Here is a 54,932-nt window from a genome sequence, read left to right as displayed (position 1 = left end):
GGCGCTGCGCTCGGGCGAAATGATCGTGCCCATGATCACGTCGACCTTGTCTTCGTTGATGAGCTTGCGCGCCTTGTCGATGGAGCCCTTGGTCGTGGTCTGGTTGTCCTCGATGATGAGTTCGACCTGGCGCCCGCCAATGCCGTTGGCGGCGTTGAGTTCGGCGGCGGCGAGTTTGTAGCAATTGAGGAGCGTCTCGCCGAGGATCGCCTGCAGTCCGGTGATCGGGATCGACAGGCCGACCTTGACGGTGTCGGCGGCGCGCAGGATCGACGGCGCGCCGACTATGGCGAAGGCGGCGGCAGCGCCGCCCGATTTCAAGACAGTTCTTCTGCTTATCATTGTTGTGTTCCCTTCCAGTCCCAGGCGCGCCCCATGCACGCCTTACAAAGCCAACAGGTCCAGGCGCGCTTCAGGCGCGCCTTATAAAGCCAACAAATCCTTGAGCAGGGTCTCGTCGGCGAACGCCTCCGGCGCGCCTTCATGGACGATCCTGCCCTTCTCCATCACCAGGCAGCGGTCCGATGCCTTGAGAACGAGATCGAGATTCTGCTCGACCAGAACGATCGCGATGCCGCGCTCGCGGGCGATGCGCGGCACCAGCTCGGCGATCGACTGCACGATGTTCGGCTGGATGCCTTCCGAGGGCTCGTCGAGCAGCAGCACCGACGGTAGGCCGCAGAGCGCGCGGCCGATCGCCAGCATCTGCTGCTGGCCGCCCGAAAGCGTGCCGGCGACCTGCGCTTCACGTTCGCGCAGGATCGGAAAATAGCTGAAGATGTCGGCCGGAATGCCGCCGTCGCCACGGTCCCTGGCGGCACGGGTGCCGACTTCCAGATTCTGTCGCACCGTCAGCTGATTGAAGATCCCGCGGCCCTGCGGCACATGCGCGATGCCCGCCCGCGCGCGGCGGAAGGCCGGCGCGTTGGTAAGGTTCTGGTCGCCGAGGATTATGGCGCCGCCGCTTGCCCGCAAGCCGCCGGCGATGACGCGCAACAGCGTCGTTTTGCCGGCGCCGTTACGGCCGAGCAGGCCGACGACTTCGCCCGGGCCGACACTGAGGTCGATGCCGTTCAGCACCGGGAGCAGGCCGTAGCCGGCCGACACCGCCATTGTCCGCAGCATGGTCAGCGCCTCCCCAGATAGACATCGCGGACCATCTCGTCGGTCTCGATGTCATGGAAAGGACCGCTGCGCAGCCGGCGCCCCTGGTGCAGCACCAGTGTCTCGCAGTTCAGCGCCCGCACGAAGCGAATGTCGTGCTCGACCGCGACGATCGAGAACTCGCCCTTGAGCCGTAGCAGCATGTCGGCCGTCGCCAGCGTCTCCTGCGGTGTCATGCCGGCGGTCGGCTCGTCCAGCAACAGAAGCCTTGGCTCGATCGCCAGCGCCATGCCGATCTCCAGCCATTGCTTCTGGCCGTGTGCGAGTTCACCGGCCAGTGTGGCGGCCCGGTTGCTGAGCGCGACCAGTTCCAGAAGTTCACCAACCGGACGCATTGGCGAGGGCGCGCCCCAGCGCGCGACTTTCAGGTTGTCCTCCACCGAGAGGCTGGGGAAGACCGACGGGATCTGGAATTTTCGGGCGATGCCGAGCCGGGCGATGCGGTGCAGCGGCAGGCCGGCAATGTCTTGACCGAGGAAGCGCACGCTGCCGCTGGTCGGCCGCAGCGTCCCGGTCAGCACGTTGAGGAAGGTGCTCTTGCCGGCACCGTTCGGTCCGATGATGCAGCAGAGCTCCTTGTCGCGCACGGTGAGGTTCAAGGCTTCGAGCGCCTGCAGCCCGCCAAAGCGGATGCCGATATTTTCGGCCTGGAGCAGGATGTCGCTCATTGCGCGCGCCTCCCGCCTTTGAACAGGCTCTTCAGCCGTGCGTAGATCGACAGGATGCCGTCCGGCAGGACGAAAACGATGATGACGAAGACGCAGCCGAGCAACAGCGGCCACAGGCTCGGGTTGAAGCTGCTGATCGTCTGCTGCGCCCGCTGGATGAAGATGGCGCCAAGCACAGGCCCAAGCAGCGTGCCGCGTCCGCCGACCGCCACCCATACAATCACCTCCGTCGACAGAAGCAGTCCGGACAAATCGGGCGCCACCAGCCCTGCCATGCAGACATAGAGCGCGCCGGCAAGTCCGGCGATGGCCGCCGACAGGACGAAGGTGACGAGCAGCCGCAATGGCGCATTGTGGCCGAGCGCTGCCGCCCGGACTTCATTGTCCTGGATGGCGGTGAGCACCGTGCCCCAGCGGCCACGGCTGATCGACCAAAGCGCCAGCACGGTCACCGCGACGATGGCCGAGACGAAGATGTAGGAGGGCAGGTCCTGGCTCAGATCTACATGCAGGTCGCCAAGATCGAACTCGATCGGCGGGATCCCGATCAGCCCGCTGTCGCCGCCGGTGACCGAGCTCCACGAGACCGCGGCCTGCTGGCAGATGACGCCCATGGCCAGCGTGACGATGGTGAAATAGCTGCCACGAATGCCGCCGAAGAACAGGAAGTAGCCGATGATGGCGGCGACGAAGGCTGCTCCTGCCACCGCCCCGATGATGCCGAGCAGGCTTCCGAAGGGGATAGCATCGTTGAGCGTGACCAGCGCCATGATGTAGCCGCCGATACCGAAAAAGGCCGCGTGGCCGAAACACAGGATTCCGGTGCGGCCCCAGAAGAAGTCGAGGCTTGCCGCGAACAGGCCGAAGATCAGCGCATCGCGGATTACGGTCAGTTGATAGCCGTCGGCGAAGAGGGGATAGACGACCGCGAGCGCCACGCAGACGGCGAAGATCAGCAGCCAGTTGCGATCGCGGGCGATCATCGCGACGCTCCGTTGAACAGGCCATTGGGCCTCAACCGGACAGCGACGATGGCCGCGAGCAGCACGATCGCCTGCGCCAGCGATGGCGATATCTGATAGTTGAGGATGCTGGTCAGTCCGCCGACGAAGACGCTGCCGGCGACAAGGCCGCCGATCGAGCCGACACCGCCGACGATGACGACGAAGAAAGCATTGGCGAGATAGTTCACCCCCATCTGCGGCAGCACGATTGCCAGCGGCGCGACCAGTCCGCCGGCGAGCCCGGCGATGGCCGCGCCGAAGGTGAAGGCGATGGCGTAGGTGCGCCGCGTGTTGATGCCGACGCCCTCGGCCATCTCGCGGTTCTGGATGACGGTGCGGATGTCGAGCCCGAAGGACGTGCGGCTGATCAGCAGGATGACCCCGAGCAAGGTCAGCATGGCAATGCCGATCAGGATCAGCCGATAGGCCGGATAGACGGTGAAGACGAGGTCGAGTGTGCCCTCGATCGGCGGCGTCACTGGCTTGGCGCCGAGACCGAAGGTCAGTTCCAGCCCTTGCTGCAGGATCAGGCTGACGCCCCAGGTGGCAAGCACGGTCGAGACCGGCCTGGAATAGAGATGGCGGATGATGGCGAATTCGAGGATACAGCCGACCACCGCGCCGGCAATGGGCGCAGCCGCCAGGCCAAGCCAGAACGAGCCGCCCATGCTCTGGACGAAATAGACGGCGAAGGCGCCGACGGTGACGAACTCGCCATGCGCCAAATTGGTCACGTTCATCAGCCCGAAGCTGATCGCCAGTCCGAGCCCAACCAGCATCAGGATGCTGATCAGCGTTAGTGCGTTGAGAAGTGTGGTGACGACAAAATCCATCGCGTCAGGCCGCGCTGGCAAGGCGTTGGCGCAGGCCGGCGAGCAGCCCCTCTGCGGCATCGATCACCGCGGCCTGGTGCGGCTGCAAATCCTGCCCGGCCCATTCGTCGATATGCTCCGACAGCGGGTCGACCACTTCGGTGCGGTGATTGGCCAGCGTCTCGATGACGGCATGACCGCAGAACGGCACATAGCCTTCGGAGTAGCCGCCTTCATGGGTCATCATCAGGCGCCCTTGCGAGGTCTCGGCGGCCAGTGCCACCATGCGCGCGGCCAGGCGCCGGAAGCATTCGCTGTTGAGCATCATGCGGCCGAGCGGATCGAAGCCGGACGCATCGAAGCCGGAGGCGACGATGACGAGGTCCGGTCTGTAGGCACGCAGCGCCGGTGCGACGACGCGGTCGAAGGTCGCTTCATAGGCGCCGGTGCCGCTGCCGGCCGGCAGCGGGATGTTGATGTTGTAGCCTTCGCCGTCGCCTTTGCCGTTGTCGGCCAGTGCACCGCGCCCGGTCGGGTAGAGATTGTCCTGATGCACGGAAATGGTCAGCACCGACGGGTCGGAATAAAACACCGTCTCGGTGCCGTTGCCATGATGCACATCCCAGTCGACTATCGCCGCGCGCCCGAGCAGGCCCTCATGCTGCAGCCGGCGGACAGCGACGCCGATGTTGGAGAACAGGCAGTTGCCCATCGCCTGGTCGGGCTCGGCATGGTGTCCCGGTGGCCGCGCCAGCGCATAGGCATTGTCGACGCGCCCTGTCAGCACGGCGCGCATCGCGGCATAGGTGGTGCCGGCCGACAGCAGCGCGATGTCGAAACTGTTGAGGCCGATCGGCGCCTGCGGCCCGGCGAAACCGGAGCCGCGCTCGCTGAGCATCCTGATGTCGTCAACGTGACGTTGCGTGTGGACGCGCAGCAGGTCCTCGACCGAGACCGGTTCGGGGATGATCGGCACCAGATGGCGCGACAGGCCGCTGACCTGGATCAAATTGTTCAGCCGGCGCTTCGAGCCAGGCGATTCCAGATGGCGGCCGGGTTCCACGAAACGGCCGGGCGGCATCATGTCGGCACTGGAGCCGGTGTCATGCCACATCAGCTGTTCGTGAAAAACGTAGCCTGTCGCCATCCGCAGCGTCCTCTGAAAACCAGGTGACGCTAGCAGGCTAACGATCATGCGGCCCGACCCGAAAGGGGGGTCGCGCCTTTTATCTAGACCCCTCCTTTCGGAGGGGTATGGGCGCCTGCGGATCCTTGCGCGGCGCGCACGGCCTGGACCCGGTTGGTCACCGCGAGCTTGCCGAAAATGTTCTTCAGATGCCACTTCACCGTGGTTTCGCTCACCGACAGCGCAAGGGCGATATCGCGATTGGACATGCCCTCGGCGAGATAGCGCAGCAGTTCGGCCTCGCGCTGGGTGAGCTGTTCCTTTTCAGCGGCTGGTGCGGCCAGCTTGCGTGTCGCGACAGGCATTGTCTGCGCGGCATCGATGATGCGCGTGGCATAGGCTGACAGCGCGGGATCGGTCTTCGCCTGGGCCGCACGCAGCCGCATCAACCCTTCGACGACGGACCTCCCCTCGTCGACGAAGGAACGGATGAAGCCGGAGGGTTGGGCGAGGCGCAATGCATCGAGGAGATTGCGGTCTGCCTCGCGTTGGTCGTGGGCAGCGCTGGCCGCTTTGGCGTGCAGGATCAGCGCCAATATATGGCGGCGCATGCGCCCGCTGTCTTTCGTGCGCTCCAGCAGCGCCTCGAAAACCTGCGCCGCAGCTGTATAGGATTTCTCGGCCGTCAGCAGGCGGCCTTCGGCGAAGAACTCGAACTCGTTGGCGGTGGTGATGGCCATCGAAGCCTCGGTCCCTTCGCCGCGATGCTCGGTCAGCAGCGCGCGCGCCTCGGCAATACGGTTCTGGTCGAGCAGCACACGTATGCGGTCATGCACGATCATCGATGCCAGGCGGCGATACACCGTGCCGCGCACGCGTTGATAGACGCGCTCCAGCATGTCCAGTGCGGCTTCGGTGCGACCGGTCAGCTGCAGCACACGGGCATAGGTCGGCACGCTGGCAAGGGGATAGACGATGACCGCCGCGCCCTCGATCTGCGGGCCGAGATTCTCGACCAGGGTCAGCGCTTCGCCCGACGCATTGGTCTCGTAGGCGAGCTCGGCTAGCAGCGTTCCGGCCAGGGCCTCGGCATAGGAATTAGCACCGATCCGCGCCCTGGCCTCGATGATGGCGTTGCGCAGCAGCCGCTCGGCGGCGGGCAAGCGGCCCGCCGAACGCTCGACAACGGCCATGTAGCAATTGGCAATGGTGACGCCGAGCAGGCTGCCGCTTCGCTCATGCGCCCGTCGCGCCGCATCGATCGCGGCGCGGGCACCTTCGAGGTCACCCAGCGCATAGAGATTGTAGCCGATGACATTGGCGGTCGCGCCTTCCATGAACCAGGCATCGGGTGAGATGACGCGCAAGGCGGCAAGCGCGCTGTCACGCGCCTGATCGAACTGCTCCAGCGTGCTGTGGACGGCAGCGGCGAGAACCACCAGTTCGGCCTCGATCGTTGTGCCGGTCATGGTGCCTGGGTCATTGCTGTCAGTCGGTCCGGTCTCGACCAGCTTGCGCGCATTGCTCAGCGTCTGCTGGGCAATCTCGGGTTGGCTGCTGTGCACCGCCAGCCACAGCACCACCAGTTGCAGCCGGATGCGCTGGTCGATCAGTTTCCTAGGCAGCAGCGCGAGCAGCTGGCGCACGTAGAGAAGCTGGCACTGGGCGATGAGGTCGAGCGCGTTGTTTTCGACGAATACCGCCGCGCGTGCCTGGTCGCCGGCGGCCAGCGCGTGCCCGATCGCCTCGGTCAGCATCTTGCGTTCGCCGAACCATTCGGCGGCCGCCAGATGCAGCGGCGCGATCATCTCCAGTTCGCGCCGTTCCATTTCGCGGCTGAGGAAATCGCGGAACAGATGATGATAGCGGAACCAGCGTCGCTCTTCATCGAGCGGCACCAGGAACAGGTTGCGCGTCTCGATCTCGGTAATCGCCGCCTCGGCATCCGCCGCGCGCATCACCGCCCGGCAGGCTTCGGCGCTGAAGCGTTCGAAGATCGAACTGTAGAGCAGGAATTTTGCGATTGCCGGCGGCAGCTCCAGAAACACTTCGCCCATCAGGAAGTCCGCGACGTTGCGGTTGGCGCCGGTAAAATTGCCGATGACGATTTCGGGTGCGTGTGCGGCACTCAGCGACAGCGAGGCGAGCTGCAGGCCGGCGGCCCATCCTTCGGTACGCGAGCACAAGGTCTCCACTGTGCCGCTGCTGACGCTCAGGCCCAGCTTCTCGTTGAAGAAAGCCTCGGCCTCGGACGAGGCGAAACGCAGATCGTCGGGGCCGATTTCGAAGATGTCGCCCAGCACCCTGAGCTTGCCGAGTTGCAGATCGGGCAGGCTGCGCGAGCCGATGACGAAGGCGACGTTTGCCGGCGCCTGCCGGGTCAGGCGCTCCATGAACCGCTTCACCGCCGTCGCCTCGACAGCGTGGTAGTCGTCGAAGAACAGCGTGATGTCAGCTTCGCGCGCTGCAAGGCCCGTGACCAGTGCCGCGAGCATGACATCGAGCTGGGGGATCGGGCTGGACTGGAAAGCGAGGTCGAGTTCCGCTGGGCTCTGGACGAGATGGCGGAGCGCGCCCACCAGATGCGACAGGAAGGCGCCCTCGTCATTGTCGGTTGCCTCGCAGGATAGCCATGCGGTCAGCCGGCCGTGGCGCGCGACCTCCGTGGCCCATTGCGCCATTGTCGTCGATTTGCCGAAGCCGGCGGGCGCGGCGAACAGCACGATGCGCGTGTCGATGTGGCGCTCCAGCGTCGACAGGATGGTCTCGCGGCGCACCCATCGGCGATGGTGCGGCGACGCTTGGCTGACGGATTGCGGAGCTGTTCTCATCTAGGTCCGTGCAACCTGTCGCTTTTCCGGGAAAGCGCGGCTCCCTTGCCATTGCTCCACTCCGTTTCGATCAGCGGAATCTGCGGTGCGGCATCGCGCGGCAAGGTTCCCTTGATCCGGGGATCGTCGACGATCTCAAATCCGGTCGCGAAGGGGACGAACCCACAGGCACTGTAGAACCCGATGACACTGTGATGATCGAAGCTGCTTGTATGCAGCCAGATGCGGCTCGGGTTGAGACGCCATGCGAGGTCCAGTGCCCCGGCCATCAGCCGTTTGCCGAAACCCCTGCCGGTCAGGGACGGGAACAGGCCAAAATAGGTGATCTCGATCTCGCTGCTGTCGGCGACGAAGAATTCGACCATACCGAGATGCGCGCCGGTCTCGTCATGGCCGTAGTAGAGATGCTGGCGCGGGTCGGCGAAATGCTCGGTGATTTCGGCATCGGACATTTCGGAAACACGGTCCCAAAGCCAGGGCGCGCCGATCTCTAGGAAGATCGCCCGGTAGGAAGCGCAGTCGGGCGTCGTGATCAGTGTCATGGCCAAGGGGTGCGCGAGATCGGGTTGCGGCGCGCGCGCCTCCATCCACGTCACCGCATTGGCGAGCTTGCCCACCGGCAGGCGATGGTAGCCGATGGCGAGATCGGTGAGTTCGGCGGGCATCGTGTCTTCGGTGATCAACGCATTCCTCGTCATGTCTTCCAGAGATAGCAGTATCGGCTTGCTGCATCCGATGCCAACTCCCCAAGACCATGGCAGCATCGAACGGCAAGCTCTGGACTGAAAGTTTGGCGCGTATGCCTCTTGCATTTCACAGGAATGGCATATGAGATATGATACACCATCCAGAAGAAAGTGAAATATGATGCCTGAGCGGATTGCGGATGAGGCCATTCTGAGCGCAGTCGATGACGGCTTCGTGCGGCAGGTTGCGTTCCTGCAAGACCTCGTGCGGTTTCCTTCACAGCGTGGTGAGGAACATGCCGCGCAATCGTTCATGGCGGCTGCCTTTGAGGCTGACGGCTATGCCGTCGACATGTGGCGCGTCGATGTCGATGCGATTCGCGACTTGCCAGGTTTTTCACCCGTGGCAGTTTCTTATGACGACGCCTTCAATGTCGTTGCCACGCATACGCCGCGAAACGCGACCGGCCGCTCGCTGATCCTCAACGGCCATATCGATGTCGTTCCGACCGGACCGCTCGACCGCTGGGTGCGCGATCCCTACGATCCGGTGATCCAGGACGGCTGGATGCATGGCCGCGGCGCCGGCGACATGAAGGCCGGCCTGTCCGCCTGCCTCTATGCGCTGGCCGCATTGCGCAGCCTTGGCTATCAGCCTGCCGCGAACGTGTATCTCCAGTCGGTGGTCGAGGAAGAATGCACCGGCAATGGCGCGCTCGCCTGCCTGCAGCGTGGCTACCGCGCCGACGCCGCTTTCATTCCCGAACCGCTGGAGCCGAGACTGATGCGGGCGCAGGTCGGGCCGATCTGGTTCCGGGTCGAGGTCGACGGCGATCCGCAGCATGCGTCGGGTGCATTTTCGGCCGGGGCCAATGCCATCGAAAAGGCATTTGTCATCATCCAGGCGCTGAAGCAGCTCGAAATCGTCTGGAACGCGCGCAAGGTCGACGACAGGCATTTTCACGATCACCCGCACCCGATCCGCTTCAATCTCGGCAAGATCGAAGGCGGCGAATGGACATCGAGCGTTCCGGCGCGCTGTGTCTTCGAGATGCGCGTCGCCACCTATCCCGGCCAGAGGCTCGAAGACGCCAGGGCCGAGCTCGAGGCCTGTATCGCCGAAGCGGCGCGTGCCGATCCGTTCCTGGCCAATCGTCCACCGATGATGACCTACAACGGCTTCATGGCCGAAGGCTATGTGCTGGAGGGTGCCGACGAGATGGAAGCCGTGCTGCGCCGCAGCCACACCGCCGTGTGGGGCGAGCCGCTGACGGAGCACGTCACCTCGGCGACGACCGATGCGCGCTTCTTCGGCCTCTATGCCGACACGCCGGCGATCGTCTACGGTCCGATCTGCCGCATGCCGCATGGCTATGACGAGGCCGTCGATCTCGACTCGGTACGCAAGGTCACCCAGACCATCGCTTTGTTCATTGCCGACTGGTGCGGCCTCGAACCTATCGAGGCCAAGCCATGAATGCAGCCGTCCCCGATGCTTTCGGCGAAACGCTCGCCGAGGACGCGCCGGATGTGTCGGCGGCCGATGCGCTTGCCATCCTGCGACGGCACTACGGGATCGCAGGCAGCGCGCGCCCGCTGCCTGGCGAGCGCGATCACAATTTCCACATCCAGACCGACGGCGAGGGTGAGTTCGTCCTGAAGATCTCCCATCCGGCGGAAGAGGCCGGCTTCACCGACTTCCAGAACAAGGCGCTCGACCACATCCTCGCGGTCGACCCGACTTTGCCGGTTCCCTCGGTGCGCAAAAGCCGCGACGGCGAAGCGCAGTTCGCGGTCAGCGTCGGCGGATCGGCGCCGCGCATCATCCGGCTGGTCAGCTACCTGCCTGGCCAGCTGCTGTCGCGCTCGCCGACTTCTGAGGCGCAGGATCGCAATCTCGGCATCTTCCTCGCCCGCCTTGGCCGGGCGCTGCGCGGCTTTTTCCATCCGGCCGCCGGCAGCGACCTGCTCTGGGACATTCGCAAGGTCGCCAAGACACGGCCGATGATGGCGCACATCCCTGACGCTGACCGGCAGGCGATGGTCGAACGCGCGATTGACTCCTTCGAGGAGCATGCTGCGCCGGTCATTCCGAGCCTGCGCGCCCAGATCGTCCACAACGACATGAACTCCTACAATGTGGTGATGGACGCGTCGCGGCCGGAGATCGTGAGCGGCATTCTCGATTTCGGCGACATGATCCATTCGCCGCTGATCTGCGACCTCGCCATCGGCGCCGTCTATCGCTGGCCGGCGCAAGGTCATCCGCTGGTGCCGGCGGCGCGCTTCGTCGCCGGCTATCAATCCGTACAGCCATTGGAGGCCGAAGAGCTCAGCATTCTTTTCGATCTGATCCGTGCCCGGCTTGCGCTCATCGTCAACATCGCCAGCTGGCAGGCCGAGCGCTTCCCGGCCAAGCGCGACTATGTGCTGCGCCTCGCCACCGAAGTCTGGGCCTCACTCGAACGGTTGGACAGCCTGTCGTCCTCAGATGCCTGCCGCTATTTTCTCGACCATTCCAATCCGGAGTAGATGCTCGTGTCCCAATCCTCGCCATACCCCGCAAATGCCGACGCGGCTGCATCGGAGCGTGCGCTGCTCGAACGCCGCGCCAGGCTGCTCGGGCCGACTTACCGCGCCTTCTATCGCAACCCCATCCATCTGGTGCGCGGCAGTGGCGTGTGGCTCTACGACGCCCAGGGCCGCAAGTTCCTCGACGCCTACAACAACGTCGCCTCGGTCGGACACTGCCATCCGCGTGTCGTCGAGGCGCTGTCAGCGCAGGCCGCCACGCTCAACACCCACACACGCTATCTCAGCGAGGTCATCCTTGACTACGCGGAGAAACTTCTCGGCACCGTTCCGGCACATCTCGGCCATGCCATGTTCACCTGCACCGGCAGCGAGGCCAACGACCTCGCCATCCGCATCGCCCTGCATTCCAGCGGCGGCACCGGGGTGATCATCACCGACTTCGCCTATCACGGCGCCACCATCGCGACGGCGCAGCTGTCGCCGGCGGCGGTCGGGGCAAAGGGCGTGCCCGCGCAGCACCGCACCGTGACAGCGCCGGACACGTTCCGCGACCATGGCCGGGCCGCGAATGATTTTGCGAAAAATGTCGCCGCAGCCATTGAGGACATGCGCGCAAGAAATGTCCGGCCGGCGGCACTCCTTCTCGACTCGGCCTTTTCCAGCGACGGCATCTTCTTTCCGGATGCGGCGGTAATGCGCGAGGCGGCCGACAATGTAAAAAAGGCCGGCGGCATCGTCATTGCCGATGAGGTCCAGTCTGGCTTCGGCCGGCTCGGCCAGGGCATGTGGGGCTTCGCCAATTATGGCATCGAGCCGGACATCGTCACGATGGGCAAGCCGATCGGCGACGGGCATCCGATGGGCGCCGTGCTGGTGCGGCCGCAGCTTGTCGCCTCCTTCGGCTCGAACACCGGTTATTTCAACACTTTTGGCGGCAATCCGGTCGCTGCCGCCGTCGGCCTCGCCGTTCTGGAGGTGATCGAAGGCGAAGGACTGATCGAGAATGCGCGCAATGTCGGCGCCTATACGGCTGAGCTGCTGCGCGCCCTGCAGAGCCGGCATGGCGCGGTCGCCGATATCAGGCACAACGGCCTTTATTTTGGCGTCGAGCTGACGGCGGACGGTGACGAGGCGCTGGTTGCCACCAAGACATCGGCGGTCGTCGAAGCCATGCGCGAGGACGGCGTGCTGATCTCGTCGTGCGGTCCGCGAGGCAATGTGCTGAAGATCAGGCCGCCACTGCCATTTGCCAGGGACAATGCCGAGCAACTGGCTGAGACGCTCGATCGCGCCCTGTCGAACTGGTGATCGGAGCGGACCGCGCATGCTGAAGCTCGAACATCAAACCTTGAATGACCGCGCCTATGGCGCGCTCAAGCAGGAGTTGATTTCAGGCGGCTTCAGCCCGGGGCAGACGCTGGTCATCCGCAAGCTCGCCGAGACCTTCGGCATCTCGACGACGCCGATCCGCGAGGCGCTGCAGCGGCTTGTCGCCGAGCGGCTGCTCGAGATGCAGAACAACCGCTCGGTCATCGTGCCGTTGCTGTCCGCGCCTGCCTTCGAGGAACTGACGCGCATCCGCATCGCCGTCGAGGGACTGGCGGGCGAGATGGCGGCTTCGCGGATGACGGAGAGCGGGCTCGTTGACATACAGGCCACGCTCGCCGGCATGCAGCGTGCCATCGAGGCGGGTGACGCCAAGGCTTACCTGACACTCAACGAGGCGTTCCACTTCGCCATCTACCAGCATGCCGGTGCGCCGATCCTTTTGAACATGATCCGTGACCTCTGGGGACGGGTCGGGCCCTATCTCAAGCTGCTGATGCAGGCCGATCGCTACATCCCGCAGTCCAACGCCGCGCATCGCAAGATCGTCGCCGCACTGGAGCAGCGCAGCGGTCCCACAGTGCGGATTTTCATAGAAGAGGATATCGCCACGGCGGCCGCGGTTTTGTCGGCCAACCTTGGCGCGGCCAGCTGACTGTCCGCCTATCTCATCTCATCGAACCGGTCGCGCAGCATGCTCCAGCCGAGCAGCATGTTGGGCGCATGCCGCAGCAAGGCATGGAACGGGATTGGCGCCGGCGGCCCGAAAGGCAGCGGCAGGTCGCGGGCGTCGGTTCCAGCGGCCCAATCGGCCAGCACCTTGCCCATCGCCGTCGTCATGGCGATGCCGCGGCCGTTGCAGGCGCGCCCGGCGATCAGGCCAGGACCGAGGTCGATCAGGTGCGGCAGGAAATCCGGTTCGACCGCTGCCATTCCCGACCAGCTGTAGGCAAGCGGCGGCAGATCGGGCAGGTCGAGATGCCGGCCAAGCCGCCGCCAGATTGTCTGCGGTACACGCGTATCGGCGCCGGCGCCAAGAATATGCATTCCGCCGCTGATCAGCCGGTTTTCGGCGTCGAAGCGGAAGGTGAAGAGATTGCGCCTGGTGTCGCCGACGCCTTGCCCGCCGGCAAGCAACCGGCTGCGCACATCACGAGGCAGTGGCGCTGTCGCGATCTGGAAGACTTTCAGCGGGAAATAGGTTCGCTGCAATGACGGATTGAGAGACCAGCCATAGGCGTTGGTGGCGATCAGCACCTTTGCGGCGCGCACCGATCCCGCCGGCGTTTTCAGCGCCCAGCCATCGGCCATGCGATCAACCGAGGTGACGCGCGACTGTTCGAAAATGCGCGCGCCGGCCTTCTCCGCCGCATCGGCAAGCCCGCGCGCATAGGCGACCGGATTGAGCACGCCGCCGCAACGATCCATCCAGCCACCGACATAGCCCGGTACGCCCGTCAGCGCTTCGATTTCCTGCCGATCCAATGTGACTGCCGGCCGGCCACGCTGTGCCCATTGCCCGGCACGTGACTTGACCTTCTCGAAGGCGGCAGGCGAATGCGCTGGCTGGATCCATCCGTTCTGCACGGCGTCGCAGTCGATGCCGTGCTGCCGGATCAGGCGGAAGACCAGGTCGGCGCTGCCGGCGGCGAAATCGATCAGCCTTTCGCCACGCGAAGGTCCGAGATAGGCCAGTATGTCGACCGGGTCCATCTTGGCGAAGTTCGGCACGACGAAACCCGCATTCCTGCCGGTCGCGCCCCAGGCGATGAATTCGGCTTCGAGAACGGCGACGGAAAGGCCTTTCCCGGCGGCGTGCAGCGCGGTTGAAAGGCCGGAAAAGCCGCCGCCTACGATGGCCAGGTCGACATCGAGCCCGCCTTGCAGCGCCGGCCGCTCGCGGCGATTGCGGCTGACCGCATGCCAGAGCGAAGCGCTATGCGTTTCCTGCCGGGGCACGGCATTCATGACCCGGAGCTGCTCTTGGCTTGAGCGATCTTCACCCGCTTGCCGAACCATGGCCGCCGCGGCCTGTCGCCGAACAGGCCGTTGGGCCGGATCAGCAGGATGACGCAGAGCATGACACCGATGGCGGCGATCTGCAGCGCGGCGGCGCGCGCCTGCTGTTCCGGCGGGAACAGGATGCTGGTCAACGTGCCCGATCCGGCCCATATCGCCCACACCAGGATGCTGCCGATGACGGCGCCGAGATTGCTGCCAGAGCCGCCGACGATCAGCATCACCCACACCTGGAAGGTGAGGATCGGCAGGTAGTTGTCCGGCGCGATGAAGCCGGTGAAATGCGCCTGCAGCGCGCCGGCCAGCGCCATGATGGCGCCGCCCACGGCAAAGGCCTGGACGCGATAGAAACGCGCGCTCTTGCCAAGCGAGATCGCCGCCCGCTCATCCTCGCGCAGCGCCTTCAGCACGCGGCCCCATGGGCTGCGCGACAGATGCTCCAAAGCGAGATAGGCGATCAGCGTCACGACCGAGACCACGGCAAGGTTGGACAGGTTGAACAGCAGCGGCGTCTCGGCAAGGCTGCCGAAGGGCCGTGGGATGAAGCCGATGCCGAACGGACCGCCGGTCAGTTTCTGCGCGTTGAGTGCGACCAGTTGCACGACGACGGCAACGCCGAAGGTGGTGATCGCCAGATAGTCGGACCTGAGCCGCAGCGTCGCCATGCCGGTAAGGGCCGCGGCTATGCCGCCCACGACCATGGCGCCGAGCCAGCCGACAAGGATCGGCAGACCGAAGCCGCCGAGCCGCGCGGCATCGTCCGGTGTGGTCAGCAGCGCCGATGTATAGGCGCCGATGGCGACGAAGCCGGCGAGGCCGACATTGAACAGGCCGGTCAGCCCCCATTGCAAATTGAGCCCCAGCGTGACCAGCGAGAAGATCAGCGCGGTGGTCAGGAAGAAGGCGCCGTAGCCGAGCAGGTCCATCAGCGTTCCCTCACACCAAACAGGCCGATAGGCCGCACGAACAGCACCGCCATCAGGATGATGAAGGAGACGGCGGCGCGCCACTCGGCTCCGATCAGCTGTACTGCACCGGCTTCGGCGAACCCGATGATCAAGCCACCGAGCACCGCGCCAGGAATGCTGCCGATGCCGCCGAGAATGGCGGCAGCGAACATCGGCAGCAGCATGTCGAAACCCATGAACGGGCGGATCTGCACCAGAATGCCGATCATCACGCCGGCCACGCAGGCCAGCGCCCCGCCGATGACCCAGGTGACGCGCACCACGCCGGCGACATCGATGCCGACGATGCGGGCCAGTGCCGCGTTCTGGCTCAGGGCCTGCATCGAGCGGCCGGTCTGCGTGCGTGTCATCAACAGATGCACGCCGAGCACCAGCACTGCGGTCAGCAGCAGCAAGGCGATCTGGTCGGGCGTGATGCGGATGCCGAAGCCGACCGGCATGGCGATCTGGATCGCCCGGCTGAAATAGGTCGGCCGCGAGCTGAAGGTGAATTCGAGCAGGCTTCTCAGCGCCATCGAGGCGCCGAAGCTCGCCATCACCACGATGATCGCCTGGCCCTGCGACCGCAGCCGCGCGAACAGCACCTTGTCGAGCAGCAGCGCCAGCAAGGCGGTGAATGCCATGCCGACGAGCAGAGCGACAATCAGTGGCCAACCGAAGGACAGCGGTGCGATCGGCGCCACCTTGCCGAATGTCGCGCCGATGGCGCTGACGACGGCCAGCGTCGCATAGGTGCCCCAGGCCATGAAGTCGCCATGGGCGAAGTTCGAGAAACGCAGGATCGAATAGGTGAGCGTCACGCCGATGGCGCCGAGGCCGATCATCGAACCCGTCAGCAATCCGTCGACGACAAATTGCAGGCTCATGCCGTGCCTCCTTTCGCTGCCTGAGATGGGCGCTGGCCGAGATAGAGTTCGGCGACCACTGGATCGTTCCACAGTTCGGACGCAATGCCTTCGTGCCGGTCCTTGCCTTCGACCAGCACATAGGCGCGGTCGCCGATGGCAAGTGCAGCCTTGGCATTCTGCTCGACCAAAAGGATGGTGACGCCGGATTTGCGGATGTTTGCCAGCATCTCGAATACCATCGAGACGAATTTCGGCGACAGGCCGGCCGACGGCTCGTCCAGCACCAGCACCTTGGGGTGGACGATCAGCGCCCGTGCGACGGCCAGCATCTGCCGCTGTCCGCCCGACAAATTGCCGGCGGCGGTGCGCCGCTGGCGGACGAGGTCGGGGAAGGCCGAATACATCTCCTCGATGCGGCCAGGGATCTCGCGCCGTTCAAGGATGCCGCAGGCGACTTTGAGATTGTCCTCGACCGACATCAGCGGAAAGATGTTTTCGGTCTGCGGCACGAAGGCAAGCCCGAGCCGAACCATGGTGTGGGCAGGCGCGGCCGTGATGTCCTTGCCGTCCAGAAACACCGTGCCGCCGGTGATCGGGACGAGGCCGGCGATTGCCTTGATGAAGCTCGACTTGCCGGCGCCGTTGGGGCCGAGCACGACGACGATCTCGCCCTTTTTGACGGTGATCGAGGCGCCACGCACGATCGGCACGCCGGGTTCATAGCCGGCTTCGAGATCACGGACATCGAGGACGGTCTCGCTCATGCCGCGCCTCCGAGATAGGCCTCGATGACGCGCGGGTCGCGTGCGACCTGTTCGGCCGTGCCTTCGCTGAGCAATTGGCCGCTCGCCATGACGAGAACGCGATGGCAGAGCCGCGTCACCATGTCGATGTTGTGTTCGATCAGCAGGAAGGTGATGCCGCGAGCGTTGATGTCGCGAATGCGGTCGATGATGACTTCGAGCAGCGTTGCATTGACGCCAGCTGCCGGCTCGTCGAGCAGGATGATCGCCGGGTCTGCCATCATGACGCGGGCGAGTTCGAGCAGCTTGCGCTGGCCGCCGGAAAGCACGCGCGCCGGCTCATGTGCGAGGCGGGTGAGGGTGACCAGTTCCAGCAGTTCGAGCGCCTTTGCCCTGGCGGCTCTTTCCTGAGCAGCGACGCGCCATGGCGTCACGAAATTGGCGAGCAGTTTTTCGCCGGCCTGGCCCTGTGCCGCCAGCATGATGTTTTCGATCAGCGTCAGATTGGGCAGCGGGCGCGGGATCTGAAAAGTTCGGCCAAGGCCACGTCCGATGCGCAGATGTGCGGCTTCGCCCGAGACTGGCGTACCGTTGAGAAGGATTTCACCGCCGGTCGGCAATATGCTGCCAGCTAGCAGATCGAACATCGTCGTCTTGCCGGCGCCGTTGGGGCCGATCAGGCCGAGGATTTCTCCAGCCCTGACGTCGAACGAGACATCGTTGACGGCGACAAGGCCGCCGAACCGCCTGACGACATTCCTTGCCGTCAGAACCGGCGCGCGGGTTTCCCCTTGCCGTTTGGTTGCCTCGCTCATTCAAACCCTCTGGCCGAATACGATCGTTGCCGCTTTCTGATTATGATTTGTGATCACACTTGCTTTGATCACGCTATTCGGCTTTAATTTCATCCGCAAGCCGAAAACCGGCCAAGAACGGAATTCCATGCAAAAGGCTGCCATCGAAAAGAACAACGAGGCGATCGCGGCCCAACTTGCGCCGGTCGGCCGCGAAACGGTGCAGGACCGCGTCTACTCCGAACTGCGCCGTGCCTTGATCGGCGGCCTGTTCGAGCCGAGCCAGGTGTTGACCATCCGTGGCCTGGCTGATGCGCTGGTCACTTCGACCATGCCGGTGCGCGAGGCGCTCGGCCGGCTAATCACTGAAAAGGCACTGGAGGCGCTGCCCAACCGTTCGGTGCGTGTGCCGCCGATCACATTGGAACGCCTCGACGATCTCTTGCGTGCCCGCATCCTGATCGAGGGCGAAGCGATCGCACTGGCCGCCGCCCGCATGGGCCCGCGCCAGATCGCCACCATCGAAACCATTCTCGGCGAATGGGACGAGATGCGGGCGCTGAAACACAAGAAGGACGTCGATCGCGAAGTGACGCTCAATCAGAGCTTTCATTTCGAGATCTACCGCTCCTGCGGCTCGGCGGTGCTGATCCCGATGATCGAGAGCCTGTGGCTGCAATCAGGCCCCTGCATTCGTGTCGCCATCTATGCCTTCTCGGAAGCCGGCGAGGTCGACACAGCCCAATACCACCGCCGCATCGTCACGGCACTGTCCACGCAGGATGCGCAGTCAGCGCGCGAGTCGCTGGTCGCCGACATCAGCCGACCCTTCACCTTCCTCCGCAGCAAGCTGCAGGCTGCCGCCGCGAAAGACCAGACATGACCGCCATCAGGATCACCGAGCCGCGCTCGCAGCTTTCCGTCACCGCATTGTTGCTGCCCGAGAAGGCGCCGGAAAACGCTGCCTTTCTCTTGGCCTATCTCGGCACGCCACGCGTCGTCCCAGGCATCCATGCGATGTGGACGGGGCCGGAAATCTCCTGTCCGGTTCCATCAGCCGACCTCGAGGGCCAGGCCTATGCAAAACCGTTGCCGGCCGAAAACGCGACGCTGAACCCGCAGCCGGGCGACATCGTACTGTCTTATGTGCCGCCGCGCATGTGGGGCGGCAATCCCAATGCGATCTTCGACATTGGCCTCTATTACGGGCAGGGCGCGCGCCTCTTGTTTCCGATAGGCTGGCTCGCCGGCAGCGTGGTGGCGCAAGTGCGCGCCGAAGAGCGTGATCAGTTCGCCGCCGCATGTGGGGTGATCCGGCGCAACGGTGCCTGCGACGTTACCTTCAGCCTGGTGGAGGTCTGAAATGGCTGACGACAGTTTCGAACTCTTCGATCTTCGCGTCGAGGCGGTCATCCCCGAGGGCAAGCCGATCTATTGCGGCGCCAAGGCAGGCGACTATTTCGAACTCAAGGGTGAGATGCTGTCGATGCCGGCAGGGCAAGGCATTTCGATCTATTCGCTCGCCGCCGTCTTGCCGCTGCTGGCGGCCAAGCAGCGCCCGACCCACCCGAACGACTGGATGACATCGGACGCCGAGATCGCTTGTCCCGATCCCAATTGCGCCAGCCGCCTCCGGATTGTCAGGGTGGCCAAGCGACGGTTCAGCCACGCCGAGACCACAGCGGTGCCGCTGCCGAAGGAGGATGACCTGACATGACCGCCAAGACCTTCGAACTCGGCCCCGGCTACACCATCTCGCGCGTCATTCGCGGCGGCTGGCAGCTGGCCGGCGGCCACGGCGCCATCGACCGCAGCCAAGCGGTTGCCGATCTGATCGCCACCTTCGATGCCGGCATCTGGACCTATGATTGCGCCGACATCTACACCGGTGTCGAGGAGCTCATCGGCGCGGCGCGCCTGCGGCTGGCCAGCGAGCGCGGCCTCGACGTCGCCGCCCGGATGAAGGTGCACACCAAGCTGGTGCCCGACCTGGAACGGCTGGCCAGCATCAGCCGCGACTACATCAGAGGCATCGTCGACCAGTCATTGCGGCGGCTGAAGGCCGAGCGGCTCGATCTCGTCCAGTTCCACTGGTGGGACTATGCGCAGCCTCGCTATGTCGAGGCGATGGGCTGGCTCAACGAGCTTCGGCTGGAAGGCAAGGTGCGCAATCTCGGCACCACCAATTTCGATACGCCGCGGCTCACCGAAATCCTCGCCGCCGGCATCCCGCTTGTCAGTCAACAGCTGCAGTATTCCGTGCTCGACCAGCGGCCGGGCAACAGCCTGGCGGCACTCGCAAAACAGAACGGCATCGGCTTCCTCTGTTACGGCTCGGTTGCCGGCGGCTTCCTCAGCGACAAATGGCTCGGTGCGGCCGAACCCGCCACGCCGCTCGAAAACCGCTCGCTGGTCAAATACAAGCTGATCATCGATGATTTCGGCGGCTGGGATCTGTTCCAGCACCTGCTTCAGGCACTGAAAGCCGTTGGCGACCGCCACGGCGTCGACATTGCCACCATCGCCAGCGCCTGGGTGCTGGAACAGCCGCAAGTGGCGGCTGTCATCGTCGGTGCCCGCAACCAGGCGCACGCCATTGCCAATGCGAAAATCATGGACGTGGCGCTTGACGCCGAGGACCGGGCGCGGATTGCGGCCGTCATCGCGCAAGGCACGGGCCTGGAGGGCGACGTCTACACGCTGGAGCGCGACCGCCACGGACGCCACGGTTCGATCATGCACTACAACCTCAATGCGGGGAAGAAATGAGCGGCGAACCCTCCCTGTTTTCACGCGCGAGCGCCGAAATCATCGACCTGCACCGCTTCTTCGTCGACTGGTTCGTCGCCGCGCGCGCCAACACGGTGGACTTCGGCCGCTTCGAACGCGCCATGGGTAAAGACCTCAGCATGGTGGCGCCGGACGGGCAGGTCCTCGATCGCGAAGCGGTCGTCGACCATGTCCGCTCAAGCCGCGCCTCTTGCGACGACGGTTTTGCCATTTCGATCGAGGACATCCGGCCCGGCTGGCAGGACGCCGATACCATCGTCGTCCTTTATGTCGAAGCGCAGCTGCGCGCAGGCAAGCACAGCCGCCGCCAGTCGAGCGCCGTCTTCACCACCAGTTCATCGGCGCCCAACGGCGTCGAATGGCGACATCTGCATGAGACCTGGCTGCAGGTGCCGGAACGCTGAACAGGCTCCAGAATTCAAATACAGTCGAGTAACGAAAGGGGAACAACAATGACAAAGACGATACTCCAACTCACCACCGCGCTCACCCTCGTCACGATGGCGGGTGCCGCGCAGGCAGCCGATTGCAAGATCACCGTCGGCCTCGTCATGGAACTGACCGGCCCGGCCGGCGAATACGGTCAGGCCGGGGCCAAGTCGGTCGAGATGGCCTTCCGCGACATCAACGGAGCCGGCGGTGTGCGCGGCTGCGATCTCGTCACCGATACGCGCGACAGCCAGAGCCAGGGCAACATAGCGGTCGACGCAGCCACCCAGCTGGTTCAGGTCAAGAAGGTGCCGGTCATCATCGGCGGCATCATCTCGTCTGTGTCGATCCCGATCCTGACCTCCGTCACCGCGCCAGCCAAGATCGTCCAGGTCTCGCCGGCTTCGTCCTCGCCGACGCTGACCGCGCTCGGCCGCGACGGCAAGACCAACGGCATCTTCTTCCGCACCATCACCTCGGATGCGCTGCAGGGCGTCGCCGCCGCCAAATACGCCGTCGACAAGGGTTTCAAGAAACTGTCGATCATCCACGTCAACAACGATTTCGGCGTCAACATGGTGGCCGAATTCTCGCGTGCCTATAAAGCGCTCGGCGGCACCATCGTCTCCGACACGCCCTATAACGAGAAGCAGTCGAGCTATGCCTCCGAAGTCACGGCGGCGATGGCCGGCGAACCGGACGGGCTCTATCTCGTCAGCACGCCGGTCGACGGTGCAACGGTCGCCCGTACCTGGATTTCGCAGGGCGGCGTGCAGAAATTCCTCCTCAATGACGGCATGAACAGCCCTGATTTCATCGAGTCCGTCGGCGCCGACTATCTGAAGGAAGCCTACGGCACCTCGTCCGGCACCAGCCCGACCGCTTCGACAGAGTACTTCACCAAGAACTACAAGGAATTCTCCGGCATCGAACCGACCAATCCGGCAGCCGACCGTTCCTATGACGCCGGCGCGATTGTTGGTCTCGCCATCGCCATTGCCGGTTCGGAGGATCCGGCCAAGATCAAGGACGCGATGTACAAGGCGGTCGATCCGGCCGGCGCGCCGATCTTTGCCGGCAAGGAAGAGTTCGCCAAGGCGCTCGGCTTGATCAAGGACGGCAAGCCGATCCGCTACGAAGGCGTGATCGGCCCGGTCGCCTTCGATAAATATGGCGACATCACAGGCCCGTTCCGGCTGTGGAAGATCGTCGACGGCAAGGTGGCGACGGACGGTGAAATGACCACCGACGATGTCAACGCCTTGCAAGCCAAGCTTCAGTAAGCATCATTCCGTTTTGTCCGGCATCGATTGTATCAGCATCGATGCCGGACCAAGACTATGGCTGCTTCATTGCTGCGCTCTTGCCCGGCACTCAAGTCCGTTCCGTCGCGACCTGCCTGGGGATGAGAAAGCGGGCGGCGAGCACGCAGAGCAGCACTGTGAACATCAGGATCAGCGCCACCAGCGCATTGATGTCGGGTGAGAAGCCAAGCCGCATCATCGCCCACAACCTGACCGGCAGCGTGCTCTGGGTACCTGTGACCAGGATCGTGATCATGGTCTCGTCGAACGACAGCGCGAAGGCCAGGATGGCGCCGCCGACCATGGCGCTCGACAGGTTCGGCAGGATAATGCGCCAAAAGGTCTGCCAGCCCGTGGCACCGAGATCGTAGGACGCTTCGACCAGCGTGCGGCTCATCGACTGCAGCCGCATCAGCACCGTGCGGTAGACGATCGCCAGCACGAAAACCGTATGCCCGATGACGACCGTCAAAACCGAGCGTTCGAGGCCGATTTCGCGGAAGAAGATCAGCAGCGCCAGGCCGCTGATGATCGGTGGCATCAGGAACGGCAGGAAGATGATGAACTGCAGCACCGAGCGTCCGGAACGGCGCCCGTGATAATAGAGCGCCAGCAGCGTTCCGCTGACCACCGACAGGATGACGGTGCAGACGCCGACGATCAGCGTGGTGCGCAAGGCGACCAGTATGTCGTGGTTTTCAGCCAGCGCCACATAGGTCGACAGGGTCGGCGCCGACCAGTCGACGGAGCCATGCGAAATGGTGAAGAACGACGACACGATCGGCACGAACAGCGGGCTGTAGAGCAGGACCGCAACCAGTGTCGTGATCGCGGCCAGAAAGATCGTGGACAGTCGGGGCAGGGCGCTCATACCGAAGTCCCCCGGTTGCGGCCAAAGCGTTCGCCGACGAGGATTGCGGCGATCACCACGACGGCCAGCGCCACCGACAGCGCCGCGCCGAACGGCCAGTTATAGGCCGTGCCGAACTGGCTGTAGAGGATGCGGCCGAAGGTGAAGCCGCTGATGCCGCCGACCATTTGGGGCGTCAGGAAATCGCCGATCGCCAGCACGAAGACGAAGCTCGCCGCCGAGGCCACGCCGGGCAGGCTGAGCGGCAAGGTGATGCGCAGGAAGGTCTGCAAGCCGCTCGCGCCGAGATCGTCGGAGGCGCGCAGCAGCACCTGCGGAATCCGCTCCAGCGACAGGAAGATCGGCAGGATGGCGAAGGGGATGAGCAACAATGTCAGCGTCAGCAGGATGGCGTTCATGTTGAACACGAAAAGCGTCGACGGCTCCTGCAGGATACCGAGCCCCACCAGTGCCTTGTTGAGGAAGCCGTTGAGGCCGAGGATGCTGCGGATCGCATAGATCTTGATGACGTAGCTCATCAGCAGCGGCACCAGCAGCAACATCAGCAAGGCGTAGCGCCAGCGGCCTTTCAGTGTCGTCAGGAAATAGGCGGCGGGATAGGCGAGCAGGATGCAGATGATGGCCACCGACACGCACAGCACGATGGTGTTCCAGAACACCGGGAGAAAGACCGGATCGGTGAAGAACCTGACATAGTTGCCCAGGGATAACCCGTAGACGATGGTGCCCTGGTCGACACTGAAGAAGCTGTAGCCGAGGAAGATCGCCAGCGGCACCAGGACGAAGACCACCGGCAAGGCAAACGCCAGCACTGTCACCAGCAGCGACAGCCGTCTTTCCGCATGCTGTGTCGATCCGGCTTCGCTCATGCCAGCACCAGATGGCCTTCATGCGGCGCAAACGAAAGCGATACGGTCTCGCCGGATTTGAGCGCGCTGCCGTCGACGCGGCTCGGCACGCGCAGCCGCAAGCGTTGCGCAGCATTGTCTGGGCCTGCCGCGATGGTGGCGACGCTCGATGAGCCGGCAAAGGCCATGTCGGAGATCGTGCCGGAAAAACGGTTGTCGGTGTCCTTTGCATCCGCAAGGTGCAAGGCTTCCGGACGGAATGCGGCGTAGGCGCTGGCGCCGTCCGCTGCAGCCTTCAAATGCGGCTGGTCAACGATCGAGCAGACCAGGCGGCCGAGCGCCGTCTCGATCGATCGCAGCTCGCCCTGCACCGGCCCAAGTTTTCCGGACACCAGATTGTTCTCGCCGAAGAAGCGCGCGACGAACTCGCAATTCGGCCTGTAGTAAAGGTCGTGCGGCGTGCCGAGCTGGCGGATATGACCGGCCTCCATGACGCAGATCCGATCGGCCATGCCGATGGCTTCTTCCTGGTCATGGGTGACGAACAGGAAGGTGGTCTTGATTTCGCGCTGGATGGATTTCAGGAAGATCTGCATCTGCCGGCGCAGTTCGAGGTCGAGTGCTGCGAGCGGCTCGTCGAGCAGGATCAGGCGCGGCTGGCAGATCAGCGCACGGGCGAGCGCGACGCGCTGGCGCTGGCCGCCGGAGAGCTGCGCGGGAAAGCGGTCGGCGAAACGCCCAAGCTGGACTAACTCCAGCGCCTCCGCGACACGGCGCGCGATTTCCTTGCGCTGGATATGGCGAACCGAAAGCCCGTAGCCGACATTGCCGGAAACGGTCAGGTGCGGGAACAGCGCATAGTCCTGAAACACGGTGTTGAACGGCCGCCGGTTGATCGGCATGCGGCTGATGTCTTGCCCATCCAGGCGGATCTCGCCCGACGTCAGCGACTCCAGCCCGCCGATCAGCCGCAGCACCGTGGTCTTGCCGGAGCCGGATGGTCCAAGAACGGTGAGGAACTCACCGTCCTTGATCGACAGGTCAATGTCGTGCAGCACGGGGACCGTGCCGTAGGATTTCGAGACGGACCGCAGCGTCAAGAGGTCGGTGTTCTGGTTCATGAAATACTCTCGCATACGCTTCGGCGGTCCGGAACTCCGGACCGCCGGGTCCTTCGAAGGCATAGAGCGGAAAGATCAGGGCGTTGCCTTGACCTCGTTCCACATGTCCGAACGCTTGAGCGGGTCCTCGACATTGTTGAGCCAGACCAGCTTGTCGTTGCCGCCGGCGCTTCCGGTTTCCGTCACCGTGTTGCCGAAGCCGGTGCGCTCGGAAAGCTCGCCGCCGACCTTCTTGCTCAGCATGAAGTCGATCCACTTCTCGGCCGCCGCATTGTCGCGGACACCCTTGGAAATGACCCAGTTGTCGAGCCAGGCGAGCGCGCCCTCGCTTGGATTGACGTAGGCGACATGGGCGCCGATCTTCTGCAGCGCCTTGACCTGCTGCTGGCCGTAATTGGCCCAGATCAGGGCCACATCATTGTTCTGGTAGATCTGCTGCGCCTCGTCGGCGGTGGTGTAGAAGCTCAGCACGTTGCGCTTGAGTTCGACCAGCTTGGCCTTGACCGCTGCCATCTGCTCTTCGTTGAGGTTGAACGGATCCTTGTAGCCGAGCGTCAGTGCGGTGAACGAGAAATTGTGCTCGCCATTGTCGTAGGCCAACACCTTGCCCTTGTATGCCGGGTCCCACAGGACCGACATCGAAGTCGGCGCCGGCTTGACCTTGTCGGTGTCGTAGATCAGGCCGATGGAGTCGAAGCAGAACGGAATGCCGTAGACCTTGCCGTCCTTGGTGACGCCGCTCACCGCGGTCAGATCGCGGAAGCGCGGCAGCACTTCTTTCTGGTTGGCGAGCTTCGTCACGTCGATCGGCGACACCAAGTCGGCCTTGATGTAGCGCTGCAGCTGGGCGGTGTTGACGGCGAAGACGTCGAAGTCCTGGCCTTCGCTGCCCTTGATCTTGGCCCAGATCTCGTCGTCGCTGCCGATAAAGACGACATCGACGCCGATGCCGGTCGCAGCGGTGAAGTCCTTGACCCAGTCCGGGTCGGCGTAGCCGTCCCAGGCCAGAACCCGCAGGTTCGCGGCGAGCGCCGCCGATGTCATCAGGCCGATGCCGAGCCCGATCGTTGCCATTCTTAGAAACAGTTTTTTCAGTCCCATTTTCAATCTCCCATTTGTCATTCTGGTGGACCGCAGTTTCCGGACCTTCGCAGTCACAGCTGTGTGACGGCGACCAGTCCCTCGTCCGGCACCGACACCATCCGGTTGCGCAGTGGCTTGCCGAATGTCTGTGCCTGGATTTCATATTCGTCGCCGGAAGCCGTCTTGACGCCGGAGGCGTAGCTCATCACCGCCGCGCCGAAGAAATAGGCATGCAGGTCGCCCGCCCTGCGGTGCATCGGGTAGCGGAAATGGAAGTGTTCGAGATTGGCGATCGAGTGCGACATGTGCGCCTCGCCCGACAGGAACTCTTGCTCCCAGATAACGGTGCCGTCGCGCAGGATGCGCGAATGGCCGCGCACTTCGTCGGGCAGGTCGCCGATCAGCAGTTCCGGGCCGATTGAGCAGGAGCGCAGCTTGGAATGGGCGAGATAGAGGTAGTTCTCGGCTTCCGTCACATGGTCGGAATATTCGTTGCCGAGCGCATAGCCGATGCGGTAGGGGCGGCCGTCCGGCCCATTGAGATAGAGGCCGACGATCTCGGCCTCTTCGGCGCCGGCGCGCGCGAAGGCCGGCATCGGCAGCGGCGCACCGGGTGGCACGACACAGGTGCCGACACCCTTGAAGAACCATTCGGGCTGGATGCCGATCTGCCCGGCGGCGGGCTTGCCGCCCTCCAGGCCCATGCGGAAGATCTTCAGCGAATCCGATTCCTCGGCATCCTCGCCATGGGTCAGCACATGCATCTTGTCGCGTGCGGCCGCACTTCCTGTATGGGTCAGGCCCGTGCCGGTGACCAGGAAGCGCGCCGGTTCCGGGTGGTCGACCGGGGCCAGCACGCGGCCGTCGCGCAACAGCTGGTCGTAGTCGATTGTCGCGGTGCCCGTCCGCTTCTCGACCAGCGCTGCGATCGACGTGCCCTGGGCGATTGCCGCTTCGGCCAGCTCCAGCACGCTGCTGGTCTTTTCGAGCGGGTGCAAATGATTGCCGTCATCGGAGACACGGCCAACCCGTCTGCTGCCGTCGGCCATTCTGAACTGAACAAGACGCATGAACTAACCTTCTTTCCCTAGGACTGTACGGGTCACACCCAGCCCGCATCGACGATGAACTGCTGGCTCGTGCACATGCGGCTGTCGTCGGCGGCGAGGAACAGCGCCATGCGCGCGATATCGGAGGGTTGCAGCCGGTCGGGCAGGCACTGCCTTTCCTCGATCTGGCGTTCGCCGGCCGGGTTCAGCCACAGACGCATCTGGCGCTCGGTCATCACCCAGCCCGGCACCATGCAGTTGACGCGGATGCGTTCGGGGCCGAGTTCGCGGGCCAGCGCCCGCGTCATGCCGTAAATAGCGGCTTTCGCGGTGACATAGGCTGGGCAATCCGGATCGCCGACCATCCAGGTGATGGAGCCGAAATTGATGATCGAGCCGCCGCCCAGCGTGCTCATCTGCGGACGCACCGCTTGCGCCGCGAAGAACTGGTGGCGCAGATTGACCGCCATGCGGTCGTCCCAATAGGCAACCGTCACGTCCTTGGTCTGGTGGCGGTCGTCATTGCCGGCATTGTTGCACAGCGCCTGGATGGGGCCGTTGTGCCGCATCGCCTGCACGGTGGCTGCCTGCAACTCTTCGACGTTGCGCAAGTCGCAGGGAATGAACAGCGGCGCGGGATGTCCCTCGGCCGCGATCGCGTCGAGCAGGAGCCGGGACGGTTCCTCGGCCATGTCGACGAAGGCGACACGGCTGCCTTGCGCGCAGAAATGGCGCACCAGGCTTTCGCCGATGCCGCTGCCGCCGCCGGTTATGAAGACACTGCGGCCCTTGAGGCTTGGGTAGATGGCGTAGCTGCCGATTTCGTCCGTCATCGCGCGCGCCTCCCCTAGTGCGAATGCCGAGGAATGCCGGCATCGCGCCGGCCGACGAGAAAGTCGAAATCGCAGCCCTTGTCGGCCTGCAGCACGCGCTCGACATAGAGGCTCTGGTAGCCGCCTTCCGGCGGCGCCGGGGGCTTCCAGTCACGCCGGCGGATTGCAAGCTCCTCATCCGACACCAAGAGCTCCAGCCGGCGGCCGGCGACATCGAGCTCGATGAGGTCACCGTCGCGCACCAGCGCAAGCGCGCCACCTGCGGCTGCTTCCGGTGCCACATGCAGAACCACGGTGCCGTAGGCGGTGCCGCTCATGCGCGCGTCCGAAATGCGAACCATGTCGGAGACGCCCTGCTTGAGCAGTTTGGCCGGCAGCGGCATGTTGCCGACCTCGGCCATTCCGGGATAACCGCGCGGCCCGCAGTTCTTGAGCACCATCACCGAGGAGGCGTCGATATCCAGGTCCGGATCGTCGATGCGCGCGTAGTAGTGCTCGATGTTCTCGAACACCACCGCCTTGCCGCGATGCTGCATCAGTTCGGGCGTTGCCGCGGACGGCTTGATGACCGCCCCGTCAGGCGCCAGATTGCCGCGCAGGATCGAGATGCCGCCCTCCTTGGTCAGCGGCTGGCTCAGCGGCCGGATCACCTCGCTATTGTAGTTGGGCGCGCCGTCGATCAGTTCACCGATGGTCTTGGCGCTGACGGTCATGGCGTCGCGATGAAGAAGCCCCACTTCATCAAGCGACGCCATGACCGCAGCTAGCCCCCCGGCGTAGTAGAAATCTTCCATCAGGAACCGCCCCGACGGCATCAGGTCGACAATGGTTGGAACGTCACGGCCAAGGCGGTCCCAGTCATCGAGGCTGAGATCGACACCGATCCGGTTGGCGATGGCGATCAGATGCAGCACCGCATTGGTCGAACCACCGATCGCGCCGTTGACTCGAATGGCGTTCTCGAATGCTTGCCGGGTGAGGATCTGCGCAATCGTCACATCCCTGCGAACCAGATCGACGATCTGGCGTCCGGCCATCTGGGCGAGCACGCCACGGCGCGAATCCACCGCCGGGATCGCGGCATTGTCCGGCATGCCGATGCCGAGCGCCTCCACCATGCTGGCCATGGTCGAGGCCGTCCCCATTGTCATGCAACTGCCCGCAGACCGGCTTTGGCCCTGCTCGGCGGCGAGGAAGTCGGCGACCGGCATCCGACCGGCCTTCACTTCCTCGGCGAATTTCCAGACATGCGTGCCCGAGCCGATATCCTGTCCGCGGAACTTGCCGTTGAGCATCGGCCCGCCGGAAACGGCGATGGTCGGCAGGTTGCACGACGCGGCGCCCATCAGCAGCGCCGGCGTGGTCTTGTCGCAACCGACCAGCAGGATGACGCCGTCGATCGGATTGCCGCGGATGGACTCTTCGACATCCATGCTGACCAGATTGCGAAACAGCATGGCGGTGGGGCGCATGTTGCTCTCGCCCAGCGACATCACAGGGAATTCGAGCGGCAGGCCGCCGGCTTCATAGACGCCGCGTTTGACGTGATCGGCCAGCGCCCGCAGATGGGCATTGCATGGGGTCAGCTCCGACCAGGTGTTGCAAATGCCGATCACCGGGCGGCCGTCGAAAGCGTCGGCGGGGATGCCCTGGTTCTTCATCCAGCTGCGGTGCATGAAGGCATTCTTGCCCTCACCGCCGAACCAGGCCTCTGATCGCAGCTTGCGTTTTGTCTCGGTCACGATGTCTGTTCCCGATCCTGGCGGCGCTTGTTGCGGTTCTCGACGCTGCGGCGCACGTCTTCCTCGGCATTGTCGATGAGCACCAGCAGCGCCTTTTGCGCGCCTGCCGCGTCGCCTGATGCAATCTTTTCGGCCACTTCGCGGTGCAGCGGCAAAGAATGGCGCTGCCCTTCCGGATTGTCGTTTGAGAGGCGAAAGCTCATCACCAATGCGGTTTCGACCAGTGCCGCCAGCGAGCCGATCAGCTCGTTGCCGGTCATGCGCAGGATGGTCTGGTGGAACAAGAGGTCAGGCTTGGCGAAGCGGTCGTCGTCGTCGACAACCGCTTCCATTTCGGCCAGCGCGGCATTGATCTCGGCAATTTGCGCCGGCGTGGCGCGCTGGGCGGCAAGTGCGGCCGACATCGGTTCAATGGCTCGCCGCAATTCGAACAGTGCCCGGACATCGTCGGCACTGACACCGCCGGCGTAGCGCCATGACAGCACATCCGGATCGAGGAAATTCCAGTCGGCACGCAGACGCACCCGTGTGCCGGTCTTCGGCCGCGATTCGACCAGCCCCTTGCCGGCCAGCACCTTGATCGCCTCGCGCAGCACCGTGCGGCTGACCCCCAGCATCTCGCTGGAATCGTCGGCATTGGGCAGCGCCTCGCCGGGCAGGAAATCGCCTTGCACGATGCGCAATCCGATCTGCTCGACGACAGTCGCATGCAGCGCCGTCGAGCCGCTGGAAACCGCCACCGCAACTCTTGACGTGCGCGCCGTGCTGAAAGATTTGTTATTCTTCATACTATTCATATGATATGTCTTATAGGCGTGGCGATTGGAGTCAAGGGATGGGGGAGTGCCGATGACAAAGAGTTCCGCTGCCGTTGCCGAGCAGCATCAAGAGCTGGTCTCGATCAGCGACGGTATTGCGACAGTCGAAATTGCGCCGGCCGCCGGCGGCGCGTTGGCGTCGTATCGCGGCGACAAAACGGGTCCGTCGTGGATTGGCTGCGCCCTGCGCATCCGGCGGCGATCAACAGCCGCGATGCCGGCGCCATGGCCTGCTTCCCGCTGGTGCCCTATTCCAATCGCATAAGGGGTGGCCGCTTCGAATTCGCGGGCCGCACCGTCGAACTGCCGACCAGCCCGGAAGATCCGCATCATGAGCATGGCCATGGCTGGCGTCGGCCATGGACAGTCGTGCGGCACGAAGCCGGCGCCACCGTCCTGTCCTATCGCCATGCCGCCGATTCCTGGCCGTGGAGCTATGAGGCAAGGCAAGCGATCTCGCTGGTCGATGGCGGGCTGATCATTGCCCTTTCGCTGCGCAACCTCTCGGACATGCCAATGCCGGCAGGCTTCGGCCTCCATCCCTATTTCCCGTCGACACCGTGGACACATGTCCAGGCGCGGGTATCCGGCATGTGGGAGACCGATGCCGAAATCCTGCCCACCCGGCACTTCCTTCCGCCAGCTGGTTCCAACCCGACCACGGGCTTCGACGTATCGGAGACGGACTTCGACACGGTCTTCACCGGATGGTCGCGCCGCGCCCGGATCTCCTGGCCGGAGCTTGGACGGCAACTGGACATCGAGGCCGAGGCGCCACTCGATTTCCTTGTCCTCTACACGCCGCCCGGCGAGCCGTTCTTTTGCGCCGAGCCGATCAGCAACATCACCGATGCCTTCAATCGCAGGGACGCGGGCATCGACACTGGCTGCATCGTATTGGTACCCGGGCAGATGCGATCCGCATGCGTTCGCTTCACGCCTTCGCAGGCGGCCTGATCGCCAATCTGTGCCGCATCAACTGCTTTGCCTTGCCGCTTCGCGGATGGTCTGCAGCAGGATGGAAAAGGCCGGCGAGGGCGCCGTGTCGGTTCGCATCGTCAGGCCAACCGGTCCCTTGGTTTCCTCGGTGTTGACCGGCAGGGCGACGAAGGCGCCGCTGCCGAGTTCGTTGGCAACGACGCCGGCCGAAATGATCCAGACGGCATTGCTCTGCCGCAGGAAGGCGCGGCCGAAGGAGTCCGAGACGGTTTCGATCTCGGTTGCCGGCGCCGTCATGCCGTTGGTGATGAACAGCCGGTCGACGAAGGGACGGATGACCGATTCCCGTGTCGGCATCAGTATTGGGAATTCATCGAGCCGTGCGAACACATCCTGTCCCGGGTCAAGCAGCGGATGTCCCGCCCGCACCACGAACAGCACCGGTTCGGAATAGAGGTGCTCGAAGAAGAAGCCGATCATGTTTTCCGGCGCCGCCAGCCGTCCGACGACGAGATCGAGCGCGCCGGTGCGCAACTGTTCGAGCAGCACCGCATTCTCGCCGGTGACGATCTTGATCGCCGCACCGGTGCCCTCTTTGAGGAACAGGCTCATGGCAAGCGGCATCACCCGGGCCGACACCGTCGGCAGCGCGCCGATGCGGATCGGGTGCCGGTTGACCGCTCCGTCCTGCCGGACGGAATCGACGCCTTGCTTGAGTGCCGTGATCGCCGTGCCGGCATGGCGAAGGAAGATTTCGCCGATGCGCGTCAGCCTAATGCCGCGGCCGTCGCGCTCCACCACCGCAACACCCAGCGCCTCTTCCAACTCGCGCAATGTCTTGGTCACCGCCGGCGGGCTGACATGCAGCAAATCGGCCGCCCTCGCCACGCTGCCTTGCCGCGCAACTTCCAGGAATGCCTGCAGGTGACGGAACCGGATGCGGCTCTCGGACATGGATTTGATAACCCCTGAGTTAATGAAACGGGGCAAAATATCATTTTACCGAACCAAACGCCTTGTGCAATGTGGGGATGGAGGATCGAAATCGTGCCATTCGTCACCATCGGCGGCATCACGCTGCACCATCGCCACATCAAGGCGACCGGCAATGCGCGCCCAATCATATTCATCAATTCACTCGGCACCGACTTCCGGATCTGGGACGAAATTGTCTCGGCGCTCGATGGTGAAATGCCGCTGCTGGTCTACGACAAACGCGGTCACGGGTTGTCCGATATCGGCGACATCAGGTCGATCGACGATCATGTCGATGATCTCTCGGCGCTCATCGATCATTTCGGGTTGGACAAGGTCGTGCTGTGTGGCCTGTCGGTCGGCGGCCTGATCGCACAAGGCTTCTATCGCAGGCGCCCAGAAATTGTCGAAGGCCTGATCCTGTGCGACACGGCCCACAAGATCGGCACGACAGAGAGCTGGAACACACGCATCGCGACGGTCGAAAGCAAGGGCATCCAGGCCATTGCCGATGGCGTGCTCAAAGTGTGGTTCACCCCCGCCTTCCACGCTGCGCGCTTGGCCGAGCTGGACGGTTATTGGAACATGATGACGAGGCAAGCGCTCGCCGGTTACATCGGGACTTGCGCGGCCGTTCGCGATGCGGATTTCACCGATGCTGCACGCCACATCGCGGTGCCGACGCTCTGCGTCGCCGGCGATCAGGATGGCTCGACGCCTCCCGATCTCGTCCGCTCGCTGGCCGAGCTGATCCCCGCCGCGCGCTTCGAGATCATCCGCGACGCCGGACACATTCCTTGCGTCGAACAACCCGAAGCGCTGGTCGCCCTGATCCGCAGTTTTATCGCGTCGCTTGCCCCTGGAGCAGAAACCCATGGATGAAGTCCCCGGCGACGCAGCCAGATATCGCAAGGGGCTTGCGGTGCGGCGCTCGGTGCTCGGCGACCGGCATGTCGACCGGGCCGAAATTGCCGCCACCGATTTCGACCAGCCTTTCCAGGAGCTGATCACCGAGGCTGCCTGGGGAACCGTGTGGGCGCGGCCGGGCTTCACAAAGCGTGAGCGTTCGATCGTCACGCTGGCGCTGCTGGCCGCACTCGGCCATGATGAGGAGATCGCCATGCATGTGCGCGCCACCGTCAACACCGGTGCGTCGCGCGACGACGTCTGCGAGGCGTTCCTGCATGTCGCCATCTATGCCGGCGTGCCGGCCGCCAACCGTGCCTTCAGAATAGCCAAGGACGTGTTTTCGGAAATGGACGGAGCCAGGAATGCCCGCTGAGTCCGGCTCGACGAGGCCCGAGACCGGCGCCTTCTTCCGGCGCGATCGGACCTGGCATCCGCCGGCTCTGACGCCGAATTATAAGACCTCGATGCTGCGCTCGCCGCAAAAAGCCCCCCTCGTTTTCGACAACACGCTGTCGGAGATTGCAGGCCCCGTTTTCGGCCACGCAATATTGGGCGAACTTGACGCCGACCTGATCCACAATTTCGCCAGGCCCGGCGAGAGCGCGCTCGGCGAGCGGATTATCGTCCATGGCCGAGTGCTCGACGAGCGCGGCATTGGCGTGCCCGGCGCGCTGCTCGAATTCTGGCAGGCCAATGCCGGTGGCCGCTATCGCCATAAGAGGGATGGCTATCTGGCGCCACTCGATCCGAATTTTGGCGGTTGCGGCCGCACTATTACAGGCGAGGATGGCGGCTATGCCTTTCGCACCGTCAAACCCGGCCCCTATCCCTGGCCGAACGGCCCGAATGACTGGCGGCCCTCGCATATCCATTTCTCGGTCTTCGGCCACGGCTTTGCGCAGCGGCTGATCACGCAGATGTATTTCGCGGGCGACCCGCTGATCTGGCACTGCCCGATCGTGCGCGGCATCCCCGACAAGACAGCCGTTGAGACGCTGATCGCCGCGCTCGACATGCAAGCGACGATCCCCTTCGACGCGCTCGCCTACAAGTTCGACATCGTGCTGCGCGGGCGCCGCGCGTCGCTGTTCGAAAACAGGCTGGAGGGCAATTGATGGCCCAGTCGCTCGACAGGCTCAGGGAAAGCCCTTCGCAGACCGCCGGACCCTATGTCCATATCGGGCTAACGCCCAATTTCTGCGGCATCGGCGGCGTTTACCCGACCGACCTTGGTGCGACCATGGTCAATGACAAGACCAAGGGCGAGCGCATCGGTCTGCGCATCCGGGTGCTCGACGGCACCGGCACGCCGCTCAAGGACGCGCTGATCGAGACCTGGCAGGCGGATGCGGACGGACTTTACAACTCGCCCGCCGAACTGCGCGGCACCGCCGATCCGAACTTTTTCGGCTGGGGCCGTTGCGCGACCGACATGGACACCGGCCTGTGCACGTTCGAGACGATCAAGCCGGGCCGAGTGCCGTCCAGGGATGGACGCCTGATGGCGCCGCACATCACGCTCTGGGTCGTCGCCCGCGGCATCAATCTCGGCCTGCACACAAGGCTGTATTTTTCCGATGAGGAAAAGGCCAATGCCGAAGATCCGATCCTCGCGTGTATCGAGCACCGCGTTCGCGTGCCGACGCTGATCGCCGAGCGCCAAGGCGATATGTATGTCTTCGACGTCCATCTCCAGGGGGAGAAGGAAACGGTCTTCTTCGATAGCTGATGCTCAGGAGGCCTGTGACATGACTGTATCGCCTTTCGACCATCCGCTGCTCTCCGCTCTTCTCGGCGACGAAGAAGCGGCGCGGCATTTTTCCGTTGAGGCGGAAATCGAGGCCATGCTGGCCTTTGAACAGGCGCTGTCGCAAGCGGAGGCCGATAACGGGATAATCTCCAAGGATGCCGGGGCAGCGATCGTGGCGGCGCTTGGCACCTTCCGGCCGGACACGGCTCTGCTGCGAGCCGGGGTCGCCAAAGACGGCGTCATGGTGCCGGAGCTGGTGCGCCAGATCAGGGCTGCGGTCGGCGAACCGCATGGCCGCAAAGTGCATTTCGGTGCGACCAGCCAGGATGTGATCGACACCGGCCTGATGCTTCGGCTGAAATCCGTCGTCGAGCATCTCGATCTGCTGTCGATCGAAACCGTCATACGCCTCGCTTCGCTCAAAGAGCGTTTTGGCGGCAGGGTGCTGACCGGGATGACGCGCATGCAGAAGGCGCTTCCGATCAAAGTGGCCGATCGCGTCAGGGCGTGGCGGGCGCCGCTGCAACGGCATCAGGAGAGGCTATCCGAGCAGTCCAGGCGTCTGCTGGTGGTGCAATTCGGCGGTGCCGCCGGCACGCTGGAAATGCTTGATGACAAGGGGCCGGCGGTGCGCGCGGCACTTGCCGCCAGGCTTGGTCTTGGCGACGCACCGCAGTGGCACAGCCAGCGTGACGCGCTCGCCGACTTTGCCGGCCTGATGTCGCTGGTATCAGGCAGCCTCGGCAAGTTCGGCCAGGACATCGCGCTGCTGGCGCAAGGTGGAACCGAGATCGAGCTTTCCAGTGGCGGCGGCTCGTCGGCCATGCCGCACAAGAAGAACCCGGTGAAGGCCGAAGCGCTGGTGGCGCTTGCCCGCTTCAACGCCACGCAGCTTGCCGGCATGCATCACGCGCTCGTGCATGAGCAGGAGCGGTCGGGTGCTGCGTGGACGCTGGAGTGGCTATTGCTGCCGCAGATGGTCGTCGCAACGGCCGCGTCGCTGCGCCTTGCCGCCGAACTGGCCGCACAGGTCGAAAGTCTCGGCCACTGATGCGCACGCAAATCGTCGTCATCGGGTCCGGGCCGTCCGGGCTGCTGCTTGGGCAACTGCTGGCCGGCATCGGCGTCGAGACGGTCATTCTGGAACGTGCGAGCCGCGAGCACGTGCTTGGCCGCGTGCGGGCAGGGGTGCTCGAACAGGGCACCGTCGAATTGCTGGAACAGGCCGGCGCGGCAGCAAGACTGCATGCCGAGGGGCTGCCGCATTCCGGCATCTCGCTCGCCTTCGACGGACGCCTGCACCGCATCGACCTTACCGCACTCACCGGCGGCAGGCATGTCACCGTCTATGGCCAGACCGAGGTGACGCACGATTTGATGGACAAGCGCGACGCGGCAGGGCTGACCACGATCTACGAGGCGGCAAATGTCGCTCTGCACGATTTCGACGGCACCGCGCCTTTCGCCACCTATGACAAGGACGGCGTCACGCATCGCATCGACTGCGACTTCGTTGCCGGCTGCGACGGCTATCATGGCGTCAGCCGCAAATCGGTGCCCGAGCGTGCGCTAAAAATCTTCGAGCGGCGGTATCCGTTCGGCTGGCTCGGCGTGTTGGCCGAGGTGCCGCCAGCCGACCGCGAACTGGTCTACGCCAATCACGAGCGGGGTTTTGCGCTGTGCTCGATGCGCTCGACGCATCGCAGCCGCTTCTATGTGCAGTGCCCGCAGGACGATCGCGTGGAGGCGTGGTCGGATGAGCGCTTCTGGGACGAGTTGCGCCGCCGCTTGCCGGAGCAGACGGCGGCAAATGTCGTCACCGGCCCATCCTTCGAGAAATCGATCGCGCCGCTGCGCTCCTTCGTTGCCGAGCCGCTGCGTTTCGGCAGGCTGTTCCTGGTTGGCGACGCCGCCCACATCGTGCCGCCGACCGGGGCGAAAGGCCTTAATCTCGCCGCCAGCGACGTGCGCTATCTCTTTGCCGGTTTCCGCGACTTTTATGTCGAAAAATCACACGTCGGCATCGACGCCTATTCCGGCAAGGCGCTGGCGCGGGTCTGGAAGGCGGTTCGCTTTTCCTGGTGGATGACGACGATGCTGCACCGTTTTCCCGACAGGGGCGACTTCGGCCAGCGCATCCAGGAGGCCGAGCTCGACTACCTCGTCCAGTCGCGGGCCGCATCGACCGCGCTTGCCGAAAACTATGTCGGCCTGCCCTACTGAGGGCTGCGGATCATCCGGCGCCTTGCTGCGTGGCAAAATCCAAAAGCATCGGGCGCTGCCCCTTGAGGATTTTCATCTCGGCCTCGGGCAAGGTGAACCAGCCCGCTCTGTCGACTTCCGGGAACTCCTTCAGGGATCCCGACCTTGGTGGCCATTCGATGGTGAAGCTGTTGCTCTTGATGGCGGCCACGTCGATGTCGATGGTCGCCTCGACGGACCAGGCCGAGACGATCTTGCCGCCCGGTTGCCTGTAGTCGCCAAGCCGCGCGAAGGTGCCGTCGACCTTGACGCCAAGCTCTTCCTCGGTCTCGCGTTGCGCTGCCGTCAACTCGTCCTCGTTGTCGCCGACGAGGCCCTTCGGTACCGACCAGGCACCATCGTCCTTCTTCGCCCAGAACGGTCCACCCGGATGAACCAGCAACACCCTGAGATCGCCGTCGCTGCGGCGATAGATCAGCAATCCCGCACTGCGTTTTGCCATTTTTGTACGTCCGTTTGCGAAGCCGGCAGCCTGCCGATGGTCCTTGAATCGTTGACGCGAACCTTGCACTAGGGGATTGCGACGCTATGTCAGGCACGTCTGCATTGCACCTCATCCGCGAGTCCGGCAATCTGATACCATCGCTTATTTGGCGGCTCGAAGGCTAGGTGACGATGCAACTCGGTCTTATTGGCTACTACAGCGATTTCGTCGTGTATCCGCTGGTGATCGCCGTGCTGGCAGTGGCCGGGCTGCTCGAGGCCGGCGAAGAGAGTGCACCAGGCTGGATCGGCACAGTCCTCGCCTGTCTCGGCCTCTGGACGCTGATCGAGTATGTGCTGCACAGGTTCGTTCTTCACCATATTCCCTACATCAAGGACCTGCACGACCGTCACCATGTCGAGGAACGCAGTTCGGTGGGCACGCCGACCTGGCTCAGCCTCGGCGTGCATGCGCTGATCGCGTTTGTGCCCGTTTGGGTGGTCTCGGACTTCGCAACCGCGAGCGCGGTAAGCTGCGGGCTGATGCTGGGGTACCTCTGGTACATCAGCATCCACCACATGATCCATCACTGGCACCCCGCCCATCCGAGCTATCTGTACACCCTCAAGCGTCGCCACGCGGTGCATCACCACATTGACGAAGCGGCCAATTTCGGTGTGACGTCGACGTTCTGGGATCGCGTTTTCGGGACGGCGCGGCTCTAGTCCGACGCCAGATCAACCCCAACCGTTCAACGCCTCTTGCCGCGACCGCCGGGAGACTTGGCTCCGCGGGGTCCGCTCTGAACCGGCGTGTTGTTCTGGTTCTCGTCGGATAGTTTTCGCCAGCGGGCAAGGCGCTCCGGATCGAGCGTCCCGGCCTTCAAGGCAGCCTGCACAGCGCAGCCCGGCTCATGCACATGCGTGCAGTCGCGGAACTTGCAGAGCGGCGCGAGCTCGGTGATTTCGGCAAACAGCGTGTCGATGCCGGAGGCGACGTCGCTGACCTGCAAAGTCCGCATGCCCGGCGTATCGATCACCCAGCCGCCGCCGGCAATGGCGTGCAGCGATCGCGACGTGGTGGTGTGGCGTCCCTTGGCATCGTGCTCGCGAATGCCTCCGGTCTGCTGCGGCGATTGCTGCGCCGATCCGGCCAGCGTGTTGACCAGCGTCGATTTGCCGACGCCGGAGGAGCCGATCAGCGCCACCGTCTGGCCGACACCGCACCAGGCAGCCAGGACGGTTGCCGCATCCGATGTCCGGGGGTTCAGCGTCACGACCGGCAATCCACGCTGCAACGCGGCAGCCTGCCTTGCATATGTCTCGGCGTCTTCAGCGGTATCGGCCTTGGTCAGCAGGATCACTGGCGTCGTTCCGGCCTCATTGGCGAGCGCCAGATAACGCTCGAGCCGGGCGGGATTGAAGTCGGCATTGCACGAGGTGACGATGAACAGCGTGTCGACATTGGCCGCGGCAAGCTGCGGCACCCTGCCGCCCTGGGTGCGGCGCTCCAGCACCGTCTTGCGGGCCAGCCGGCGCTGCACAAGGTGTTCATGCCCATCGACCAGTACCCAGTCGCCGACCGCATAGTCACCGGTGTTCGCCTGCGCCGGCAGCGTCAGATCGACCGGCCCTGCCTGGGACAGGCCGGTCAGGCGATCGCGGTGGACGGTGGCGATCCGCGTCGGCACGAGATCGGCGTCGCCGGGTTCGAGCTGGTCGCCAAAAAAATCCGTCCAGCCCAGGCCGGCAAGCGATGGCATGGAGTGGTCCGTCACGGCTTTGACCACGGCGTCGCGGACATCGGACAGTATCCCTGGCAGGTGGCGAACGGGCGAGGCGATTGCCCAAGCCGTGTATGGGCGGCATGGCGACATTTGGCAAGCAGGCCCGTAGCCGAGAGCGAGCGGCAAGCTTCTGCAGCCTATCCCTCGATCGTCGAACTGACGATCAAGTCGACGAAACAGCGCTGTCCGAAAGCGTTTGGCGGGAAAACGGGGCGAGCCACGTCAGCTTTAAACGTTAACAAATAATTTGACGCATGCAATTTTTTTTGCGCTCTATTGGTAACCGTGAAAATTGACTGAATAAGTTCTGTCGAGCATTGTCGCATCCGGTCAACGGCCGCATGACTGGTGGCGGGGCCGATCATGGCAAGGGATCAGGAATATATCGATGGCGGAGAAGACACACCGCACGATGGACGACTTCGCCCAGGCATGCGGCGTGTCCCGGCCGACGCTGTCCAAATATTTCGACGATCCGGCGAGCGTGAAGCCGGCGACGCGGGCGCGCATCGAAGCCGCCCTGCGCTCCTCGGACTATCAGCCCAACCTTTTCGCCCGCAATCTCAACCGCAAGCGCACCCGCAACATCGGCATCGTCGTGCCGACGATCACCGATCCGTTCTACGCCGAGATGGTCAGCCGCATCGAATTTCGCTGCCGCGACGAAGGCTACTGGCCGATCGTCATCTCCTCGCATGGTTCGCCGAAGCTGGAGGCGGAGTCGGTCAGGACGCTGCTGTCCCTGAAGGTCGCCGGCGCGATCATCGCCCCACTGGGTCTGGCTTCCGACCGCGGCGTCTTCGACAAGCTCGGGCAGGACATTCCGATTGTCTATTTCGACACCTATATCGAGGGCGATACGCCGTTCGTCGGCAACGACAACCGGCAGAGCGTCTCGACCATCGTCGACTATCTCTGCCGTTCGGGTGAGCCGCCGGTCTATCTCGACATCCCACACGTCAACCACAACTCCGGCGAACGCCAGGAAAGCTACATCGTCGCGATGGAGACCGCCGGGTTCAAGCCGGTCGTCATCGAAGGCACCCGCGATTACACCTGGGATTTCGAACGCATCGGCTACGAGCAGACGGAAAAAATACTGGAGGCCGGCACCTTGCCCGGCCGCACCATCCTGTGCGCCAACGATCGTCTCGCCTTTGGTGTGATGGCGGCCGCGTTCTCGCGCGGCCTGAAGGTCGGCCGCAGGCCCGATTGCGATCTGCGCGTTGCAGCACACGACGATCATCCGCTGAGCCGCTACACCTGCCCGGCGCTGACCACCATGGCGCAGGATTTCGCCGCCATGGCCGGGCGCAGCGTCGAGATCCTGCTGGCCTTGCTGGACGAGGCCGATCCGCCGAAGCAGGGCATGGCGCGCACCGTCAAGCTCGGCGCCACCCTGGTGATGCGTCAGTCAGCCTGAGCGACCGGCATCAGCTTTTCTCGAACTGGCGCCAGGCGGCCACCGCCTCGGCCACCGCTTGCCGGGCAGCGGGGATATGGCGTCCCATCGAGACGAAGCCGTGGATCTGGCCCGGCCATTGCCGCAGGATGAGCGGAACGCCCGCGGCTTGCAGGCGCGCCGCATAGGTTGCCCCTTCGTCGGCGAGGATGTCGCAGCCGGCAAGCGCCACAAAAGCCGGCGCCGCGCCGGCGAGGGCAGGCGCCAGCAAGGGCGAGACGCGCCAGTCCGTGATATCGTCGGGCGTTCGCAAATAATGGTCGCGGAACCAGACCATGGTGGTTGCGGTGAGCCCGAAGCCGTCGCCGAAACGCCGGTAGCTGTCGGATGTCTGCCGCGCGTCGGTGTTGGGGTAGATCAGGATCTGCGCGGCAAGGGCTGGCGCCAGCCCATCGCGGGCGAGCAGCGCCAGCACGGCCGCGAGGTTGCCGCCGGCACTGTCGCCGGCCACACCGATGCGTCTGATGTCGATGCCGAGATCGGCGGCGTTCTCGGCCAGGAAACGAAGAGTTGCCAGACAATCCTCGAGCCCGGCGGGAAATTTATGGTCCGGCGCCAGGCGATAGTCAGGACAGACAATGACGGCGTTGCCGAGATTGGCCATCAGGCGACAGATCTCGTCATGCGAATCGAGGTTGCCGATGACCCAGCCGCCGCCATGCAAATAGAGCAGCGCCGGCGCCCCGCTTTGCGGTGCGCCGATGCCGCGATGGATGCGGAGCGCAATAGGCCCATTCGGCCCGTCGATCTGCCGTTCCTGGGTCGCAGCGACCGGCTCGTGCTCACCCTGTAGCGCCGGGAACGAGGCGTTGTAGGCAATTCGCGCTGCCGCCACGCTGCCGGTCTCGAATGGCTCGCCGCCGGCTGCACGACCAATTTCGAGGACGCGCCGCGCATCCGGATCGAGCGTCATGATCATACCCTCAGGCCAGCAGGCTGCTCGCCTCTTCCTCGGTCAGCAGGGCCGGCTGCACGACATCGCCCCCGATGGCGACTGATCCCTGTGTTTCACCGGAGCGCAGGATAGCCTCCATGACCTCCAGTACATGCAGCGCAAGGCTGCCGGAGGCCCGTGGGGTGTTGCCGGTTTGAAGCGAGCGCACCAGATCGGCGACGCCGAGCATGCGGTAATTGGCGCGATCGGGTGCCGCGTAAGGCCAGTTGCGGGCGCCGTAGAGCTCGCCCTCGCTGGCGAAATCCTGCCAGTCGGTGCCGCGTTCCGACAGCGACACCGTGCCGCCAAACGTGTCGGGGTCGGGCAGGCGCAGCGAGCCCTCCGTGCCGTGCAGTTCGATCGGATGGTTGGAGTGGCGAAAGACGTCCCACGAGGCGCCGAAGGTGACGGTCGCGCCGGAGCGGAACTCGAGCAGCGACAGCACATTGGTCGGCGTGCCGACCTTGAATATGGTGTTCTTGAAGGGCCCTTCGGCGGTGATCAGCCTTTCTTCCTGGCCGCGTGTCGCCATTGCCATGACGCGCTCGACCGGGCCGAGCAGATTGACCAGCATGGTCAGATAGTACGGACCCATGTCGAACACCGGGCCACCGCCTGGCTGGTAGTAGAATTGCGGGTTGGGGTGCCAGTGCTCCATGCCGCGGCCCATCATGAAGGCGGTGCCGGTGACCGGACGGCCAATGGCGCCCTGGTCCATCAACCGGCGCGCACGGCGCCCGGCAGCACCGAGGAACGTGTCGGGCGCCGAGCCGAGCAGCAGGCCGCGCGACCGCGCCTCATTGACCAGGCGCTGTCCGTCGGCGGCCGAGGTGGCGAGCGGCTTTTCGGTGAAGACGTGCTTGCCGGCCGAAAGCGCGGCAAACGAAATATCGAAATGCGCCGCCGGAATGGTCAAGTTGAGGACAAGATCGATCTCCGGGTCGGCCAGCAGCGCATCGAGGCCGAGTGCCTGGATACCATATTCCTTCGCTCGCACTGCTGCCATGTCGGCCGAAATATCGGCACAGGCGCGCAATTCGATCCCGCCAAAAAGCCCGGCGTTGCGCAGGTAAGTCATCGAGATGTTACCGCATCCGATGACGCCGATCCCGAGTTTGGTCGTTGATGTCCCGTGCATTTCGATCCTACCTCCCAATGCGCTCATGACCTGCCGGATCCGCCCAGCAGTTAGGCGGATCGCTTTCGCAAAGGCTATACAACGTTTTAAATATTGACGCGCGTAAAATTTTTATACAACATGCGAAAATGCTGGTGCGATATCGGGAGGCTGCCAGCCCTGGGAGGAGAAAATGACAGACAGGAAAACCGGCCGACCGCCGATGCGAATCCCGTGGGCTATGCGCGCATTGGATATTCGGTCGCAGCCAGGGACCGCGACGGGATCAGGCATAGATCACCTTGGCCCCGGTCCTATCAAGCTGGCTGCGTATCGGACCCGACAGGCCATCGTCAGTGATCACGACATCGACGCTCGACAGCGAAAAGGCCTTGGAGGTTCCGCTGACGCCCCATTTGCTCGAATCCGCAAGGAGGACAACGCGCCGGGCCATGCGCACGAGGTTTCGCTTCGTTCGCGCCATGTCTTCGTTCACGTCGACCACATCCAGTGACGAATCAATCGCATGCGCTCCAACAAAGACCTGATGCGCTACCAAGCCGCCGAGAGCCGTGTCGGCATCGGTGATCAGTGTGCTCACCGTGTCTGGATAGACCCGGCCGCCGATCATGTGAACGTCGAGCCCGGGCCGATGCATCAGATGCTGCACGATATTCATCGCCGTGGCCGCGACCACGACATTGCTGAGCGGCGGTAACAGCATGGCAACCTGCATCAATGTCGAGCCGCCGTCGAAGATGACCGATTGGTTGTCCTCGAACAGTTCTACCGCTGCCCGGGCGATGCGTTTCTTTGCATCGAGGTTCGTTTGCATCCGCCGGGCGAACGCGGCCGTGGTCGAATCCGTGGTCCGGGTCACCGCGCCTCCGCGGGTCTTGGTCAGCAGTCCCTTACGGTCCAGTATCTCGAGGTCGGAGCGCACAGTGACTTCCGACACGCCAAAATCGTCTGACAGGTCCTTGATGCGAACCTGTCCGCTGCGTTGCACTTCACCCAGGATCGATTGGCGTCTCTGCTCTGATAACATTGCCCTGTCCTTGCCTCCATCCGCCAAGCAATCCCCCTGGCCTCGGTTCACTCTACCAAAAATATGCGAATTCGAAAGCTTTCGAAAGATTGCATTTGTCTTTTCTTTCGCAAACACTGGGTCCAGGATTTTGAAATCAATCGATTGGAGAGTTTTGGACTCATGAGCCTCGGAACCAAGGTGCGCCTGGCGCGCCTCTTCTCACATCCATCGGGGAATCTTTTTGGCGGCGCGGTCGACCACTTTGTCGGCTATGGCGACGTGCGCAAAGGAGGTCTTGCCGACCTGCCGGGCGCGCTTGCACGCGTCATGGTGGGTAAACCCGACTACGTCAGCATCCAGCCTGGCACCGCGCGCCATCTGTGGCCGCAATACGCGGGCAAGGCTTGCCTGGTGATCCAGGCCGGCTGCTTCACCCCGGACGATCGCATCAGTGAACTGATTGCAACGCCCGAAGATGCGGTGCGCGCTGGCGCCGATGCGTTGGCCGTGGCCATTCCGGTGCGCGGCGCGACCGAGGGCAAATACATACGCTGGCTGACCGATTCGGTGAATGCGGCGGCCCGTTATGGCATGCCGGTGGTGGCGCATATCTACCCTCGCGATTTCACCGACGGGGCAAAAATCGTCTTCACCCCCGACGAGATCGCCTATGCGGCACGCATCGGCTACGAGTCCGGCGTCGACGTGATCAAGATCGGTTACACTGGCGATTTCGAGTCGTTTCGAGAGACCGTTCGGACCTGCCCGGTGCCGGTTGTGATCGCCGGCGGTCCGAAGACCGACACGCTGCTCGGCGCCCTTCAGCAGACGGCGGACGCCATCCGTGCCGGCGCGCGCGGTGCCGTGGTGGGTCGCAATCTCTGGGGGCACGGCGATCCGGAAAAGGCAGCGATCGCCTTTCGAGGCGTCATCCATGACGGCCTCTCGGCGCAAGACGCCTTGGCGAAGGCGGGTGCCTAAACCATGCCCACCGTCCCTTCAATCCTCGGCTTCGGAGCTATTGCGATCGACGACATCGTCTATGTCGATCAGCCGTTGTCGGCAGGCAAGGGGAAGGTTCTGCAAAGTGCCCGAGCTTTCGGAGGAAATGTCGCGACGGCACTTGCCGCCGTCGCGCGGCTCGGCGGAACCGCCGGGTTCGTCGGATGGCTGGGCAGTGCCGCCGACGACGCCGTGTTGTGCGATCTCGTTGCGAGCGGCGTTGAAACTGCGTTCGCGCCGCGCCACCCGCACGCGCGCCCGGTGCGCTCGCGGATCACCGTCGGTTCGGATGGCGAGCGATTCATCGCGTATGACGACGAAGCGATGCTGGGCACCGCGCCGGACTTTCCGGACGAGGTTCTCAGCCGCGCGACCGTCCTGATCGTCGATAGTTACGGGATCGGGTCGCTGGATGTCGTGCCCCGGGCTCGCGATCTCGGCCTTGCGATCCTCGGTGATGTCGAATGGAGCCACGGCCCGGCCACCGAGAGACTGATCGGGCTCTGCGACCATCTCATTCTTCCGCTCGGCTTTGCGCGGGCCGCCACCGGCCGCCGGTCGCCGGCCGAGATACTCGACGCATTGTGGTTGCCGTCGCGGTCCGCCGTGGTTCTGACGGATGGCGGCAGGGGCGTCTTCTATCGCGGACGCGACGAGACAGGGCTCTGGCACCTGCCTCCGTACCGGGTTGCAGTCGTCGACTCGACCGGCGCCGGTGACTGCTATCATGGCGCCTATGCCCTTGCATTGACGCGCGGGGCCGACACCGCAGGCCGGGTCGCGTTCGCGGCCGCGGCGGCGGCCCTTTCGATAACGGGGCGGGGCGGGCGCGAGGCGCTTCCGACCGACGACCAGGTCAAGGAACTCCTGGCATCGACGAACGCGCCGTCGGCAGTCGAACTGAAATATGCCCGGCTTGATACCGGAACATAGCCGAACTATCCGAGGAAAAATTCGCAGGTGAACGTAAGCCGAGGACAATCATAAAATCAGTGGCTTAGACTTGTGGAGGGAGGAATATGGCAGAAGTCGTTCTTGAAAATATCTGCAAGACATACGGGAACAATTTTCACGCAATCGACCAATTGAACCTGTCGGTCAAGGACGGTGAGTTCTTGATTCTCGTCGGGCCGTCCGGCTGTGGCAAATCCACCGCGCTGCGGATGATCGCGGGGTTGGAGGACGTCACCAGCGGCAGCCTTCGGATCGCCGGTGTCGACGTCGTCGACATGCCGCCCAAGGACCGCGACATCGCGATGGTCTTCCAGAGCTACGCCCTCTACCCGCATATGACGGTGTTCGAAAACATCGGCTTTTCGATGCGGCTGGCAGGCAAGCCGAAGGCCGAGCGCAAAAAGCGCGTGGACGAGATCGCCAAAACCCTTCAACTGACGTCTCTGCTGGACAGCAAACCCGCGAACCTTTCAGGCGGACAGCGTCAAAGGGTTGCCATGGGCCGCGCCATGGTGCGCGAGCCGGCAGCCTTTCTCATGGACGAACCCCTTTCCAATCTGGACGCGAAACTGCGTGTTCAAATGCGCGCCGAAATTACCCGCCTGCAAAAGCAGCTCGGCGTAACGACCATATATGTGACCCACGACCAAACCGAAGCCATGACGATGGGCGACAGGGTCGCGGTGTTGAAAGGCGGCGTGTTGCAGCAGGTCGACACACCCAAGAGGCTCTATGAATCGCCGGTGAACGCCTTCGTTGCCGGCTTCATCGGGTCTCCTTCGATGAACCTTTTCGAGGCGACCCTGACGGGCGACGAACTGATGTCCGGTGCCTTAACCATCCGGCTGCAGGATGCAGCCTTCGTGCGCAGGCCGGGCTTGAGGTCGTATGCGGGGCGCAAGGTCGTGTTCGGGATACGACCGGAGGATCTCTATGACAGCAGCCTCGAATCCGGCCGCAAGTATCAGACGATACCGGCAAAGGTGACCTCGATCGAAGAACTTGGATCCGAACAAATCGTCCATCTCAACATCGACGCGGTCCGGGTGGACTCCGGCGACCCCGACGCGGTGCAGGATTTCGGCCTGGCGTCGAATGCGGTGGCGAAATTCGAACCGGTCAGCACAGTCCGCTCCGGCTCGGAAATCAGCTTGGCCCTGGATGATACCAAGCTCCATTTCTTCGATCCCGAGACGCATCTGGCAATCTGAATATCAGCGATAAGACCTGCGGGTGAGGGTGAGGCACCTGCATAAGAAGACTTGTGAATAACCAGACGATCGGCCGCATTGTGCGGTCGAATATAAAGAAGGAGGAGAAGATGACGTTTCGTATAAAACCCGCGATGCTGAAAATAGCCGCAGCCGCATGGTTGCTTGGCGCAACCGGCGCCATGGCGGATACGACGCTGGAATTCACCCAATGGTGGGAGCCCGAATTGCCGGCTGGCTCGCTCAGGGCAATCATGGATGACTTCGAGGCCGCAAATCCCGGAATCAAGGTGACGCTGGTCAGCGGCCCCTACGCGACCACGCGAGACCAGATCTCGGTTGGTGCTGCAACCGGAACGCTCAGCGACGTCGTCGGTCTCGACGGTGCCTGGGTGAACAATCTGAATGCGCAGAGCGCACTCGCCGACATGAATCCGATGATGGATGCGAGCGCTTTCGACAAGAGCCAGGTCGCGGACATCATCAAGGTGGACGGCAAGGCGGTGATGTTTCCCGTGGCTTCCTTCGTCTATCCGGTCTTCGTGAATTTGGACCTTGCTGCCCAGGCAGGCGTGACCAAGCTGCCGTCGACCCGTGCGGAGTTTCTCGAAGCCGCCAAGAAAATGACGATCGCCGACAAGAACCAGTATGGCTGGGTGCTGCCCCTCTCGCTGCAAACGCCATCTGGCGTCCAGAACGACATGATGTCGTGGGTTTGGGCTTCGGGTCAGTCGATGATGGCGAACGGCAAGCCGGACCTTGAGGGCAAACCGGTGGTCAATATGCTCACCTTCGTCAAATCTCTCAACGACGCCGGCACCATCTCGCCCGGCATCGCCACCAAGACCGAGCAGGAGAAGGTCGAGGAGTTCGTCAACAACCGCGTCGGGATGATGATCGACTCGCTCGCGCATGTGAACCTCATCCGCAAGCGCAATCCCAAGCTGAACTTCGACCTGATCCCGGTCCCGGTCGTGGAAAACTATACCGGCAAGCGGGGCCTTCCCTATGCCTCCTGGGGCATCGGCATCTCTGCTGCCTCGAAACATCAGGAAGAGGCCTGGAAACTCGTCCAATATGTGATGAGTGAAAAGGTGAACGCGAAGCTCGTGTCGCTTGCAAACGCCTTCCCGGGCAATGTCAACGCCAAGCCCGATTTCGTAACCTCGGACAAGGCTTTCGGCAAGGCTTTTGAAATCTTCAAGACCGGTTATCTCGCCAATGAGTTCACGGGCCTGCCGGTGGCAGAAGACCTGATGACCCAGTTCGACGTGCAAGCTCAAAAGATGCTTGCCGGCGAGCAATCTCCGGAACAAGCCGCAGCCGCCGCTCAGAAGGGCTGGATGGCGAAATTCTGATCGGCCTGTTCCCGTTTGCTATCTTTGACCGGGTGGCCTGACTTCGGGCAGGCCACCCGGCAACAACGGATCGGCAATTTGAGTGGACCTGTTTTTGAAGCTTACCTTCTCTTGAAGGCGTATCCCAAGGTTGGCACATGACCCGGCAAAAGCGCTCCCACCATAAGCTTAAACGAGCGGTCGCACCCTACCTCTATCTGTCGCCCTCGCTGCTCATAATCGGGCTTCTGATGCTGCTGCCGATGGTGACGGTGATTGGCTACTCGTTCCAGAACAGCGCGGTGCTGCGTCGTGACCCATCCTTTGCCGGACTGAAACACTACCAGGCGATCTTCGACGACCCCGTGTTCTGGGCTTCGCTGTGGCACACGCTCTACTTCACATGCATGAGTGTCATTTTCCACATGACCATCGGCATGGTTTTCGCGCTCATGCTGAACAGCGACCGCATCAATCCGACGCTGCGCAATATTCTGCGCGTGCTCTACATATTGCCCTGGCTGTTCACCGCGGTGATTATCGCCGTGATCTGGCGCCTGCTGCTTGAGCCGAACGGTGTCGTGAACAGCATACTCATGCAAATCGGCATCATCGGTTCCAAGGTCGAATGGTTTTCCTCGCCTGAGACCGCGCTGCACGCCGTGACCTTCGCCAATATCTGGGCGGGCTATCCGCTCTTCATGGTCAGCCTGCTCGCGGGTTTGCAGGGCATTCCCAAGGATTTCTACGAGGCCGCCGATATCGACGGGGCGAAAGCCTACCAGAAGCTGATCTTCATCACCATTCCGCAGCTGATGCCGATCATCATCAGCATCTCGCTGCTCGACTTCATCTGGACCATGCAGGTCTTCCCGTTAATCTGGATAACGACGGGCGGTGGCCCGATCTACTCGACCGAGGTCCTCAGCACCTACACGTACAAGCTGGCGTTTTCGAGCTACAACCTGTCGCAGGCTTCAGCCAGCGCTGTGGTCATCTTGTTGATCTCTCTCGGCCTGACGCTGTTCTATATTCGCTATCAGAAGGCTCGATAGTCATCATGAGGAAAAGGCATACGCCGAAAGACAGGCTGGTCACCGTCGCGCTCCATGTAGCGCTTGCAGCGGGGCTCTTTTTCGCGGCATTTCCGATCTACTGGATGCTGAGCAGCTCGTTCAAATCGAATACCGAAATCTTTGCCCTGCCACCAACCATCCTGCCAAAGGCGTTTACGCTGGAAGCGTATGCAGCCATCCTTGGCGACCCGGTAAAGCTGCGCTTCTTCTTCAACAGCTATTTCGTGGCGGGAGCGGTGACTGTGCTGACGGTGCTGATCGCCCTGCTGGCGGCCTACGGGTTCAGCCGCTTCAACTTCCGCGGCAAGGGCAGCCTCAACACAATCATCATCAGCACGCAGACGATTCCGCCGATCACACTTTTGATCCCCTTCTTCGGGCTCGTCGTCTCATACGGCATCTTCGACACCTATGTCGCACTGATCCTGACTTATCTGGTGTTTACGCTGCCCTACGCGATCCTGCTGATGACGGGGTATCTGAACACCTTGCCCCGCGATCTCGATGAAGCCGTAGCTGTCGATGGCGGCACCAGTTGGACAGCGCTTTGGCGGGTGATCGTCCCGATTTCACTGCCTGGCATCGTGGCGACGTCGGTCTACACCTTCCTGTTGTGCTGGAACGAATTTCTCTTTGCGCTGACACTGACGAAGTCAACGTCCATGCGCACCGTCCCGATTGGCATCCAGCTGTTGATGGGGCAGCACGCCTTCGAATGGAACCAGATGATGGCGATGAGCGTGCTCGGCTCGCTACCGCTCTTGCTCATCTACCTCGTTGCCCAGAGGTACTTCCTCGCCGGCATGACCGCGGGCTCGGTCAAGTAGGATGTCCATCCCACGGCGACGCAGGGTGGCATCAAGCAATGGGCGATATCAAGGAATGAAAGGATGAACGTGAAAGACCTCAAAGTCGGCTGCCAGACCTTCACCTGGGAAATGCTGGGAGACCGGTTCACCGGCGGCCCCGACGATCTGCTGAAGGCGATCTCTGACGGTGGCTATGCCGGCATCGAGATCACCGACGCCATGATCGGACATTATGGCGACAGGCCGTCGAAATTCGCCGCGGCACTGAAGTCATCGGGCCTTACTCTTGTCTCCTTCGCCTTCGGCTCGAAGAGCGGTTTCACCCTCGCAGAGGAGATTGGCGCCGACCTCGAAACCGCCAAGCGCTGGATCGACTTCGCCTCCGCATTTCCTGGCGCGCTGGTGTCGATGGGCTCTGCGACGGTGGTCTCCGACGGTCCGCGCGACGGCAAGTTCGCCATCGCGGCCGAGGTTTACAACAAAGCCGGCGAGCTTGGCCGCAAGACCGGCGTCCAGGTCGCGGTGCATCCAAGCTCGCACCACAACACGCTGCTGTTCGACCGGGCCGACTACGACACGATCTTTGCCTTGCTCGATCCCGACCTGGTCGGCTGGGTGCCGGATACCGGCCATATCCTGCGCGGCCACAAGGACATGTCCGACACGCTGCGCACCTACCGCGACCGCATCCGTTACATCCACCTCAAGGACGTCGACGCCAACGGCACCTGGGCCATGCTCGGCAAGGGCGTCTGCGACACCCCTGAAGTCATCGAGATCGCCGGCACCGCGCCGCGCTTCAACGGCTGGCTGGTGCTGGAGGAGGAATCCGACACCGCCGCCGCCGACCCCGCTGGCGCGGTGAAGACCAACCGCCAGACAATGCGCTCCTACGGCGCCTGAAGAACGAGATGATGATCAAGAAACAGGACAGACGCCTCAGGGTCGGCGTGCTCGGCTGCGGCCCCATCGCGCAATTCGCGCATCTGGAATCCTGCGTGAAGGCCGGCAATGCCGATCTTTACGCCATCTGCGACGCGGCACCCGACTTGCTCGCCCGCATGGGCGCCACCTACGAGCCGCAAAAAATGTATTCCGACTATGAGGCAATGCTCGCCGATCCTGAGCTGGAAGCGGTGATCGTCGCCACGTCGGACGCTTATCATGTGCCGATGTCGATCAAGGCGCTCGAAGCCGGCAAGCATGTTCTGTGTGAAAAGCCGATCGGCACATCGGTCGAGGAGGGCGAGGCGCTGGCCGAAGCGGTCAGGCGCTCGGGCAAGATCCTGCAGGTCGGGCACATGAAGCGCTTCGATCCGGCACTGGAGGCCGCGCGCGACTTCGTTCGCGACGAGATCGGCGAAGTGCTTGCGCTGAAGGCCTGGTACTGCGATTCCACCCATCGCTACACCAACACCGATGCGGTGCAGCCGCTGCCGGTCACCAGCAAGCTGGCCAGGAAGCCGGCGGGAAATCCCAGGGCCGATCTCAGGCAATATTTCATGCTGGCGCATGGCTCGCATCTCGTCGACACGGCGCGCTTCCTGTGCGGCGACATCGTCGCCGTGCGCGCCCGCCTCAACGAACGCTTCGGCGCCTATTGCTGGTTCGTCGAGACCGAGTTCGCCTGCGGCGCGCTCGGCCATCTCGACCTGACGGTTGCCGTGCGCATGGACTGGCACGAAGGTTTTCAGCTCTATGGCGAGAACGGCTCCGTTATCGCCAGGACATTCAACCCTTGGTATTTCCGCGCCAGCGAGGTCGACATTTTTCATGAGAAGGACGCGACATCGCGCCGGCCGCTCGGCGCCGATGGCCATTTCTTCCGCCGCCAGCTGGAAGGTCTTGCCGACACGGTGCTGAACGGCGCGCCGATGCGCGGCGCCAATGTCGAGGACGGCATCGCCTCGATCCGCGCCATGGTCGCCATCGCGCGTTCGGTGGTATCAGGCGAGCGAGTCGAACTCGCCTCGGTTTCGGGGGCGGTGTGATGCGTCTCGGCATTTTCGCCAAGACCTTTGCCGGCACCGACCCGGCCGCCGTGCTGGCTGCGGTGAAGCAGTCGGGATACGAGACGACGCAGCTCAATCTGGCCTGTGCCGGCCTGCCGTCGATGCCGGATGCTGTGCCGGCGGACGCCATCGCCTCCATCCGCACCGCAGCGCAATCGAGCGGTGTCTCACTTGCAGCACTTTCGGGCACCTACAACATGGCGCATCCCGACAAAGCCGTGCGCGACGATGGCCTTCGGCGTCTCGCCGTAGTCATCGAGGCTGCTGCTGCCCTCGGCATCCCGCTGGTCACGCTCTGCACCGGCTCGCGCAACGCCGCCGATCAGTGGGCCTATCATCCCGACAATGCCGATCCGGCCGCCTGGTCCGACATGACCGCCGAGATGGCGAAGGCGCTGGCGTTGGCCGAAGGTGCCGGTGTCGATCTCGGCATCGAACCTGAGCAGGCCAACATCGTCACCTCGGCCAGGGATGCGACCCGGCTGATCGCCGAGATGGGATCGAAGCATCTGAAGATCGTGCTCGATCCGGCAAACCTGTTCGAACACGCCACGCCCGGCGAGGCGCGCGCCATCGTTGCCGCCGCGATCGACGAGGCCGCCGGCCACATCGCCATGGCGCACGCCAAGGACCGCTATAGTGACGGCCGCTTTGCCACATCAGGGCAAGGCATCGTCGATTTCCCGGATTTCGGCGCGCGGCTGAAGGCAGTCGGCTTCGAGGGATCGCTCGTCACCCACGGGCTGTCCGCCGACGAAGCCCCCGATGTCGCCGCCTTTCTGCGAAGGCTCCTCTGATGGGCGCCGCCCCGAAGATCCTGCTTCGCGACGATGCAGCGCTTCGTGTCTTCGACACGGGGCAGGGCAGACTTCCCGTCGTCTTCCAGCATGGCCTCGGCGGTGACGCAGCGCAGGTCGCGCAGAACTATCCCGACAGCCCGTCATACCGCCGGCTGACCGTCGAATGCCGATCGCAGGGCGGTTCCGGCACCGGTACGACACGGCCCTTTTCGATCGCGATGTTCGCCGATGACGTGCTGGCCGCCGCCGATGCGGCCGGCCTCGAGCGTTTCGTCGCCGGCGGCATCTCGATGGGCGCAGCCATCGCCTTGCGACTTGCCGCCCGCCACCCGGATCGGGTCACCGGTCTCGTCCTTGTGCGCCCGGCATGGGTTTTCGATGCGGCGCCGCAAAACATGCGGCCTTACGTGGAAGTGGCGGAGCTCATCCGCAGCCGCCCACTGGATGAAGCGCGCGATATCTTCGCGGCGTCCGCGACTGCCGCCCGCTTTCGTACCGAGGCACCGGACAATCTTGCTTCCTTGCTCGGCTTTTTCGCGCGCGACAACGCGGCCGTCTTTGCCGAGATGATGCAAGCGATCGCAGACGATGGGCCTGGCGTGCCACGGGCCGAAGCCGCTGGCTTCAAAGCGCCCACGCTCGTCATCGGCAGCGGCATCGATCTCGTCCATCCGCTGGCCACCGCCCGCAGCCTTGCCGATGCCATCCCCAACGCTGCCTTTGCGGAGGTGACGCCGAAGGCCACCGACAAGGAGCGCCATTTCGCCGAAATCCGCGCCGCCATCGGCAGCTTCCTCAAAGATCGTTTCAACAACCAGGACCAATCATGATCTCGAAACCTCTCTCCGGCCCGGCCGCCATCGCCGCATTGCCACGCGACCGGATGATCGCCGAATTCTCGCTCTGGTCGGCCAACCTCGCCAATTTCGAAAACGACTTGAAGCGCATCGAGCCCTATGTCGATCTTCATCATATCGATGTGGCGGACGGTCATTTCGCACCGTCTTTCCTGTTCTTCCCCGATCTCGTCGCCCGCATCGCCGGGCTGACGGCGAAATCCATCCATGTCCACCTGATGGTCGATGAAGCAATCGTCGAGGTGCAGACGCGCCAGTTTATCGAAGCCGGCGCCGACATGATCAGCGTCCATGCCGAGAATGGCGAAGCCGGATTGCGCGCCGTTCGGCTGGCGCGTGAACTCGGCGCCGAGGCGGGCGTCGTGCTCAGGCTGGAGACGCCGGTCGAGATGATGACGCCTTTTGTCTCCGAAGTCGCTTTCGTCACGCTTCTGGGAACTGCAATCGGCGTCAAGGGCCAGAGCCTGTCGGACAAGGCCTGCGACAGGTTGGGCGCTGCCCGCGCCATCCTGAGAAGGGCCGGCCGCGAGGCGCAGGTGGTTTTGGCCGCAGACGGCGGCATCCGCCACGAGACCGTGCCGTTGCTGCGTGCCGCCGGTGCCGAAACCGTGGTTCTCGGTTCCCTCGCCTTTGGCGACAAGGATCTCGCCGGCCGCATCGGCTGGCTGCACGGATTGAAGGTCGCGGCATGACAATACAAGCCGCCCTTGCGATCGATCTTGGCGGGACGGAGCTTCGTGTGGCCCTGGTCGACCGCGACGGCAAGATCCTGGCATTCGCGGCGGTGCCGACGCAGGCGCAGGCCGGTCCCGATGTGGTGATCGGCCAGATCGAGGGGTTGGCGGCGACAGTCCACGCCGAGGCGGCGGCACTC

The 54,932-nt window shown here is 63.6% G+C and carries 57 protein-coding genes and 1 pseudogene (1 of these 58 running past the window's edge); 31 read left to right on the top strand and 27 right to left on the bottom strand.

Features of this window, described 5'->3' with window-relative positions:
• From EOA13_RS08260 to EOA13_RS08225, 8 genes are all read right to left on the bottom strand, one after another.
• Positions 1-342: the beginning of a substrate-binding protein gene (locus EOA13_RS08260; RefSeq protein ID WP_023808839.1), read on the bottom strand. The gene continues 828 nt to the left of window position 1, outside the view; the window shows 342 of its 1,170 coding nt (coding positions 1-342); it begins with the start codon at positions 340-342; its stop codon lies off the left edge, out of view.
• Between the two features lie 81 nt (positions 343-423).
• Positions 424-1,125, bottom strand: a complete 702-nt coding sequence (locus tag EOA13_RS08255; protein ID WP_127291214.1) for an ABC transporter ATP-binding protein — start codon at positions 1,123-1,125, stop codon at positions 424-426.
• Positions 1,126-1,127: 2 nt separating this feature from the next.
• Complete coding sequence (locus EOA13_RS08250; RefSeq protein ID WP_127291212.1) at positions 1,128-1,832, bottom strand: ATP-binding cassette domain-containing protein; 705 nt, start codon at positions 1,830-1,832, stop codon at positions 1,128-1,130.
• A complete protein-coding gene (locus tag EOA13_RS08245; protein WP_127291210.1) occupies positions 1,829-2,815 on the bottom strand; it encodes a branched-chain amino acid ABC transporter permease in 987 nt (328 codons plus the stop codon). The genes EOA13_RS08250 and EOA13_RS08245 overlap by 4 nt, the downstream gene beginning before the upstream one ends.
• Complete coding sequence (gene urtB, locus EOA13_RS08240; protein ID WP_027036158.1) at positions 2,812-3,669, bottom strand: urea ABC transporter permease subunit UrtB; 858 nt, start codon at positions 3,667-3,669, stop codon at positions 2,812-2,814. The genes EOA13_RS08245 and urtB overlap by 4 nt, the downstream gene beginning before the upstream one ends.
• 4 nt (positions 3,670-3,673) lie before the next feature.
• Positions 3,674-4,795: a class II histone deacetylase gene (locus EOA13_RS08235; protein ID WP_127291208.1), complete on the bottom strand. Its 1,122-nt coding sequence runs from the start codon at positions 4,793-4,795 to the stop codon at positions 3,674-3,676.
• An 83-nt stretch (positions 4,796-4,878) separates the two neighbouring features.
• Positions 4,879-7,605 carry a LuxR C-terminal-related transcriptional regulator gene (locus tag EOA13_RS08230; RefSeq protein WP_127291206.1) on the bottom strand — a complete coding sequence of 909 codons (2,727 nt, stop codon included), beginning with the start codon at positions 7,603-7,605 and terminating at the stop codon, positions 4,879-4,881.
• A complete protein-coding gene (locus EOA13_RS08225; protein WP_127291322.1) occupies positions 7,602-8,288 on the bottom strand; it encodes a GNAT family N-acetyltransferase in 687 nt (228 codons plus the stop codon). The genes EOA13_RS08230 and EOA13_RS08225 overlap by 4 nt, the downstream gene beginning before the upstream one ends.
• A gap of 184 nt (positions 8,289-8,472) precedes the next feature.
• Between EOA13_RS08225 and EOA13_RS08220 the strand changes: the two genes are divergently transcribed.
• From EOA13_RS08220 to EOA13_RS08205, 4 genes are read left to right on the top strand one after another with little or no spacing between them, the layout of a single operon-like run.
• Positions 8,473-9,768 carry an ArgE/DapE family deacylase gene (locus tag EOA13_RS08220; protein ID WP_164780024.1) on the top strand — a complete coding sequence of 432 codons (1,296 nt, stop codon included), beginning with the start codon at positions 8,473-8,475 and terminating at the stop codon, positions 9,766-9,768.
• Entirely contained in the window at positions 9,765-10,823 is a 1,059-nt protein-coding gene (locus EOA13_RS08215; RefSeq protein ID WP_127291202.1) for a phosphotransferase, read from the top strand. Before EOA13_RS08220 ends, EOA13_RS08215 begins: the two co-directional genes overlap by 4 nt.
• Complete coding sequence (locus EOA13_RS08210; protein WP_164780015.1) at positions 10,824-12,134, top strand: aspartate aminotransferase family protein; 1,311 nt, start codon at positions 10,824-10,826, stop codon at positions 12,132-12,134.
• A gap of 16 nt (positions 12,135-12,150) precedes the next feature.
• Positions 12,151-12,807, top strand: a complete 657-nt coding sequence (locus EOA13_RS08205) for a GntR family transcriptional regulator (RefSeq protein ID WP_127291200.1) — start codon at positions 12,151-12,153, stop codon at positions 12,805-12,807.
• Between the two features lie 8 nt (positions 12,808-12,815).
• Here EOA13_RS08205 and EOA13_RS08200 read toward each other — a convergent pair whose 3' ends face one another.
• From EOA13_RS08200 to EOA13_RS08180, 5 genes are read right to left on the bottom strand one after another with little or no spacing between them, the layout of a single operon-like run.
• Positions 12,816-14,120: an FAD-dependent oxidoreductase gene (locus EOA13_RS08200; protein ID WP_127291198.1), complete on the bottom strand. Its 1,305-nt coding sequence runs from the start codon at positions 14,118-14,120 to the stop codon at positions 12,816-12,818.
• Entirely contained in the window at positions 14,117-15,100 is a 984-nt protein-coding gene (locus tag EOA13_RS08195) for a branched-chain amino acid ABC transporter permease (protein ID WP_164780023.1), read from the bottom strand. The genes EOA13_RS08200 and EOA13_RS08195 overlap by 4 nt, the downstream gene beginning before the upstream one ends.
• Positions 15,097-16,005 (bottom strand): branched-chain amino acid ABC transporter permease, encoded by a 909-nt coding sequence (locus EOA13_RS08190; protein WP_127291194.1) that lies wholly within the window; start codon positions 16,003-16,005, stop codon positions 15,097-15,099. Before EOA13_RS08190 ends, EOA13_RS08195 begins: the two co-directional genes overlap by 4 nt.
• Positions 16,002-16,751 carry an ABC transporter ATP-binding protein gene (locus tag EOA13_RS08185; RefSeq protein WP_127291192.1) on the bottom strand — a complete coding sequence of 250 codons (750 nt, stop codon included), beginning with the start codon at positions 16,749-16,751 and terminating at the stop codon, positions 16,002-16,004. Before EOA13_RS08185 ends, EOA13_RS08190 begins: the two co-directional genes overlap by 4 nt.
• A complete protein-coding gene (locus EOA13_RS08180) occupies positions 16,748-17,545 on the bottom strand; it encodes an ABC transporter ATP-binding protein (RefSeq protein ID WP_127291190.1) in 798 nt (265 codons plus the stop codon). The genes EOA13_RS08185 and EOA13_RS08180 overlap by 4 nt, the downstream gene beginning before the upstream one ends.
• Positions 17,546-17,672: 127 nt before the next feature.
• Here EOA13_RS08180 and EOA13_RS08175 point away from each other — a divergent pair, with 127 nt between their 5' ends.
• From EOA13_RS08175 to EOA13_RS08150, 6 genes are read left to right on the top strand one after another with little or no spacing between them, the layout of a single operon-like run.
• Positions 17,673-18,407, top strand: a complete 735-nt coding sequence (locus EOA13_RS08175; protein WP_127291188.1) for a GntR family transcriptional regulator — start codon at positions 17,673-17,675, stop codon at positions 18,405-18,407.
• A complete protein-coding gene (locus EOA13_RS08170) occupies positions 18,404-18,886 on the top strand; it encodes a DUF3830 family protein (protein ID WP_127291186.1) in 483 nt (160 codons plus the stop codon). The genes EOA13_RS08175 and EOA13_RS08170 overlap by 4 nt, the downstream gene beginning before the upstream one ends.
• A 1-nt stretch (position 18,887) precedes the next feature.
• Complete coding sequence (locus EOA13_RS08165) at positions 18,888-19,241, top strand: TIGR04076 family protein (protein ID WP_127291184.1); 354 nt, start codon at positions 18,888-18,890, stop codon at positions 19,239-19,241.
• Entirely contained in the window at positions 19,238-20,293 is a 1,056-nt protein-coding gene (locus tag EOA13_RS08160) for an aldo/keto reductase (RefSeq protein ID WP_127291182.1), read from the top strand. The genes EOA13_RS08165 and EOA13_RS08160 overlap by 4 nt, the downstream gene beginning before the upstream one ends.
• Positions 20,290-20,718 (top strand): DUF4440 domain-containing protein, encoded by a 429-nt coding sequence (locus tag EOA13_RS08155; protein ID WP_023808818.1) that lies wholly within the window; start codon positions 20,290-20,292, stop codon positions 20,716-20,718. The genes EOA13_RS08160 and EOA13_RS08155 overlap by 4 nt, the downstream gene beginning before the upstream one ends.
• A gap of 48 nt (positions 20,719-20,766) precedes the next feature.
• On the top strand, positions 20,767-22,026 hold the full coding sequence (locus EOA13_RS08150; protein ID WP_127291180.1) for an ABC transporter substrate-binding protein: 1,260 nt from the start codon (positions 20,767-20,769) through the stop codon (positions 22,024-22,026).
• Positions 22,027-22,117: 91 nt separating this feature from the next.
• Here the strand turns inward: EOA13_RS08150 and EOA13_RS08145 are convergent, their stop codons facing one another.
• The 8 genes from EOA13_RS08145 to EOA13_RS08110 form a co-directional block, all read right to left on the bottom strand.
• Positions 22,118-22,918, bottom strand: a complete 801-nt coding sequence (locus tag EOA13_RS08145; RefSeq protein WP_127291178.1) for an ABC transporter permease — start codon at positions 22,916-22,918, stop codon at positions 22,118-22,120.
• Positions 22,915-23,787: an ABC transporter permease gene (locus tag EOA13_RS08140; protein ID WP_127291176.1), complete on the bottom strand. Its 873-nt coding sequence runs from the start codon at positions 23,785-23,787 to the stop codon at positions 22,915-22,917. Before EOA13_RS08140 ends, EOA13_RS08145 begins: the two co-directional genes overlap by 4 nt.
• Positions 23,784-24,887: an ABC transporter ATP-binding protein gene (locus EOA13_RS08135; RefSeq protein ID WP_127291174.1), complete on the bottom strand. Its 1,104-nt coding sequence runs from the start codon at positions 24,885-24,887 to the stop codon at positions 23,784-23,786. Before EOA13_RS08135 ends, EOA13_RS08140 begins: the two co-directional genes overlap by 4 nt.
• A gap of 75 nt (positions 24,888-24,962) precedes the next feature.
• Positions 24,963-25,988 carry an ABC transporter substrate-binding protein gene (locus EOA13_RS08130; protein ID WP_127291172.1) on the bottom strand — a complete coding sequence of 342 codons (1,026 nt, stop codon included), beginning with the start codon at positions 25,986-25,988 and terminating at the stop codon, positions 24,963-24,965.
• Between the two features lie 53 nt (positions 25,989-26,041).
• A complete protein-coding gene (gene araD1, locus EOA13_RS08125; RefSeq protein ID WP_127291170.1) occupies positions 26,042-27,040 on the bottom strand; it encodes an AraD1 family protein in 999 nt (332 codons plus the stop codon).
• A gap of 32 nt (positions 27,041-27,072) precedes the next feature.
• On the bottom strand, positions 27,073-27,852 hold the full coding sequence (locus tag EOA13_RS08120) for an SDR family oxidoreductase (RefSeq protein WP_127291168.1): 780 nt from the start codon (positions 27,850-27,852) through the stop codon (positions 27,073-27,075).
• Positions 27,853-27,866: 14 nt separating this feature from the next.
• Complete coding sequence (locus EOA13_RS08115; protein ID WP_127291166.1) at positions 27,867-29,594, bottom strand: IlvD/Edd family dehydratase; 1,728 nt, start codon at positions 29,592-29,594, stop codon at positions 27,867-27,869.
• Positions 29,591-30,334, bottom strand: a complete 744-nt coding sequence (locus tag EOA13_RS08110) for a FadR/GntR family transcriptional regulator (protein WP_127291164.1) — start codon at positions 30,332-30,334, stop codon at positions 29,591-29,593. The genes EOA13_RS08115 and EOA13_RS08110 overlap by 4 nt, the downstream gene beginning before the upstream one ends.
• Positions 30,335-30,580: 246 nt before the next feature.
• On the opposite strand from EOA13_RS08110, the gene EOA13_RS08105 reads away from it, so the two are divergent.
• Entirely contained in the window at positions 30,581-31,369 is a 789-nt protein-coding gene (locus EOA13_RS08105) for an aldose 1-epimerase (protein ID WP_245490329.1), read from the top strand.
• An 18-nt stretch (positions 31,370-31,387) separates the two neighbouring features.
• On the opposite strand, the gene pcaQ is transcribed toward EOA13_RS08105, so the two are convergent.
• On the bottom strand, positions 31,388-32,305 hold the full coding sequence (gene pcaQ / locus EOA13_RS08100) for a pca operon transcription factor PcaQ (protein WP_127291162.1): 918 nt from the start codon (positions 32,303-32,305) through the stop codon (positions 31,388-31,390).
• Between the two features lie 93 nt (positions 32,306-32,398).
• On the opposite strand from pcaQ, the gene pcaD reads away from it, so the two are divergent.
• From pcaD to pobA, 6 genes are read left to right on the top strand one after another with little or no spacing between them, the layout of a single operon-like run.
• Positions 32,399-33,208 (top strand): 3-oxoadipate enol-lactonase, encoded by an 810-nt coding sequence (gene pcaD / locus EOA13_RS08095; RefSeq protein ID WP_127291160.1) that lies wholly within the window; start codon positions 32,399-32,401, stop codon positions 33,206-33,208.
• A complete protein-coding gene (pcaC, locus tag EOA13_RS08090; RefSeq protein ID WP_127291158.1) occupies positions 33,201-33,608 on the top strand; it encodes a 4-carboxymuconolactone decarboxylase in 408 nt (135 codons plus the stop codon). Before pcaD ends, pcaC begins: the two co-directional genes overlap by 8 nt.
• Entirely contained in the window at positions 33,598-34,350 is a 753-nt protein-coding gene (gene pcaH, locus EOA13_RS08085) for a protocatechuate 3,4-dioxygenase subunit beta (RefSeq protein ID WP_127291156.1), read from the top strand. The genes pcaC and pcaH overlap by 11 nt, the downstream gene beginning before the upstream one ends.
• A complete protein-coding gene (gene pcaG, locus EOA13_RS08080) occupies positions 34,350-34,964 on the top strand; it encodes a protocatechuate 3,4-dioxygenase subunit alpha (RefSeq protein ID WP_127291154.1) in 615 nt (204 codons plus the stop codon). Before pcaH ends, pcaG begins: the two co-directional genes overlap by 1 nt.
• Before the next feature lie 19 nt (positions 34,965-34,983).
• On the top strand, positions 34,984-36,036 hold the full coding sequence (locus EOA13_RS08075; RefSeq protein ID WP_127291152.1) for a 3-carboxy-cis,cis-muconate cycloisomerase: 1,053 nt from the start codon (positions 34,984-34,986) through the stop codon (positions 36,034-36,036).
• Complete coding sequence (gene pobA / locus EOA13_RS08070; protein WP_127291150.1) at positions 36,036-37,208, top strand: 4-hydroxybenzoate 3-monooxygenase; 1,173 nt, start codon at positions 36,036-36,038, stop codon at positions 37,206-37,208. The genes EOA13_RS08075 and pobA overlap by 1 nt, the downstream gene beginning before the upstream one ends.
• A gap of 10 nt (positions 37,209-37,218) precedes the next feature.
• Here pobA and EOA13_RS08065 read toward each other — a convergent pair whose 3' ends face one another.
• Positions 37,219-37,689: an NUDIX domain-containing protein gene (locus EOA13_RS08065; RefSeq protein WP_127291148.1), complete on the bottom strand. Its 471-nt coding sequence runs from the start codon at positions 37,687-37,689 to the stop codon at positions 37,219-37,221.
• Positions 37,690-37,862: 173 nt separating this feature from the next.
• On the opposite strand from EOA13_RS08065, the gene EOA13_RS08060 reads away from it, so the two are divergent.
• Positions 37,863-38,396 carry a sterol desaturase family protein gene (locus EOA13_RS08060; protein WP_127291146.1) on the top strand — a complete coding sequence of 178 codons (534 nt, stop codon included), beginning with the start codon at positions 37,863-37,865 and terminating at the stop codon, positions 38,394-38,396.
• Positions 38,397-38,422: 26 nt separating this feature from the next.
• Here the strand turns inward: EOA13_RS08060 and rsgA are convergent, their stop codons facing one another.
• On the bottom strand, positions 38,423-39,433 hold the full coding sequence (gene rsgA / locus EOA13_RS08055; protein WP_164780014.1) for a ribosome small subunit-dependent GTPase A: 1,011 nt from the start codon (positions 39,431-39,433) through the stop codon (positions 38,423-38,425).
• Between the two features lie 412 nt (positions 39,434-39,845).
• On the opposite strand from rsgA, the gene EOA13_RS08050 reads away from it, so the two are divergent.
• Positions 39,846-40,880, top strand: coding sequence for a LacI family DNA-binding transcriptional regulator (locus EOA13_RS08050; RefSeq protein ID WP_127291142.1), 1,035 nt, complete (start codon positions 39,846-39,848; stop codon positions 40,878-40,880).
• Between the two features lie 10 nt (positions 40,881-40,890).
• Here the strand turns inward: EOA13_RS08050 and EOA13_RS08045 are convergent, their stop codons facing one another.
• The 3 genes from EOA13_RS08045 to EOA13_RS08035 form a co-directional block, all read right to left on the bottom strand.
• Positions 40,891-41,832, bottom strand: coding sequence for an alpha/beta hydrolase (locus EOA13_RS08045; RefSeq protein ID WP_127291140.1), 942 nt, complete (start codon positions 41,830-41,832; stop codon positions 40,891-40,893).
• A 10-nt stretch (positions 41,833-41,842) separates the two neighbouring features.
• On the bottom strand, positions 41,843-42,991 hold the full coding sequence (locus EOA13_RS08040) for a Gfo/Idh/MocA family oxidoreductase (RefSeq protein ID WP_127291138.1): 1,149 nt from the start codon (positions 42,989-42,991) through the stop codon (positions 41,843-41,845).
• Between the two features lie 265 nt (positions 42,992-43,256).
• Complete coding sequence (locus EOA13_RS08035) at positions 43,257-44,018, bottom strand: DeoR/GlpR family DNA-binding transcription regulator (protein WP_127291316.1); 762 nt, start codon at positions 44,016-44,018, stop codon at positions 43,257-43,259.
• A gap of 162 nt (positions 44,019-44,180) precedes the next feature.
• Between EOA13_RS08035 and EOA13_RS08030 the strand changes: the two genes are divergently transcribed.
• The 12 genes and pseudogenes from EOA13_RS08030 to EOA13_RS38595 form a co-directional block, all read left to right on the top strand.
• On the top strand, positions 44,181-44,981 hold the full coding sequence (locus tag EOA13_RS08030) for a class I fructose-bisphosphate aldolase (RefSeq protein ID WP_127255183.1): 801 nt from the start codon (positions 44,181-44,183) through the stop codon (positions 44,979-44,981).
• Between the two features lie 3 nt (positions 44,982-44,984).
• Entirely contained in the window at positions 44,985-45,935 is a 951-nt protein-coding gene (locus tag EOA13_RS08025; protein WP_127291136.1) for a PfkB family carbohydrate kinase, read from the top strand.
• Between the two features lie 86 nt (positions 45,936-46,021).
• A complete protein-coding gene (locus tag EOA13_RS08020) occupies positions 46,022-47,167 on the top strand; it encodes an ABC transporter ATP-binding protein (RefSeq protein ID WP_127291134.1) in 1,146 nt (381 codons plus the stop codon).
• Positions 47,168-47,277: 110 nt separating this feature from the next.
• Positions 47,278-48,525, top strand: a complete 1,248-nt coding sequence (locus tag EOA13_RS08015; protein ID WP_127291132.1) for a sugar ABC transporter substrate-binding protein — start codon at positions 47,278-47,280, stop codon at positions 48,523-48,525.
• Positions 48,526-48,662: 137 nt separating this feature from the next.
• Entirely contained in the window at positions 48,663-49,559 is an 897-nt protein-coding gene (locus EOA13_RS08010; protein ID WP_127291130.1) for a sugar ABC transporter permease, read from the top strand.
• A 5-nt stretch (positions 49,560-49,564) separates the two neighbouring features.
• Positions 49,565-50,407: a carbohydrate ABC transporter permease gene (locus EOA13_RS08005; protein WP_127291128.1), complete on the top strand. Its 843-nt coding sequence runs from the start codon at positions 49,565-49,567 to the stop codon at positions 50,405-50,407.
• A gap of 63 nt (positions 50,408-50,470) precedes the next feature.
• Positions 50,471-51,292, top strand: a complete 822-nt coding sequence (locus tag EOA13_RS08000; RefSeq protein ID WP_127291126.1) for a sugar phosphate isomerase/epimerase — start codon at positions 50,471-50,473, stop codon at positions 51,290-51,292.
• Between the two features lie 11 nt (positions 51,293-51,303).
• Positions 51,304-52,380, top strand: coding sequence for a Gfo/Idh/MocA family oxidoreductase (locus EOA13_RS07995; protein WP_127291313.1), 1,077 nt, complete (start codon positions 51,304-51,306; stop codon positions 52,378-52,380).
• Positions 52,380-53,198 (top strand): sugar phosphate isomerase/epimerase, encoded by an 819-nt coding sequence (locus EOA13_RS07990; RefSeq protein WP_127291124.1) that lies wholly within the window; start codon positions 52,380-52,382, stop codon positions 53,196-53,198. The genes EOA13_RS07995 and EOA13_RS07990 overlap by 1 nt, the downstream gene beginning before the upstream one ends.
• Positions 53,198-54,031: an alpha/beta hydrolase gene (locus EOA13_RS07985; RefSeq protein ID WP_127291122.1), complete on the top strand. Its 834-nt coding sequence runs from the start codon at positions 53,198-53,200 to the stop codon at positions 54,029-54,031. Before EOA13_RS07990 ends, EOA13_RS07985 begins: the two co-directional genes overlap by 1 nt.
• Complete coding sequence (locus EOA13_RS07980; RefSeq protein WP_127291120.1) at positions 54,028-54,750, top strand: ribulose-phosphate 3-epimerase; 723 nt, start codon at positions 54,028-54,030, stop codon at positions 54,748-54,750. The genes EOA13_RS07985 and EOA13_RS07980 overlap by 4 nt, the downstream gene beginning before the upstream one ends.
• Positions 54,747-54,932, top strand: a pseudogene (locus EOA13_RS38595) (ROK family protein); the annotation flags it as partial. The gene EOA13_RS07980 and the pseudogene EOA13_RS38595, both read left to right, overlap by 4 nt.

Source organism: Mesorhizobium sp. M7A.F.Ca.US.011.01.1.1 (genome assembly GCF_003998295.1).
In the GTDB taxonomy this organism is placed as follows: Bacteria; Pseudomonadota; Alphaproteobacteria; order Rhizobiales; family Rhizobiaceae; genus Mesorhizobium.
The sequence above is the reverse complement of the archived record's forward strand: the minus strand, read 5'-3'. Positions and strand labels throughout refer to the sequence as shown.

What these genes read in the sequence shown, in the direction of transcription:
- EOA13_RS08255 (WP_127291214.1), bottom strand. Translation starts at nt 1,125, where the DNA reads ATGCTGCGGACAATGGCGGTGTCGGCCGGCTACGGCCTGCTCCCGGTG.
- EOA13_RS08250 (WP_127291212.1), bottom strand. Translation starts at nt 1,832, where the DNA reads ATGAGCGACATCCTGCTCCAGGCCGAAAATATCGGCATCCGCTTTGGC.
- EOA13_RS08245 (WP_127291210.1), bottom strand. Translation starts at nt 2,815, where the DNA reads ATGATCGCCCGCGATCGCAACTGGCTGCTGATCTTCGCCGTCTGCGTG.
- urtB (WP_027036158.1), bottom strand. Translation starts at nt 3,669, where the DNA reads ATGGATTTTGTCGTCACCACACTTCTCAACGCACTAACGCTGATCAGC.
- EOA13_RS08235 (WP_127291208.1), bottom strand. Translation starts at nt 4,795, where the DNA reads ATGGCGACAGGCTACGTTTTTCACGAACAGCTGATGTGGCATGACACC.
- EOA13_RS08230 (WP_127291206.1), bottom strand. Translation starts at nt 7,605, where the DNA reads ATGAGAACAGCTCCGCAATCCGTCAGCCAAGCGTCGCCGCACCATCGC.
- EOA13_RS08220 (WP_164780024.1), top strand. Translation starts at nt 8,473, where the DNA reads ATGCCTGAGCGGATTGCGGATGAGGCCATTCTGAGCGCAGTCGATGAC.
- EOA13_RS08215 (WP_127291202.1), top strand. Translation starts at nt 9,765, where the DNA reads ATGAATGCAGCCGTCCCCGATGCTTTCGGCGAAACGCTCGCCGAGGAC.
- EOA13_RS08210 (WP_164780015.1), top strand. Translation starts at nt 10,824, where the DNA reads ATGCTCGTGTCCCAATCCTCGCCATACCCCGCAAATGCCGACGCGGCT.
- EOA13_RS08205 (WP_127291200.1), top strand. Translation starts at nt 12,151, where the DNA reads ATGCTGAAGCTCGAACATCAAACCTTGAATGACCGCGCCTATGGCGCG.
- EOA13_RS08200 (WP_127291198.1), bottom strand. Translation starts at nt 14,120, where the DNA reads ATGAATGCCGTGCCCCGGCAGGAAACGCATAGCGCTTCGCTCTGGCAT.
- EOA13_RS08190 (WP_127291194.1), bottom strand. Translation starts at nt 16,005, where the DNA reads ATGAGCCTGCAATTTGTCGTCGACGGATTGCTGACGGGTTCGATGATC.
- EOA13_RS08185 (WP_127291192.1), bottom strand. Translation starts at nt 16,751, where the DNA reads ATGAGCGAGACCGTCCTCGATGTCCGTGATCTCGAAGCCGGCTATGAA.
- EOA13_RS08180 (WP_127291190.1), bottom strand. Translation starts at nt 17,545, where the DNA reads ATGAGCGAGGCAACCAAACGGCAAGGGGAAACCCGCGCGCCGGTTCTG.
- EOA13_RS08175 (WP_127291188.1), top strand. Translation starts at nt 17,673, where the DNA reads ATGCAAAAGGCTGCCATCGAAAAGAACAACGAGGCGATCGCGGCCCAA.
- EOA13_RS08170 (WP_127291186.1), top strand. Translation starts at nt 18,404, where the DNA reads ATGACCGCCATCAGGATCACCGAGCCGCGCTCGCAGCTTTCCGTCACC.
- EOA13_RS08165 (WP_127291184.1), top strand. Translation starts at nt 18,888, where the DNA reads ATGGCTGACGACAGTTTCGAACTCTTCGATCTTCGCGTCGAGGCGGTC.
- EOA13_RS08160 (WP_127291182.1), top strand. Translation starts at nt 19,238, where the DNA reads ATGACCGCCAAGACCTTCGAACTCGGCCCCGGCTACACCATCTCGCGC.
- EOA13_RS08155 (WP_023808818.1), top strand. Translation starts at nt 20,290, where the DNA reads ATGAGCGGCGAACCCTCCCTGTTTTCACGCGCGAGCGCCGAAATCATC.
- EOA13_RS08150 (WP_127291180.1), top strand. Translation starts at nt 20,767, where the DNA reads ATGACAAAGACGATACTCCAACTCACCACCGCGCTCACCCTCGTCACG.
- EOA13_RS08145 (WP_127291178.1), bottom strand. Translation starts at nt 22,918, where the DNA reads ATGAGCGCCCTGCCCCGACTGTCCACGATCTTTCTGGCCGCGATCACG.
- EOA13_RS08140 (WP_127291176.1), bottom strand. Translation starts at nt 23,787, where the DNA reads ATGAGCGAAGCCGGATCGACACAGCATGCGGAAAGACGGCTGTCGCTG.
- EOA13_RS08135 (WP_127291174.1), bottom strand. Translation starts at nt 24,887, where the DNA reads ATGAACCAGAACACCGACCTCTTGACGCTGCGGTCCGTCTCGAAATCC.
- EOA13_RS08130 (WP_127291172.1), bottom strand. Translation starts at nt 25,988, where the DNA reads ATGGGACTGAAAAAACTGTTTCTAAGAATGGCAACGATCGGGCTCGGC.
- araD1 (WP_127291170.1), bottom strand. Translation starts at nt 27,040, where the DNA reads ATGCGTCTTGTTCAGTTCAGAATGGCCGACGGCAGCAGACGGGTTGGC.
- EOA13_RS08120 (WP_127291168.1), bottom strand. Translation starts at nt 27,852, where the DNA reads ATGACGGACGAAATCGGCAGCTACGCCATCTACCCAAGCCTCAAGGGC.
- pcaQ (WP_127291162.1), bottom strand. Translation starts at nt 32,305, where the DNA reads ATGTCCGAGAGCCGCATCCGGTTCCGTCACCTGCAGGCATTCCTGGAA.
- pcaC (WP_127291158.1), top strand. Translation starts at nt 33,201, where the DNA reads ATGGATGAAGTCCCCGGCGACGCAGCCAGATATCGCAAGGGGCTTGCG.
- pcaH (WP_127291156.1), top strand. Translation starts at nt 33,598, where the DNA reads ATGCCCGCTGAGTCCGGCTCGACGAGGCCCGAGACCGGCGCCTTCTTC.
- pcaG (WP_127291154.1), top strand. Translation starts at nt 34,350, where the DNA reads ATGGCCCAGTCGCTCGACAGGCTCAGGGAAAGCCCTTCGCAGACCGCC.
- EOA13_RS08075 (WP_127291152.1), top strand. Translation starts at nt 34,984, where the DNA reads ATGACTGTATCGCCTTTCGACCATCCGCTGCTCTCCGCTCTTCTCGGC.
- pobA (WP_127291150.1), top strand. Translation starts at nt 36,036, where the DNA reads ATGCGCACGCAAATCGTCGTCATCGGGTCCGGGCCGTCCGGGCTGCTG.
- EOA13_RS08065 (WP_127291148.1), bottom strand. Translation starts at nt 37,689, where the DNA reads ATGGCAAAACGCAGTGCGGGATTGCTGATCTATCGCCGCAGCGACGGC.
- EOA13_RS08060 (WP_127291146.1), top strand. Translation starts at nt 37,863, where the DNA reads ATGCAACTCGGTCTTATTGGCTACTACAGCGATTTCGTCGTGTATCCG.
- rsgA (WP_164780014.1), bottom strand. Translation starts at nt 39,433, where the DNA reads ATGCCATCGCTTGCCGGCCTGGGCTGGACGGATTTTTTTGGCGACCAG.
- EOA13_RS08050 (WP_127291142.1), top strand. Translation starts at nt 39,846, where the DNA reads ATGGCGGAGAAGACACACCGCACGATGGACGACTTCGCCCAGGCATGC.
- EOA13_RS08045 (WP_127291140.1), bottom strand. Translation starts at nt 41,832, where the DNA reads ATGACGCTCGATCCGGATGCGCGGCGCGTCCTCGAAATTGGTCGTGCA.
- EOA13_RS08040 (WP_127291138.1), bottom strand. Translation starts at nt 42,991, where the DNA reads ATGCACGGGACATCAACGACCAAACTCGGGATCGGCGTCATCGGATGC.
- EOA13_RS08035 (WP_127291316.1), bottom strand. Translation starts at nt 44,018, where the DNA reads ATGTTATCAGAGCAGAGACGCCAATCGATCCTGGGTGAAGTGCAACGC.
- EOA13_RS08030 (WP_127255183.1), top strand. Translation starts at nt 44,181, where the DNA reads ATGAGCCTCGGAACCAAGGTGCGCCTGGCGCGCCTCTTCTCACATCCA.
- EOA13_RS08025 (WP_127291136.1), top strand. Translation starts at nt 44,985, where the DNA reads ATGCCCACCGTCCCTTCAATCCTCGGCTTCGGAGCTATTGCGATCGAC.
- EOA13_RS08020 (WP_127291134.1), top strand. Translation starts at nt 46,022, where the DNA reads ATGGCAGAAGTCGTTCTTGAAAATATCTGCAAGACATACGGGAACAAT.
- EOA13_RS08015 (WP_127291132.1), top strand. Translation starts at nt 47,278, where the DNA reads ATGACGTTTCGTATAAAACCCGCGATGCTGAAAATAGCCGCAGCCGCA.
- EOA13_RS08010 (WP_127291130.1), top strand. Translation starts at nt 48,663, where the DNA reads ATGACCCGGCAAAAGCGCTCCCACCATAAGCTTAAACGAGCGGTCGCA.
- EOA13_RS08005 (WP_127291128.1), top strand. Translation starts at nt 49,565, where the DNA reads ATGAGGAAAAGGCATACGCCGAAAGACAGGCTGGTCACCGTCGCGCTC.
- EOA13_RS08000 (WP_127291126.1), top strand. Translation starts at nt 50,471, where the DNA reads ATGAACGTGAAAGACCTCAAAGTCGGCTGCCAGACCTTCACCTGGGAA.
- EOA13_RS07995 (WP_127291313.1), top strand. Translation starts at nt 51,304, where the DNA reads ATGATCAAGAAACAGGACAGACGCCTCAGGGTCGGCGTGCTCGGCTGC.
- EOA13_RS07990 (WP_127291124.1), top strand. Translation starts at nt 52,380, where the DNA reads ATGCGTCTCGGCATTTTCGCCAAGACCTTTGCCGGCACCGACCCGGCC.
- EOA13_RS07985 (WP_127291122.1), top strand. Translation starts at nt 53,198, where the DNA reads ATGGGCGCCGCCCCGAAGATCCTGCTTCGCGACGATGCAGCGCTTCGT.
- EOA13_RS07980 (WP_127291120.1), top strand. Translation starts at nt 54,028, where the DNA reads ATGATCTCGAAACCTCTCTCCGGCCCGGCCGCCATCGCCGCATTGCCA.